37 protein-coding genes and 1 tRNA gene (1 of these 38 running past the window's edge) are annotated in these 57,671 nt (G+C 39.9%); 35 read left to right on the top strand and 3 right to left on the bottom strand.

Annotated elements, in window-relative coordinates; genetic code table 11:
* The 10 genes from dnaN to EO127_RS06935 all read left to right on the top strand — a co-directional run.
* Positions 1 to 25 carry the final stretch of a DNA polymerase III subunit beta gene (gene dnaN / locus EO127_RS06980; RefSeq protein WP_127448720.1) on the top strand. 1,088 nt of this gene lie to the left of the window's left edge, so 25 of the gene's 1,113 nt are visible here — the last part of the coding sequence; its start codon lies off the left edge, out of view; its stop codon occupies positions 23 to 25.
* 16 nt (positions 26 to 41) lie between these two features.
* Positions 42 to 266 carry an RNA-binding S4 domain-containing protein gene (locus tag EO127_RS06975; RefSeq protein ID WP_127448719.1) on the top strand — a complete coding sequence of 75 codons (225 nt, stop codon included), beginning with the start codon at positions 42 to 44 and terminating at the stop codon, positions 264 to 266.
* A gap of 2 nt (positions 267 to 268) precedes the next feature.
* A complete protein-coding gene (gene recF / locus EO127_RS06970) occupies positions 269 to 1,360 on the top strand; it encodes a DNA replication/repair protein RecF (protein ID WP_127448718.1) in 1,092 nt (363 codons plus the stop codon).
* A complete protein-coding gene (locus tag EO127_RS06965) occupies positions 1,350 to 2,243 on the top strand; it encodes a DUF721 domain-containing protein (RefSeq protein WP_127448717.1) in 894 nt (297 codons plus the stop codon). Before recF ends, EO127_RS06965 begins: the two co-directional genes overlap by 11 nt.
* 108 nt (positions 2,244 to 2,351) lie before the next feature.
* Entirely contained in the window at positions 2,352 to 4,253 is a 1,902-nt protein-coding gene (gene gyrB / locus EO127_RS06960) for a DNA topoisomerase (ATP-hydrolyzing) subunit B (RefSeq protein WP_127069374.1), read from the top strand.
* Positions 4,254 to 4,264: 11 nt separating this feature from the next.
* Positions 4,265 to 5,707, top strand: a complete 1,443-nt coding sequence (locus EO127_RS06955; protein ID WP_127448716.1) for an amino acid permease — start codon at positions 4,265 to 4,267, stop codon at positions 5,705 to 5,707.
* Positions 5,708 to 5,931: 224 nt separating this feature from the next.
* On the top strand, positions 5,932 to 6,639 hold the full coding sequence (locus EO127_RS06950) for an AzlC family ABC transporter permease (RefSeq protein ID WP_127448715.1): 708 nt from the start codon (positions 5,932 to 5,934) through the stop codon (positions 6,637 to 6,639).
* A complete protein-coding gene (locus EO127_RS06945; protein ID WP_127448714.1) occupies positions 6,639 to 6,968 on the top strand; it encodes a branched-chain amino acid transporter permease in 330 nt (109 codons plus the stop codon). The genes EO127_RS06950 and EO127_RS06945 overlap by 1 nt, the downstream gene beginning before the upstream one ends.
* A gap of 347 nt (positions 6,969 to 7,315) precedes the next feature.
* Positions 7,316 to 7,633, top strand: coding sequence for a YbjQ family protein (locus tag EO127_RS06940; protein ID WP_127448713.1), 318 nt, complete (start codon positions 7,316 to 7,318; stop codon positions 7,631 to 7,633).
* Between the two features lie 191 nt (positions 7,634 to 7,824).
* The gene (locus EO127_RS06935; RefSeq protein ID WP_127448712.1) at positions 7,825 to 9,174 is read left to right on the top strand and encodes a hemolysin family protein; all 1,350 of its coding nucleotides are present in this window, start codon (positions 7,825 to 7,827) and stop codon (positions 9,172 to 9,174) included.
* A 61-nt stretch (positions 9,175 to 9,235) separates the two neighbouring features.
* Here the strand turns inward: EO127_RS06935 and EO127_RS08750 are convergent, their stop codons facing one another.
* A complete protein-coding gene (locus EO127_RS08750; RefSeq protein ID WP_164742313.1) occupies positions 9,236 to 9,376 on the bottom strand; it encodes a hypothetical protein in 141 nt (46 codons plus the stop codon).
* A gap of 163 nt (positions 9,377 to 9,539) precedes the next feature.
* Here EO127_RS08750 and EO127_RS06930 point away from each other — a divergent pair, with 163 nt between their 5' ends.
* Positions 9,540 to 9,854, top strand: a complete 315-nt coding sequence (locus EO127_RS06930; protein ID WP_127448711.1) for a hypothetical protein — start codon at positions 9,540 to 9,542, stop codon at positions 9,852 to 9,854.
* 562 nt (positions 9,855 to 10,416) lie between these two features.
* Positions 10,417 to 10,493, top strand: a tRNA-Arg gene (locus tag EO127_RS06925).
* 83 nt (positions 10,494 to 10,576) lie between these two features.
* Here the strand turns inward: EO127_RS06925 and EO127_RS06920 are convergent.
* The gene (locus EO127_RS06920; RefSeq protein ID WP_127448710.1) at positions 10,577 to 11,920 is read right to left on the bottom strand and encodes a PepSY domain-containing protein; all 1,344 of its coding nucleotides are present in this window, start codon (positions 11,918 to 11,920) and stop codon (positions 10,577 to 10,579) included.
* Positions 11,921 to 12,151: 231 nt separating this feature from the next.
* Here EO127_RS06920 and EO127_RS06915 point away from each other — a divergent pair, with 231 nt between their 5' ends.
* From EO127_RS06915 to EO127_RS06825, 19 genes are all read left to right on the top strand, one after another.
* Complete coding sequence (locus tag EO127_RS06915) at positions 12,152 to 12,967, top strand: MetQ/NlpA family ABC transporter substrate-binding protein (RefSeq protein WP_127448709.1); 816 nt, start codon at positions 12,152 to 12,154, stop codon at positions 12,965 to 12,967.
* A gap of 410 nt (positions 12,968 to 13,377) precedes the next feature.
* Entirely contained in the window at positions 13,378 to 14,640 is a 1,263-nt protein-coding gene (locus EO127_RS06910; RefSeq protein WP_127448708.1) for an ATP-binding protein, read from the top strand.
* Between the two features lie 268 nt (positions 14,641 to 14,908).
* Positions 14,909 to 16,243 (top strand): NAD(P)-dependent oxidoreductase, encoded by a 1,335-nt coding sequence (locus tag EO127_RS06905; RefSeq protein ID WP_127069366.1) that lies wholly within the window; start codon positions 14,909 to 14,911, stop codon positions 16,241 to 16,243.
* A gap of 1,069 nt (positions 16,244 to 17,312) precedes the next feature.
* Positions 17,313 to 18,983, top strand: a complete 1,671-nt coding sequence (ilvD, locus tag EO127_RS06900; protein ID WP_127448707.1) for a dihydroxy-acid dehydratase — start codon at positions 17,313 to 17,315, stop codon at positions 18,981 to 18,983.
* A gap of 116 nt (positions 18,984 to 19,099) precedes the next feature.
* Positions 19,100 to 20,326 (top strand): threonine ammonia-lyase, encoded by a 1,227-nt coding sequence (gene ilvA, locus EO127_RS06895; protein ID WP_127448706.1) that lies wholly within the window; start codon positions 19,100 to 19,102, stop codon positions 20,324 to 20,326.
* 31 nt (positions 20,327 to 20,357) lie between these two features.
* On the top strand, positions 20,358 to 22,079 hold the full coding sequence (ilvB, locus tag EO127_RS06890) for a biosynthetic-type acetolactate synthase large subunit (RefSeq protein WP_127448705.1): 1,722 nt from the start codon (positions 20,358 to 20,360) through the stop codon (positions 22,077 to 22,079).
* The gene (ilvN, locus tag EO127_RS06885) at positions 22,072 to 22,566 is read left to right on the top strand and encodes an acetolactate synthase small subunit (protein WP_126938427.1); all 495 of its coding nucleotides are present in this window, start codon (positions 22,072 to 22,074) and stop codon (positions 22,564 to 22,566) included. Before ilvB ends, ilvN begins: the two co-directional genes overlap by 8 nt.
* Entirely contained in the window at positions 22,566 to 23,375 is an 810-nt protein-coding gene (locus EO127_RS06880; protein ID WP_127448704.1) for an ABC transporter ATP-binding protein, read from the top strand. Before ilvN ends, EO127_RS06880 begins: the two co-directional genes overlap by 1 nt.
* A 162-nt stretch (positions 23,376 to 23,537) precedes the next feature.
* Complete coding sequence (ilvC, locus tag EO127_RS06875) at positions 23,538 to 24,548, top strand: ketol-acid reductoisomerase (RefSeq protein WP_127069415.1); 1,011 nt, start codon at positions 23,538 to 23,540, stop codon at positions 24,546 to 24,548.
* A gap of 648 nt (positions 24,549 to 25,196) precedes the next feature.
* Complete coding sequence (gene cptIN / locus EO127_RS06870; protein ID WP_127448703.1) at positions 25,197 to 25,679, top strand: type III toxin-antitoxin system CptIN family toxin; 483 nt, start codon at positions 25,197 to 25,199, stop codon at positions 25,677 to 25,679.
* A 2,135-nt stretch (positions 25,680 to 27,814) separates the two neighbouring features.
* A complete protein-coding gene (locus tag EO127_RS06865; RefSeq protein WP_127448702.1) occupies positions 27,815 to 38,281 on the top strand; it encodes an ESPR-type extended signal peptide-containing protein in 10,467 nt (3,488 codons plus the stop codon).
* A gap of 268 nt (positions 38,282 to 38,549) precedes the next feature.
* Positions 38,550 to 39,245: a hypothetical protein gene (locus EO127_RS06860; protein WP_127448701.1), complete on the top strand. Its 696-nt coding sequence runs from the start codon at positions 38,550 to 38,552 to the stop codon at positions 39,243 to 39,245.
* Between the two features lie 279 nt (positions 39,246 to 39,524).
* Complete coding sequence (locus tag EO127_RS06855; RefSeq protein ID WP_127448700.1) at positions 39,525 to 40,295, top strand: hypothetical protein; 771 nt, start codon at positions 39,525 to 39,527, stop codon at positions 40,293 to 40,295.
* A gap of 24 nt (positions 40,296 to 40,319) precedes the next feature.
* Positions 40,320 to 40,574, top strand: coding sequence for a DUF1653 domain-containing protein (locus EO127_RS06850; protein WP_127448699.1), 255 nt, complete (start codon positions 40,320 to 40,322; stop codon positions 40,572 to 40,574).
* 10 nt (positions 40,575 to 40,584) lie between these two features.
* Complete coding sequence (locus tag EO127_RS06845; RefSeq protein WP_127448698.1) at positions 40,585 to 41,370, top strand: HAD family hydrolase; 786 nt, start codon at positions 40,585 to 40,587, stop codon at positions 41,368 to 41,370.
* Between the two features lie 121 nt (positions 41,371 to 41,491).
* Positions 41,492 to 42,490, top strand: a complete 999-nt coding sequence (pta, locus tag EO127_RS06840) for a phosphate acetyltransferase (RefSeq protein ID WP_126938417.1) — start codon at positions 41,492 to 41,494, stop codon at positions 42,488 to 42,490.
* Positions 42,491 to 43,084: 594 nt separating this feature from the next.
* Positions 43,085 to 43,807 carry an MBL fold metallo-hydrolase gene (locus EO127_RS06835; protein WP_127448697.1) on the top strand — a complete coding sequence of 241 codons (723 nt, stop codon included), beginning with the start codon at positions 43,085 to 43,087 and terminating at the stop codon, positions 43,805 to 43,807.
* Positions 43,808 to 45,037, top strand: coding sequence for a DUF445 domain-containing protein (locus EO127_RS06830; protein ID WP_127448696.1), 1,230 nt, complete (start codon positions 43,808 to 43,810; stop codon positions 45,035 to 45,037).
* Positions 45,034 to 46,347 (top strand): DUF445 domain-containing protein, encoded by a 1,314-nt coding sequence (locus EO127_RS06825; protein ID WP_127448695.1) that lies wholly within the window; start codon positions 45,034 to 45,036, stop codon positions 46,345 to 46,347. The genes EO127_RS06830 and EO127_RS06825 overlap by 4 nt, the downstream gene beginning before the upstream one ends.
* 265 nt (positions 46,348 to 46,612) lie before the next feature.
* On the opposite strand, the gene bioB is transcribed toward EO127_RS06825, so the two are convergent.
* On the bottom strand, positions 46,613 to 47,629 hold the full coding sequence (gene bioB / locus EO127_RS06820; RefSeq protein ID WP_127448694.1) for a biotin synthase BioB: 1,017 nt from the start codon (positions 47,627 to 47,629) through the stop codon (positions 46,613 to 46,615).
* 1,726 nt (positions 47,630 to 49,355) lie between these two features.
* On the opposite strand from bioB, the gene EO127_RS06810 reads away from it, so the two are divergent.
* The 4 genes from EO127_RS06810 (at position 49,356) to EO127_RS06795 (ending at position 56,828) form a co-directional block, all read left to right on the top strand.
* Positions 49,356 to 50,915, top strand: coding sequence for a PLP-dependent aminotransferase family protein (locus tag EO127_RS06810; protein WP_240646041.1), 1,560 nt, complete (start codon positions 49,356 to 49,358; stop codon positions 50,913 to 50,915).
* A gap of 1 nt (position 50,916) precedes the next feature.
* The gene (locus EO127_RS06805) at positions 50,917 to 52,161 is read left to right on the top strand and encodes a DNA repair exonuclease (protein WP_127448693.1); all 1,245 of its coding nucleotides are present in this window, start codon (positions 50,917 to 50,919) and stop codon (positions 52,159 to 52,161) included.
* Complete coding sequence (locus EO127_RS06800; protein ID WP_164742312.1) at positions 52,151 to 55,033, top strand: AAA family ATPase; 2,883 nt, start codon at positions 52,151 to 52,153, stop codon at positions 55,031 to 55,033. Before EO127_RS06805 ends, EO127_RS06800 begins: the two co-directional genes overlap by 11 nt.
* Positions 55,034 to 55,697: 664 nt before the next feature.
* Entirely contained in the window at positions 55,698 to 56,828 is a 1,131-nt protein-coding gene (locus tag EO127_RS06795; protein WP_240646039.1) for an efflux RND transporter periplasmic adaptor subunit, read from the top strand.
* Positions 56,829 to 57,671 lie beyond the last annotated feature (843 nt).

Raw genomic sequence — 57,671 nt, 5'->3', positions numbered from 1 at the left:
AACACCAGTTCATACACATAATTAAGAGAAAAGAGGAAATTATGAATCAAGAAACTGTATCCATTCATACAGAGTATATTCAATTAGACCAACTGTTGAAATATGCTAATGTCTTAGCTACAGGTGGTCAAGTTAAAGTATTATTAGAAGAAAAACAAATCACCTTAAATGGCGTATTAGTTACAGAAAAACGTAAAAAAATCTATCCTAATGATGTGGTAACTATTGCTAATGAAGTAACAATCACTGTGGTGAAGGAGGATTAATTGTGTATGTGACTGAATTGGAACTTATACATGTTCGCAATCATCGTCATAGAACTATTACTTTCACACCAGAAATCATTGTCATCCATGGTCCCAATGGAAAAGGGAAAACAAATATCTTAGAATCTGCTTATATTGCCACGATGGGACATAGTCATCGTACATCGGATATGAAAGATGTTATTTCTTGGAACGAAGATGAGGCTAGTATTATCGTTCATTTTATGAAAGCTGATACGCCTCATACGTTGCAGATTAAATGGGGGCGTCAAGGAAAAAAAGTTATTCGTTTGCATGATAATCCTCTATCACAAAAAGAATTAGTAGGCACTTTGAATACAGTTATTTTTTCTCCAGAAGATTTAGATTTAATCAAAGGAACGCCTTCCTTACGTCGTCGTTTTTTGAATATGGAAATTAGTCAGACTAGTCCTCAATATTATCATCAACTTATGATGTATCAACGGGCTGTACAACAGAGAAATCGGATACTCAAAGAATATAGTCATACCAGTAAGGTACCAGTGCAAGATTGGGATGAACAAATTGCTACTTTAGGGTCTCAAATTATTCAAAAGCGATTGGAAAGTTTAAAAAAATTAAACCAATTAATGGATTTAATGAATCGGAAACTCACTAATGGCAAAGAAGATTTACGATTGCAATATAGCCAGCCTTATAGTGAGAAACAATTGTTGGTGACTAAGGATGATTTATTACAAGCCTTGCAAGAACAGTTACCAGAGGATCGGCGACGGTTACAAACATCAGTGGGACCCCATCGTGATGATATTATCTTTTACTCGGGCCCTATGGATTTAAAACGATTTGGCTCACAAGGGCAACAACGGACAGCTATATTGTCAGTTAAGTTAAGTGAATTAGAATATATTAAATCGGAAGTAGGAGAATACCCTATTTTACTATTAGACGATGTACTCAGTGAGTTGGATCAGGAACGTCGATCTAATTTAATCAAATTCATTCATAAACGTGTACAGACAATCATTACTACTACGGATACAACAGATACTATGGACTTAGATAAGGTGCAGTATATAGACTTGACGGAGGAAATACCACATGGAGAGTAAGTTAGAATCCCTTACAGGAGTGACAAATCTTCGTGATGCTATGTTAAAAGAATTAGGCATTTATGAAATGTATCGACTCATGAAACTCTATCATGACTGGGAATCTGTCGTAGGACCTATGGTGAGTGGACAAGCAAAATTAGTGCAGATTAAGCCACCAGTTATCGTAGTGGAAATTGGTCATACCGTATGGATGCAAGAGATGACTATGCGCAAACCACAAGTATTGGAAGCATTGCGTGAGTATTATGGAGAATCCATTATTACAGATATCAAAGTGCAACTGCCACGACGTGCTTTACAAGAACAACTTGTATCAGGGGATGCCTTAGATATGACGCCTATCTATGAGGAAAGTATAGATTTTCATCAAATTGTGTTGCCTCCTGAGATTGTGGAAAGTATAGAAGAGTCTGTTCGTGTGATCCGTCATGAGGAACTTCGACAAAAAGTATTGCAAACACGTATAGAACAAGCGAAAAAAGAATTTGTATTGCAAAAAGAGCACTTTCATCAATGTCCTACCTGTGGTCGTTGGCAATCGGAAGGATCTGCAAAGGTATGTCCTCAGTGTGAATATAAAAAGTATCGACATATCATTCGTACGGTGAAAGGTTTATTGAAGGATTATCCTCATTATAAATATGACCAAATGAAAGCAATTGCTCCTTGGTGTACTTATGAATGGTATGAAGTGGCGAAAGAAGAAAGTATTTATTATTACTTAACTCGTTTGTTCCAAGGTTCTACGGATGCGAACGATATGTATTGGGCGACGATGTTAATTACATCAAAACCGCAAGATGAATTGTCTTATGAACAAGTTGTGAATATTACTAATAAGTATCGTTGGAACGAAGCAGACAAAATGCAAGTGAAATAAAGGCTGAGACTTTCACAGAGATAGTAAAGTATTGTATAATAGAATGTATTATATAGAATATGGTGACCAGTATGGGATGTCATTATATAAATAGTAGGAGGATGTCAGATGGCAGAACAAACGAATTATGATGCCGGTAATATACAGGTCCTCGAAGGCTTAGAAGCCGTTCGTATGCGACCTGGTATGTATATTGGTAGCACATCTGCCCGTGGATTACATCACTTGGTGTATGAAGTTGTAGATAATAGTGTGGATGAGGCCTTAGCTGGGTATGCCACGCATATTGAAGTGACCATTTGTGAAGATAATAGTATTGAAGTTATCGATGATGGTCGTGGAATTCCGACAGGAATGCATGAAACAGGTATGCCTGCGGTAGAGCTTGTATTATCTAAACTTCACGCAGGTGGTAAATTTGGCGGTGGTGGATACAAAGTGTCTGGTGGTCTTCATGGGGTAGGTATTTCCGTAGTGAATGCCTTAAGTGAATGGACTATCGTTGATGTATACCAACATGGAAAAATTCAAGAAATTTCTTTTGAACGTGGTAATAAAACATCTGATTTGAAAGAAATCGGTACGACGGATCGTACAGGTACTACCGTACGATTCAAACCAGATGCACAAATTTTTGAAACTACCATTTTCGAGTTTGATGTATTAAAAACTCGTTTACAAGAATTAGCGTTCTTGAATAAAGGATTGCGTATTACCTTGTCGGACAAACGTGGGGAAGGTCGTAGTGAAAGTTTCCACTACGAAGGTGGCTTAGTACAATTCATTGAGTATTTAAATGAAGCGAAGGAAGCCATCACACCGAGCGTTATCTCTATTGATAATACCCGTGATGATGTAGTGGTCGATGTGGCGTTACAATATAACGATAGTTATAGCGAAACGATTTTATCTTTCGTTAACAACATCAACACCATCGATGGTGGTACGCACCTCAGTGGTTTCCGTACTGCTTTAACACGGACCTTGAACGACTATGGTCGCAAGGCTGGCATTTTAAAAGAAAATGAAAGCAACTTGACTGGGGAAGACGTGCGTGAAGGCTTGACAGCTGTGGTGAGCGTAAAAGTATTGGAACCACAATTTGAAGGTCAAACAAAAGGTAAATTAGGTAACAGCGAAGTCAAAGGGATTACAGATACTATCGTGTCTGATGGATTGCGTGTATTCTTAGAAGAACATCCAGCAGAAGCGAAGAAAATCATCGAAAAAGCAACCAATGCGAGTCGTGCTCGTGAAGCAGCCCGTAAAGCTCGTGAATTGACACGCCGTAAAAATGCCTTAGAAGTGAGCTCCTTACCTGGTAAATTGGCAGATTGTTCTGAAAAAGATACAACTATGACAGAAATTTACCTTGTCGAAGGTGATTCTGCGGGTGGTACCGCAAAACAAGGCCGTGATCGCCGTTATCAAGCGATTTTGCCATTGCGCGGTAAAATTCTAAATGTAGAAAAAGCTCGTCTTGATAAAATCTTAGCCAATGCAGAAATTCGTTCTATGATTACTGCTTTTGGTACAGGTATCGGACAAGACTTTGATATTACGAAGAGCCGTTATAACAAAATCATCATCATGACCGATGCGGACGTGGACGGCGCACATATTCGTACTTTATTATTGACATTCTTCTATCGCTATATGCGACCATTAATTGAAGAAGGTCATGTATTCATTGCACAACCACCGTTGTACCAAATTAAAAAAGGTCAAAAACAATGGTATGCCTACAGTGATCAAGAACTTTCAGATAGATTGGACGAAATTGGACGTGAAAATATTACCATCCAACGTTACAAAGGTCTTGGTGAAATGAATGCAGAACAATTATGGGATACAACGATGAACCCTGAACATCGGACAATCCTACAAGTCAGCATGGAAGACAGTATTGCAGCAGATAAGATATTTAGTGTTTTGATGGGGGATAAGGTAGAACCTCGTCGAAAGTTTATCGAAGATAATGCTGAATATGTACGAAATCTTGACTTATAAGGAGAAGTCCCATGGAAAATAATAAATTAAAAAGAAGTTTAAAATCCCGTCATATGAATATGATTGCATTGGGCGGTGCCATCGGTACAGGTTTATTCGTAGCTGGTGGTGAAGTAGTGAGTACAGCAGGTCCTGGTGGTGCTTTAATTGCCTATAGTTTCATCGGTATCATGGTATATTTCTTGATGACTAGTTTAGGGGAAATGACCACCTATCTACCGGTGTCTGGTTCCTTTGGTACTCATGCCTCTCGGTATGTAGATAAAGCCTTAGGCTTTGCCTTGGGTTGGAACTTTTGGTTCAACTGGGCCATTACATTAGCGGCGGAGCTCGTAGCGAGTGCGTTTATTATGAAATACTGGTTCCCTGATGTGCCAGCTATCATTTGGTCTGCCTTGTTCTTGCTGATTCTATTTGTATTGAACTATTTTTCAGCTCGTTCTTTTGGTGAAAGTGAATATATATTCTCTAGCATTAAGGTCATCACTGTTATCGTATTTTTACTATTAGGTACATTATTGATCTTAGGTGTAGGAACTCCATCTCCAGGATTCCATAACTGGACCTTAGGTGAGGCACCATTTGTAGGGGGAATCTCCTCTATCTTGGCCATCTTTATGATTGCTGGTTTCTCTTTCCAAGGGGTAGAATTAATCGGTACTGCTGCTGGTGAGTCCGAAGATCCAGAGAAAAATATTCCAAAAGCCATCAACTCTATTTTCTGGCGTATTTTACTGTTCTATATTGGTTCGTTCATTGTTATTGGTTTCTTAATTCCTTATAATGATCCAAACTTATTGAACAGTTCTGTAGAAAATGTGTCCATTAGTCCATTTACATTGGTATTTGATCGGTTTGGATTTGATTGGGCGGCTCATTTCATCAACGCTATCCTATTGATTGCTGTTTTGTCAGCTGGTAACTCTGGTTTATTCTCCTCCACACGTATGCTGTATGCATTGTCTAAATCTGGAGATGCACCAAAACTATTTAGTTCTATTAATCAACGTGGTGTGCCAATTCCAGCATTGTTGGCAACAGCAGCTTTTGGTTTATTTGCTTTCTTAACATCCTTAATTGGTGAAGGACAAGCTTATACTTGGTTGATCAACATCAGCGGTATGAGTGGATTCATCACATGGGTAGGTATTGCGATTGCACATTATCGTTTCCGTCGTGCTTATGTGGCACAAGGTCATGATGTATCCAAATTGCCTTACAAAGCATCTTGGTTCCCATTTGGTCCATTGTTTGCTTTGGCATTATGCTTGATCATCATTGCTGGTCAAAACTATACAGCCTTCATGGGTGAAAGTATTGATTGGTACGGAGTGTCCGTTGCCTATATTGGACTTCCAGTATTCTTCGCTGTGTACTTATGGTATAAAGCAAAATATAAAACAAAAGTAGTTCCTCTAAAAGAAGTCGATTTATCTCGCGATTTTGAGGACTAATAGAAACAGCCTATGGGAAGTTGTCCCGTAGGCTGTTTTGTTCTTGCTAAGTAAATTTATAAGTAAGATAGGATACTATAGGAAATAGGTTATAAGATAATTTTTTGTTGACCTCTTATATATTTTATGAATATATGAGTATTCTAGAATTTGATAATATGATAGTATAGTAAAAGTGACAATTAAGAGTCTAGTGACATATGGTGAGAGAAAGGAGAATATACATGGAAACAAAAAAAACAACAAATAAAATATGGTCTGCCTTTCGATATGGTTTTCTTAAAACAACTCCCATCTTATTTGGCTTTTTATTTTTAGGACTATCCTATGGTATCTATATGTACTCTATGGGATTTTCCTGGGGATATACATTGGCATTGAGTGCTCTCATTTATGCAGGGTCTATGGAATTTGTAACAGTAGCTATGTTGTTATCTCCTTTCGATCCAGTGAGTGCTTTCTTGATTACACTCATGGTCAATGGGCGTCATTTATTTTATGGAATTTCTATGTTAACTATATATAGACATATGGGATGGTTAACACCGTATCTCATATTTGGAATGACGGATGAAAGTTTTTCCATCAATTATACATCACAAATTCCTACTGAAATTTCCAAGAAATGGTGTTATTTTTTTGTGACCCTATTGAATCAGATCTATTGGGTGGTAGGATCTGTGGTAGGTAATCTATTTGCATCGGTACTTTCTTTTGATGGAAAAGGTTTGGAATTTGTACTCACCGCACTCTTTATTGTGTTGGCTATAGAACAATATAAAATTCAACGGAATTTGATTAGTTCTAGTATAGGATTAGTGATTCCTGGAATTGCCTTGTGGATATTTGGTAGTGAACACTTTATGATTCCCGCTATGATTGGTATCGTGGTGATATTAAGTCTATTACGTAATACAATGGAGGGGCAATAATGACTTTCACAGAACAGATGATAACCATTGCCATTGTTGTGCTAGGTACGATGGCAACACGATTTTTACCATTTGTCATATTTAACTCAAAAACAAAAACACCTGCTTATGTGCAGTATTTAGGGAAAGTATTGCCGTCGGCGACGATGAGTTTGCTGGTGGTATTTTCCTTGCGACATGTGGACCTATCCGGTGTGTATCATGGAATGCCGGACATGATCGCCGTAGCTGTGACGGTATTACTTCATTTGTGGAAAGGCAATATGTTTCTATCCATTGGGGGCGGAACAATTTTGTATATGGTGCTGGTGCAACAAGTGTTTATTTAATATTACTTATGTGTTATCAGAGATACTATTAGTTGGAATTATTCTAATATTTAGGCAGTATTGCTATATGAGTATGGTATCATCAATATAGTGTGCAAATGGAATTTATAAAAATAGCTTAAATTGGAGGGACTTTAATAAAATAGCTCCAAATAAAATAGAGTAAAGTTGATCAAAAACATCAACTTTACTCTATTTTTATATGTTAATAAGTAAACGAGTATATAGGCTATTTTTGTTATAATTATTGTATGGTATAACGCTCGCATAGAAGGAACTATTCTAAATATGATATAATACGAATCATAAGGTTCGTAACATATCAATATGAGAATAAAGGAGATACTATGATTATTACAACAACCATGCAAATTGAAGGTCAACCAATTAAAGAATATAAAGGAATTGTGTTTGGGGAAGTTGTGGAAGGTCGTAACTTTGTAAAAGATTTTTTCTCATCCATTCGAGATGTTGTAGGTGGTCGTAGTAATAGTTATGAATCATCTTTAGCTAGTGCTCGTGAAGCGTCTTTACAAGAAATGGAAAAACGTGCAAAAGCCATGGGAGCCAATGCTATTGTAGGGGTGTCTGTAAGTTATGAAACATTGGGTGAAACCAATGGTATGCTAATGGTAACCTGCACAGGAACAGCTGTTGTGATTTAAAATATATTTGGGTTATTTTTATATAGCAAACGATTATTATATAAGAATGCAGAAGTATTCCAATATATTTAGTAAAAATGCACGGTAAGTATTGTGTTAGTATATAATATAAAACTATTCAAAATTAATAGATGATTTGATATATATAGTGTAGTTTTATAGATAGGAATCGATAAGGAGAGATAGAATCAGTGGGAAGTGACATAGGTATAGAAATTTTAATTGTAGTCATACTCATCATTTTAAATGGTCTATTTTCCATGACGGAATTGGCCATTATCAATGCTCGTAAAGGGTTATTAGAAGAAAAGGCGGAAGCAGGTAATCGAGGAGCCCGTATAGCCATCAAGCTAGCGGAAGATCCAAATGAAATGTTTTCTACCATACAAATTGGTATTACTTTAATTAGTATTGTCACTGGTTTGTACTCAGGTGCTACTTTTTCTGATCCTATGGCGACATATATTAAAGAACATATACTGTGGCTAGCTGATTATGCGGACACGATCAGCCCTATTTTTATCGTATCTTTAACAACCTATTTATCCTTAGTCATAGGGGAATTAGTACCGAAACGGTTGGCATACAATTCTCCAGAATCCATTGCCATCATGATGGCAATTCCTATGAAATACTTTGCCACGATTACAAAACCATTTGTGGCACTTCTCAGTATGTCTACAACAGTGCTACTGAAAGTATTAGGCGTTAAACACAAGGAAGAAGCACCGGTAACGGAATCGGAAATTAATAAAATGCTTGTACAAGGTGTGGAACTAGGTGCTTATGAAGAGGAAGAGCCAGTGTTAGTAGAAAATATTTTCCGCTTAGCTGACCTCGATGCCAGCGATATTATGACACCTCGCACGCAGTTGACGTGGATTGACATCAATGCTAGTGATGAAGAAATCTTAGAAACCATTATGGAATGTAACGAACATCGCATTCCAGTAGGCGACGATTCTTTGGATGACTTGAAAGGTTTAGTCTCTTCTGTAGATGTGTTGGCACAACAAATGAAAGAAAGCCATCGCCCTATGAAAGATATTCTGGCCTATTGTATGCGTAAACCAGTGCTTGTACCAGAATCTTTATCCTTGATGAAAGTATTATCTACTTTCAGAGAAGAAGGTACTCACGAAGCTATTGTACTAGATGAATATGGCGGTATGAGCGGGATGATTACGTTCCACGATATTATGGAAGAAATCGTGGGTTTGATGCCATCTGGAGAAGAGGAAAAGAAAGAAGAAGAAAATCGTATCGTTCAACGAGAAGATGGAACGTATCTTGTGGATGGTCTCATCAGTATTGAAGAGCTGAAAGAATACTTCGAAGTGGACGAACTATTACCAGGCGAAGAAGATGATCTGTACAAAACATTAGGGGGATTCGTGACATACTTAATTGGTCGTATTCCAAAAGAAGCCAATCGCTGTCACTACGGACCATTGCAATTTGAAGTGATGGATATGGATAACACACGAGTGGATAAAGTAATGGTGACACGGAAAGTAATAATGGAAAATAATAATGAATAAAAAATAGAGGAAAGATGATACTTTTTATCAACTTTCCTCTATTTTTTATATATTCTATTCATTACCAAATAACCTCTTCCTCTAGAATACATTCGGATAGTGGAGTATTTTTTCCTTCTAGTAAGAGTTCTTTATATTTGATGATTTGTGTTAAAAAATTAAAAATATTTTCTCTAGAATTTGTAATATCAATAATTTCCATGTGTATCACCTCTTTACGCACATTATAGTGTACGTAATTATAAAAAGCAATGGTATATATATTGCCACCGTTTGGAAAGATACGATATAATAGGAACAGAATACATCAAAGTATGAGTATAGTATACATCGTAACTTATGTTAGTCATGAAAGAGGGTACACCATGGAATGGGTATATTTAGCAATTCATTATGGAGATAATGAACGCGGTCATATTGCGTATAACAAAGAAACAAAAGAATGCCAAGTGGTATTAGACGATGCAGCTTGGAAAGAAAAAGTAGAATCCTATTTGCAAGCAGAACAAACAGTGATGCATGCTACGGGATTGAATACATATGATGAATTAATAGTACAACCATTGGATTCCTACGACAATTTAAAATTAGCATTAACTCGCATGTGGAACAAAAATGGCGTGCAAGTTGACTGGGGCATTCCAGTAGAAGTAGACGGTCAATTATATTTTGCTGAATAAGCAAGATCATATGGTGGATATTCATCACTTGTAAGGCACGATGCGGTGCATAGTACCGATGAAAGTGTGATTGTACGAGAATATCTAATACAGAAGATATACGAAAGCCTATAGAACAGTTGAAAGTTGTTCTATAGGCTTATTGTATTTATGATGAAGGTATAGGAACTGCATCGTTAGTAAAGTATCTAGAACATCTAGTAGATCTATTAAATCTATTAATTGTGTGTATGTATCGAACACTTAGAAAGAAAATTAAACACTTTTATCGTACATATGGAACAGTTATCCACCTAATTGTGGATAACTTAGTGTATAACTATGGGTATAGGTTGTGAGTAGCTTGTTAATACCTTGTGTATTTACTGTTAATAACTATATAGTTATCCACATTTTATACACAAAAAGTGAATAACCCTTGTATTATAAGGCTTTATTGAATCGTATTTGGTAAGAAAGAATGTTCTGTATTGTGGATATGCACATATGATACAGATTAAATCTTATTTTAGATTTCATATTGCTAGGTAGAGTACAGTTAGACTATAATAGATGTATACTTGCGTTCATAGCTCAGTAGGATAGAGCGACAGTTTCCTAAACTGCAGGTCGGGGGTTCAATTCCCTCTGGGCGCACCATAGATAAAAACCGATGTCATAGAAAGATATATCTGTGACATCGTTTTTTTTATGGGTTTATAAGAAAGACTACCATGAATATGTTATAGAGTTTCTCGTATTCGAGTATAGTGTTGATATAAAGAGTATATAAATAGTATTAAAGGAATCAATAAGCAGATAGCACCAATTGTTTCTGTCATAGAATTAGGCCACATTGGAATGATTAAACCACAAGCGATGAATGCACTAGATATGGTAGGAATTCTCCATATATGAGTAGGGGATAAAATAGGTTTGATAGATGTAGTTTTTATAGGGATATGATATCGTTTCATAATCGTTAAGATGATTCCTAATACCATACCAATGATGATAACAATATCCCAAATAGCCCATAATATTTTTAATGCCATGGAATTATGATTATGAATATGTAAGTTTATCATGGTTTTCATTCCGGTAAAGTACCAAGGAATTTCTTTCGTTGCATATTGATCGAGAGTTGAATCAGTATATAAATTGGCATATACAGGCTGACCTAAAAACATGGCAGGATCGTCATCATTTTGGCTACCTAAATAAAAGGCATAGTGATAATTATTAAATCTTGAAGGATAATCCATAGAAATAAGTTGACGATTAGGATAGGTTGATAGAATTCGCTGAATCGCTTTAGAAGGAGATAAGATTTCGGATGTATGATTAGCTAATTCTTGCTTTGCCATAGAGGCTACACTTGTTGTGTAATAATCATTAGCAATAAAAAAACCACCAATCCATACACCAGTTAGAGATAATACAATTCCCCAAACAGAAGCAATCATAGAAAATTCACGATGCAGAGCGCTGATTTGTAATCGATTTGATGTTTGTGTACTTCGTTTATAGGCGGAACTGAAAGGGCCGTATAAAAAGATACCACTAAGGATGGATATGAAGCATATCATAGATAGAATAGTTACAAGATAAATACCAAATTTTCCTAAGGCCAATCGAGTATGTAATTCATGAATTGTGTGTAGTGCACTTCGTACCCATGGATGCGCAGGGGTGACACGATGAGATTCAACAAGTGTATTAGAATTTGGGTTATATAAGGTATAGTCTCCTCCCATACCCATTCGTGCAGGTGGGGCAGATGTGGCTGATGAATCAATAATTCTATAGCGTAATAGATTAGATCTATTCATGGTTGGAGAAATATTCAAAATATCTTTGGATGGGTATTGTTGTTTTACCAATGCAGCACCCGCATCTGCTGCATCAAATATAGAGGATGAGGATGGACTCATTGTCATAGTAGATGTACCATGAGAGGGTTGTCCTAAAGACCAAGCATTTAATTCATTTCTAAATAATAATAATAAACCGGTAATGCAAAACATAAGAAAAAATATAATAGAAAAGATAGATATTCTCTTATGCCATTTGTAAAAAGTTGACATATAGTTACTCCTTTCATATAAAAACATAGTTATAATAGCTTAAATAGGCTAGAAGTTCAATCATCTATGACTATGAAAAAAAGTTTTAATGTATATAAATTATAGTTTTTACCTATTAATAGTGTAATAAAATTTATATTGGGCAAGAGAAGATTCTTATGATATTCTGTATACTCAGAATTGAAATATAATTTTTATTAGTAGTATTTGTAGTTATGAAAGGATTCGGTTATGAAATTAAAATCATTATTTATACCCCTATTAGTGGGTATATTGGCGTTAGGCATTGCGGGCTGTGGCACATCGACAACCATCCAGGACACGCCGAAGGAAATTAAAATCGGTGCCACTGCAGGTCCTCATGCACAAGTGGCTGAGGCGGTAGCGAAGGAAGCACAAAAACAAGGTATCCAGTTGAAAGTAGTGGAATTTTCCGACTATATCACACCAGATAAAGCTTTGGCAGATGGAGATATCCAATTAAATGCGTACCAACATGTGCCGTTCTTAGAGAACTTTAACAAGCAAAATAATTCTAAATTAGTGCCGATTGGTAAAACGATTTTAATGCCAATGGGTATCTACAGTAATTCTGTGAAATCTCCTATCGATGTGAAAGACGGCGACACCGTAGCGATTCCAAATGATCCAACCAATGGTGGACGTGCCTTAGCCTTGTTACAACGAGCAGGTCTTATCAAATTAAAAGAGGGAGTTGGTTTCAAAGCAACAGTGGCAGACATTGTGGAAAATCCTAAGAATCTAAAAATCCAAGAATTAGAGGCAGCACAATTACCTCGTAGCTTAGACGATGTAACATTGGCAACGATTCCGATGAACTACGTGCAAAGTGCAGGCATCAACGTAGGTGAAAAAGGATTGTACTTAGAACCAAAAGATGAGCCATTGGCAGTGATGATCTTGGCGACTCGTGAACAAGATAAAGACAATGAAACTTACAAAAAAATTGCAGAGATTTATCAGTCCGAAGCCATCAAACAATTCATTGCAGAAACCTTCAAAGGAACCATTACATCTGCAAACTAATCATGACTTATACAGAGGTCTACCCATGTGGTGGACCTCTTTTTTTGTATCGTTGCAACAGTACTGAAACGATAGAGGTATCGTTTCATATACTTATAGATGTGATATTATAGCGGTTTATTGGAAATTATAGCATATGTAAATAGCCTATCGTTGCAATGTGTGTGAAACGATATGTGTATCGTTGCAAATAAATGAATAAATGTATTTATTTTTCATAATAAAATAAAGAAAATAAAAAGAATTAAAACGATATAATGGTATTTTAATATTCATTAAATAGGAATATTAGGGCATTTGTAATGTGTTAAAAAATAATTATATAGTCTATTGTTTAATAGTTATGCAACGATATGTCTATCGTTGCATAGGTTAGGGAAACATGATATAGTTAGGTTGAGGTGATTAGAATGAAAGAACATAGAGAATTAGAATTTAAAGAATCTATTACGAATACATTCTTAAAAACAGTATCAGCCTTTGCTAATTATGGAAACGGAAAAATTATATTTGGTATTTCTGATGATGGAAGATATGTGGGAATAGAGAATACTAAGCAAGCTTGTTTAGATATTGAAAATAAAATTAATGATGCCATAAAACCATTACCCAAATATACTATTGATATAGATAATAATACTAAACTAATTACATTAACTGTAGAAAAAGGCAAGGATATGCCTTATTTGTATAAAGGAAAAGCCTATATTAGAAATGATAGTTCTACAATTGAGGTAGGTCAAATTGAATTAAAGCGATTGACTATGCAAGGAATGAATACAACATTTGATCGGATTCCCTCCCATGAACAAGAGTTAAGCTTTCACTTATTAGAAAAAGAATGTCAAAAAAAATTAGGTATAGAACAGTTGACGCGTGATAATCTAATTACATTGGGATTGTTAGATAAAAATATAGGGTATACAAACGCAGGTGCATTGTTAGCTGATACAAATGAATTTTATGGTATAGATATGGCTCGGTTCGGCGCTACTATAGATATTATTTTGAATCGGTACACTTTTGAAAGACAATCGATTTTAAAAACTTATCAAGAGGCAGTGCGTGTGTACCGTGAAAATTACCAATATGATGAGATTCAAGGTATAGAACGAGTTGTAGTGGAAACCATACCGGAGAAAGCATTTCGTGAAGCCATAGCCAATGCTTTAATCCATAGAACATGGGATGTATCTGCGCATATTCGAGTAGCGATGTATGATGATCGTATTGAAATTACATCACCTGGTGGACTGTTAGACCAACTTTCAAAAGAAGATTATTTATATAAAGAAGTATCGATGTTGCGCAACCCTGTGATAGGAAATGTATTTTTTAGATTGCATTTAATAGAACAGTTTGGAACAGGGGTACAACGTATCATTGCATCCTATGCACACTGTAAACGACAACCTGTATTTGATATATCTGAAAACTTTATAAAAATAACATTGCCAGTGGTTATACAAGATACAATGAGTATGAGTCAACCAGCTCGACGTATCTATGAAGCATTACAAGATGGAGAATTATCATCTAGGGAATTAGCCAAACTAACAGGGTATGGAAAGCGCAATATACTAGAGTCTGTGAAAGAATTAATCGAAGGCGGTTATGTTATCAAAACTGGATCAGGTCCAAAAACAAAATATGCAGTAACATATACGATATAATTTGATGAGTAATAGGGAAATTGCTAAATTAAAAATACATAGTTACACACTGTGCGTACATATGGTATACTATAGGATATATCTTTTAGTACTTTCACTAAGAAAAGGGATGGTTAATTCTATGGATACAGCAAGGGTGTAGCCATTGTTACAGTGAAGAGGACTAGTCTATGATATACTATATGTATTATATCGAAATAAGTAAGAACCTATAAATAGAGTATGTAAAGGGAAAAGTGTGTCACCAGAGTGGTGCAAGGAGGTCTTTATGGAGCTGCGACAAGAGATAGAATTTGATAAAGATTATACGATGGAAGAAGCATTTATTGAGGCGAAGCGTTGTTTGAATTGTGCGAAACCATTGTGCCGTACAGGTTGTCCTATTGAAAATGAAATTCCTCGTTTTATTCAAGCTATTGCGCATGGTAATTTTGGATTAGCTAACGATATTATTGCTGAGCGTAGCAGCTTACCAGCTGTGTGTGGTCGAGTGTGTGCTCGTGAAAAACAATGTGAAGGGGCATGTATTTTAAATCGTGCGAATAAACCTATCAATATCGGTAAATTAGAACGCTTTGCAGCTGATTTTGAAAGCGATAATAATCTTCGTAAAGTGAAACCAAATCGTAAAGACCAAGGTAAAATTGCTATTATCGGATCTGGTCCTGCTGGATTAACTGTAGCTGGTGATATGGCAAAATTAGGCTATGATGTCACTGTGTTTGAACGCCAAGATGAACCGGGTGGTATTCTGTTATTTGGGATTCCAGAGTTCCGGTTGGGAAAACGAATTGTGCGCCGTGAAGTAAAACGATTACAAACATTAGGTGTTACTTTTGAATGCAATGTCACAATCGGTCCAGATCGTAACTTAGATGCTCTTTTTGAAGAAGGTTTCGATGCCATCTTTATTGCTACAGGAACTCATGTACCAGCGGAAATTTCTTTGCCTGGCGATGACAAAGCCGGTATGTTACAAGCGATGGCATTATTAACATCGGTACAATTAGTACAAAATGGTAGAGCCGAAGAAGAATTGATCCCTGTATATAAAGGCGATAAAGTTGTCATCATCGGTGCTGGTAATGTGGCGATGGATGCGGCTCGTACTTGTGTTCGTCTTGGTGCTGAAAGTGTCACTGTGACGTACCGCCGCGGAGAAGAACAAATGCCAGCTAACCCAACCGAGTTTGAAGAAGCGAAAGAAGAAGGTATTCGTTTTGAATTCTTGGCTGCTCCAAAAGAAGTAACTGGTTCAGATATCGTGGAAGGTTTGACATTGACACGACAAGAATTACAAGAGGATGGATCTGTGAAAAGCACTGGCGAAGACTTTACCTTACCAGCAGATAAAATCATTGTGGCCATCGGTCATAAACCGAATGCTCGTCTAGTAGGTCCTGGTAATGGCATCGAAGTGAACGAAGCTGGCTATGTGGTAACAAGAGATATGCCATATGGTATGACAAGCCGTCAAGGTGTATTCGCAGGTGGTGATGTAGTGCATAAACCAGCTACCGTAGTATTGGCAATGCGAGAAGCTAAAAAAGTAGTAGAAGGCATCGTAAACTATTGTGAGGCAAAACGCTTCTTAGGGGAGTAAGATTTAAATTTTTTGGCAACTATGATATAATATGAAAAAGCGAAAAAAGTGTGAAAACAGTTAACATTAGGTTCACAAAAAACACCCAGGTGGTCAGACCTGGGTGTTTCTTATATACTAGAAAATATATTAAGAAAGTGATATAATTGGGGTGGAAAAAAGTTGATGATTTCCATTTACAAGCAAAAGAAACCCCACGGTCTGCCAACCGTGGGGTTTTTATTTTTTAATGACTATGATATAATAAAGGCAAGCGAAAAAAGTGTGAAAATAATTAGCATTAGGTTCACAAAAAAAACACCCAGGTGGTCTGACCTGGGTGTTTTTATTTGTCTATATAGCTGACAAGGCTAGGCTAGTTACTTCTTAAATACTCGATCTAGCCATTTACAAATGTAATAAGCGAGGACATTTGCCATAATCGAGATAAAAAGTGTAATAATTAGGGATAGCATTAGGTTCACCCCCTTTCTGTTACCAGTCTAGGGGAAGTAACACTTATAGTATAACAGATTGTGGAAAATAAGACAGATATATCTTGTAAAAAATAAGGGAATACCCTTGCACACAGTGGACAAAGGTGTTACAATAGTAGACAGTTATTAAATTTTTAAAGTATTACACTTATAGTTAAGATTCGTACGCATATCGTACAGAAAGGAGATTATCATGGCATTGTTAGCAATTCTCGTGCTCGTCCTGTTCTTAGTCGTGAACGTCATTAGAACTAACAATTCCATAGAGGTCGCCTTTTCTTCGGTAGAGCTACCATCTTAGGTTTCTTTGTATACAGCATAAGGAATCTAAGTTGTTGTAGTCTATTTGATTAACGTGCATACATATATACTAAAAGGCGATTCCAGAGGGGTCGCCCTTTTTTATGGCTAAAAACTATACCAAAATATTAGATACGGATTTGGAATCTATTAGATAGATACAAAATTATAGAAGTATCAAATAGAAATCACATACTAGTATTTCAGTGTATGGATATAGTACTTAGACAGCAATATGTAACTATAACAAGTGTTATAACCAGTATAGTATCAAGAGTAGAAAGGATCATCATATGGTACGCAGTGATAGAGTAGCAAAAGGGGCTACACGAGCTCCTCATCGTTCATTATTAAAAGCTTTAGGATTTATCAATGAGGAAATTGGAAAACCAATCATCGGGATTGCCAATTCTTTCAATGAAATCATTCCCGGTCATGTGCATTTGAAAAATTTAGTACAGTCTGTGAAAGATGGTATCCGTGAAGCTGGCGGTATTCCTATGGAGTTTAATACTATCGGTATTTGTGACGGATTGGCAATGAACCATATCGGTATGAAATATTCCTTGGTCACACGCAATATCATTGCTGATTCCATCGAGGCATCTGCTATGGCCACACCATTCGATGCGATGGTGTTCATTCCTAACTGCGATAAAGTAGTACCAGGCATGTTGATTGCTGCTGCTCGTTTAAACTTACCATCTGTGTTTGTTTCTGGTGGCGCTATGCTAGCAGGCGTGCACAATGGTAAAAAAATCGGTTTATCCGACGTGTTTGAAGCGGTAGGTAAATTTGAAGCAGGCCTCATTTCCGAAGAAGAATTAGAACATATTGAAAACGTAGCTTGTCCTACCTGTGGATCTTGCTCCGGTATGTATACAGCGAACACCATGAACTGCTTAACAGAAGCATTGGGTATGGCATTACCAGGTAATGGTACCATCCCTGCTGTTTACTCCGAGCGTTTGCGTCTAGCAAAACGTGCGGGTATGCAAGTGATGGAAGTGTTACAAGAAGGCTTACGTCCAAAAGATGTATTGACGAAAGAAGCCTTTGAAAATGCAGTAGCCGTGGACATGGCATTGGGCGGTTCTTCCAACACAGCGCTACATTTACCAGCTATCGCTCATGAAGCAGGCGTGTCCTTAACATTGGACGACTTCAACCGCATTGCAGGAGATACACCACAATTGGCGAAATTGTCTCCATCTGGTAAATATTTCATCGAAGACTTACATGCTGCAGGCGGTGTGTATGCGGTAATGCATCGTTTACAAGAACAAGGTCACTTGCATGAAGGTGCGAAATCTGTGAGCTTGGTGGACCAAGGTACGATTGCTAAAACTGTGAAAGTCCTAGACGAAGATGTGATCCATCCTTGGAGTGATCCAGTATATACCACAGGTGGTATCGCAGTATTGAAAGGTAACTTGGCTCCGGACGGTTCCGTTGTGAAAGAAGGTGCCGTAGATCCAGAAATGCTAGTGCACTCTGGTCCAGCAAAAGTATTCAATAGTGAAGAAGAAGCAGTAGAAGCGATTATGGGTCATAAAATTGTGAAAGGCGATGTAGTTATCATCCGCTACGAAGGTCCAAAAGGTGGTCCAGGTATGCGCGAAATGTTGACACCAACTGCGACAATTACAGGCATGGGTCTTGGTAAAGACGTAGCCTTGATTACAGACGGTCGTTTCTCTGGTGCTACCCGTGGCGCATCCATTGGTCACGTATCTCCAGAAGCAGCCTCTGGCGGCACTATCGCTATCGTAGAAGATGGAGATATTATCGAAATCGACATTCCAAATCGTTCCTTGAATGTGAAACTTTCAGAGGAAGAAATTGCACGAAGAAAAGCAAACTTAGCACCGCATAAATCAGATGTGACAGGATACTTGAAAAAATATGCTATGCATGTATCCTCTGCTGCACAAGGTGCTATCGAAATCCTAGATGAAGCATAAGAGGGAATGTAGTCAGGATATAGAATGATCTATGTGAGAACGCAGTCGGGATAGATATATCTATGAGGGAAGTCAAGTTCTATACATAGAATAGATACTTAGGAAAGGACGTTTATATGCATAAATTATACGATTTCATGGAGGCTAGAGAGCGACTCGCTACGATTGCGGTGAAAACTAAATTAATTCATAGCTCCGTGTACTCCCAAGAAACAGGCAATGATGTATATATCAAACCGGAAAATTTACAACGTACAGGGTCTTTCAAATTGCGGGGCGCTTACAATAAAATTTCCAAATTAACAGAAGAAGAAAAAGCCTGTGGCGTTATTGCGGCGTCCGCCGGTAACCATGCACAGGGGGTGGCGCTGGCAGCCCAACGTTTAGGCATTAAAGCGGTCATCGTCATGCCACGCCACACACCGCTTATCAAAGTAGAGGCGACACGCCAATACGGAGCAGAAGTGGTGCTAGCTGGCGAAGTCTATGACGAAGCCTATGAAAAAGCTTGCGAACTACAACAAAAACATGGTTATGTATTTGTCCATCCTTTCGATGATGAAGATGTCATCGAAGGGCAAGGGACGATTGCCTTAGAGATTTTAGAAGAATTGCCAAATGCAGATATCATCTTAGTACCAATTGGTGGTGGTGGATTGATCTCCGGTGTGGCAGCAGCAGCAAAGCTAAAAAATCCACAAGTGAAGATCATCGGTGTAGAACCAGAAGGCGCAGCCAGTGCGAAAGCGGCCGTAGCAGAAGGAAAACCAGTGAATTTACCATCCGTGAGCACCATTGCCGATGGGGCAGCTGTCAAATTAATTGGTACAAGAGACTTAGAATACATTCAAACCTATGTAGATGAAATCCTTACCGTATCCGACTATGAATTGATGGAAGCCTTCCTATTATTGGCGGAAAAACATAAAATTATCGGTGAAAATGCGGGCTTACTTTCAGTGGCAGGGTTGAAAAAATTGCGAGTACGAGGCAAAACGGTGGTCAGCATCTTGAGCGGTGGTAACATCGACGTATTGACCATTGCTTCTATGATTACCAAAGGCTTAGTCGTACGGGGCCGTATTTTCACATTTGCTGTGAATTTATCCGATAAACCAGGCCAATTAGTGGCAGTATCTGAAATCTTGGCAGAACAAAATGCGAATGTCATCAAACTGGAACATAATCAGTTTAAAAACTTAGACCGATTCCATGAAGTGGAATTGGTGGTGACCGTAGAAACGAACGGAGAAGAACATATTAAGAAAATCACTGCGGCTATGGCGGACCGTGGATATACGATTCACCGTATCAGTTCTAACGAATTTAATGAACATGACTAATGAATACGATAGATATAGAAAGGGATACACTATGAGTGAACAGAAAATGATTCGAGGAGCCCGCATACTCCTAGAAACATTGAAGCGCTTGGGAGTAACAGACATATTTGGCTATCCTGGCGGCGCCGTAATTCCTATATACAATGAAATTTATGATTTTGAAGGTATCAACCATTACTTGGCACGTCATGAACAAGGGGCGGCCCATGAAGCAGACGGCTATGCCCGTGCGTCTGGTAAATGTGGGGTCTGTTTAGCTACATCTGGTCCAGGGGCGACGAACCTTGTGACAGGCATTATGACGGCTCATATGGATTCCATTCCTCTCTTAGCCATTACTGGTCAGGTGTGCAGCCACTTGCTGGGAAAAGATGCGTTCCAAGAATCGGATATCGTGGGTATTACCATGCCGGTGACGAAAAATAACTACTTGGTGAAAGATATCCGAGATATGATTCGCACTGTGAAAGAAGCATACTACCTAGCGACTACAGGTCGCCCAGGTCCAGTGCTCGTAGATATCACACGAGATGCGCAATTAGATGTTATTTCCTATGAAGAATTTGAAGCTATCTTCAATGAACCAATTTCTATCGAAGGTTATGACCCGAATTACATCGGACATCCAAAACAAATTAAAAAAGCCATCGACCTGTTGAAAGGTGCGAAACGACCTCTTATCATAGCAGGCCATGGGGTACTATTATCGAATGCTACAGAAGAACTTTATAAATTGGCCACAACGTGCCAAGTTCCAGTGGTGAATACTTTATTGGGCTTAGGTTCCTTTCCAGGAGAACACCAATTATCGCTAGGTATGCTAGGCATGCATGGTACGGTGTATGCCAACTATGCTGTCAATGAAGCAGATGTAGTACTTGCCTTAGGCATTCGTTTCGACGATCGTATTGCGGGGGTTCCGAAAGAATTCTGCAAAGAGGCTACCATCATCCACGTAGATATTGACCCAGCAGAAATTGGTAAAAATAAACTCATCGATGTGCCAATTGTAGGTGACTTGAAACATGTATTGAACGAAATGAATCATGAATTGACTCCACAAACTCATGAAAGTTGGTTGGAACGTATCCGTGAATGGCGTGAAGAGTATCCAATTCGCGTACGCCCTCATGAAGGAACTTCCTTATTACCACAAAAGGTGATTCAAGAAATCGACAATATCGTAAAAGGCAATGCCATCGTTGTGACCGACGTAGGACAACATCAAATGTGGACGTCTCAATTCATTACTTTCTCCAAACCGAATACGATCATTACATCCGGTGGTGCCGGTACGATGGGCTTTGGTTTGCCAGCAGCTATCGGTGCACAAGTGGCACAGCCAGACAAAAAAGTAGTACTCATCACAGGTGATGGAGGCTTACAAATGAACAGCCAAGAGTTGCTCTTATTGAAAGCCTACAATATCCCTGTGAAAGTTGTGATTATCAATAATGGTTTCTTAGGTATGGTTCGTCAATGGCAAGAGTTGTTCAATCAACGTCGCTATTCCTTCGTAGATCTAGAGGTAAACCCAGACTTTGAAACCTTGGCAAAAGCCTATGGTGTACAAGGGGTTACATTATCCACTATTGAAGACTTACGCAGCCAATTACGAGACCTCATCTTATCTGATGAACCAGTGGTGATTAACTGCGTGGTAGAACGAGAAGAAAATGTATTCCCAATGATCCCAGCTGGTTGCACAGCCAAAGATATGATGGGATTGAAAGGAGGCCCTGACAATGAGTAAAGTACAACAACACCAAGTGTTAGTGATTACAAAAAATAAACCAGGTATCGGGGCTAGAATCCTTTCCTTGTTCAATCGTCGTGGCTACTCTGTGACCCAAATGACATCGGGTATTTCCATTCCTAAGGATCAAGCGCGGATTACCTTAACGGTGGAAACAGACGAAGTGCAGTTGGATCAAATCCAAAAACAAATCTACAAATTAGTAGATGCTATCAAGGTAAAAGTATTTTCTCCAGAGCAAGTGGTACGCCGTGAATTGATGCTCATCAAGGTGAAAGCTGACGTGTCTGTACGACCACAAATCATCCAATTAGCGGATGTGTACCGTGGCAATGTACTTGATGTAGGACCTAGCTCTATCGTCATAGAAATTACAGGAGAAACGCAGAAACTAGATGCTTTCATAGAAATTATGAAAGAATATGGCATTTTGGAAATTGCGAAAACAGGTTGCACCGCTATGAGCCGTGGAGAAAAAATGTAATGGCTGTACCAGAAGCAAAACAAGGTGAGTTATTACATTATGAAGGTGTTACCTTCATACGCAATGGAGAGGCGATTTTACAAGGTGTAGATTGGCATGTGAAAGCAGGGGAAAACTGGGCGCTACTGGGTCTCAATGGGGCAGGTAAGTCCACCTTGTTGGGCATGATTATGGCCTACACCTGCGCTACCCGTGGTGAGGTCCGTGTGTTGGGACATACCTTTGGGCAATGCGTGTGGAAAGACGTAAAAGATCGTATCGGATTCGTCAGCTCTACATTGGGGCAATTTGAGCGAACCATGCGAGACGAAACAGTGCGACAAATTCTGCTCTCTGGAGCACATGGAACGATTGGTATATACCATGATGTGACAGAGGAAGAAGAACAACGCTGTGATGCGGTCCTAGCCAGTATGGGCTTGCAACAGTTACAACATCGTCATTTTGGTGTATTGTCCACAGGAGAACAACGACGAGCCCTCATCGGCCGGGCACTGATGACGAGTCCAGACTTACTTATCTTGGATGAACCATGCAATGGATTAGATGTACCGAGCCGAGAGCAATTGCTCCGCCATCTCAATCGACAAGGGGCGCAGGATAGTCCGTGTCCGTTCATCTATGTGACTCATCAAATCGAGGAAATTCTTCCCACAGTGACCCATGTGGCACTCTTGAAAGAAGGTAAAATCTTCCAAGCGGGGCCGAAACATGAGGTCATTACCAATGAGATATTATCAGCACTGTATGGACTTTCAGTGAAAGTAACCTGGGTCCAAGATCGACCTTGGTTACAAGTACTTTCATAAAATGTTTTTATAGAGTGTACAAAGATATTTTTATTTATACCAAATTATCATACTAAGTATGGTAAATCCGTAAGCCGAATGGCTTAAAATCAGTTGAATTTCACTAGAAAATCTAGTAAATTATAAACATCATTATGTATTACAAAGTAGGAGGTTATCACAATGGCAGGTAACATTTTAGGCACACAAGTATTTTATGATGCAGATTGCAATCTACAAGCATTAGTAGGTAAAAAAATTACAGTTCTTGGCTACGGTTCCCAAGGTCATGCGCATGCATTGAACTTGAAAGAAAGCGGCATGGACGTACAAATCGGTCTTCGTGAAGGTTCCAAATCTTGGAAAGAAGCAGAAGAAGCTGGTTTCGTAGTAAAAGAAACAGGCGAGGCTGTAAAAGGTGCAGACGTTGTGATGATCTTAATTCCAGATGAATTACAAGCAGAAACTTACGAAAAATCCATCGCTCCTAACCTTAAAAAAGGTGCGTACTTGGCATTTGCTCATGGTTTCAACATTCATTTCGGTAAAATTAAACCATCTGCTGACGTAAACGTATTCATGGTAGCTCCTAAAGGCCCTGGTCACTTAGTACGTCGTACATTCCAAGAAGGTTCTGGCGTTCCTTGCTTGTACGCTGTATACGCAGACCCAAGTGGAGATACTAAAGAAGTGGCATTGGCATGGGCATCTGGTGTAGGCGGTGGCCGTTCCGGTATCTTGGAAACTGATTTCCGTCAAGAAACTGAAACTGACTTATTCGGCGAACAAGCAGTACTTTGCGGCGGCGTATGTGCGTTGATGCAAACTGGTTTCGAAGTGTTGGTAGAAGCTGGTTATAACCCAGTTAATGCATACTTTGAATGTGTTCATGAAATGAAATTAATCATCGACTTAATCTACGAAGGTGGTTTCGAAACAATGCGTAAATCCATCTCCAACACAGCTGAATTCGGTGACTATATTACAGGACCAAAAGTAATCCCAGCAGCAGCGAAAGAAGCTATGCGCGGTGTATTGAAAGATATCCAAGACGGCAAATTTGCTGATCAATTCCTTGGTGACTATGCAGCAGGTTACCCTTACTTACAAGAACAACGTAAACAAGCAGCAGCACATCAAGTAGAAGAAGTGGGCGGCGAATTACGTAAATTGATGCCTTGGATCAAAAAGTAAATAGCCTTCATGTCCATCATGAAGTAGCATAAGGAAAGCACGCAACACACTCCTTCACAAACGGTATTTCATAATGTTTGCTCAGGAGCATGTTGCGTGCTTTTTATGTAGATGATACATGGAGGAAAAGAAGGCTATTTACTTTTAGGGGCTTTTTGTGGCGGGACTTGTGACGCTATGTAGCCTTGTGGTGTTCGTATAGCTAACTTGTGCAAAGGGAAGAGCACGGCACATTCCTTCAGAAACGGTATTTCATAATGTTTCTTCAGGAACATGCCGTGCTCTTTTTACAGTGGATGCAATTATGATACAAGTGAACGTGACTTAGTCTTAGTTTGTTCGGGGCACACGGTGCTCTTCTTGTGTTTGTGTGATTTAGGTAGTAAAGGAACGCCACAAAGGCTACTACTCGTAACGGCGTTCCTCAGGTGAAGGATATAGATTTTATTATTGACTTTATCTTTTTCAATGCGTATACTGTTATTAGAGATACTAGTATCTCTAATATTTGTTGTTACTTAATAAGCAACTAAAATAAGATTAAGTTCAAATGGTTGTCGCTACTCGATATGCGACTCAATAAGTGTTCGAGCTCAAATAGTTAGACTCCATTCAAAAGAATGGGGTCTATTTTTTAGGGAGGAGTTTATGAATACAGGTCACTTTTATTATATAAAAGATCAATACTTTATAGATTTTCCAGATCCACACTTAATGAAAAATAAAGAAACCATAGATGGTCAGCTACATGATAGACCATGCTTTTATGCTTTTTTAGATACAGCAACTAAATTATATTGGATGATACCTTTTTCATCGCAAGTAGATAAATTTCAGAAAATATATAATACGAAGATTGATAAATATGGAAAATGTGACAATATTTTATTTGGGGAAGTTCTTGGGTATGAGAAGGCTTTTCTAATTCAGAATATGTGTCCAGTTAGTATCTTATATATTAAAAATGAATACGTAGATGGATTTTATAAAAAACCTGTCAGAGTTGACGGTCGATTTGAAAGAGAATTACAAAAGAAAGCTCGTAAAGTTTTAGCTTTACAAAGAAAAGGGATGCGATTAATTTTCCCTAATGTATTGGAAATTGAACGACTTTTGTTATTAAATAAATAACTTATAGCATAGGTTATAGATGTAATACAATCATCACTTGTGACGTTCGTGACTACATAGGGCAAAGGGAAGCGCACGGTGCTCTCCTGTTGATGATTGTCACATTCAATTAATGATATATAGCAAATGAAGAGCACGGCACATTCCTTCAGAAACGGTATTTCATAATGTTTCTTCAGGAACATGCCGTGCTCTTTTTACAGTGGATGCAATTATGATACAAGTGAACGTGACTTAGTCTTAGTTTGTTCGGGGCACATCGTGCTCTTCTTGTGTTTGTTTGATTTAGGTAGTAAAGGAATGTCACAAAGGCTTACTACTTGTAATGGCGTTCCTCAGGGAATAGTGTCATTTGCAAACTTGTGATTTGCTTAGTTTGCTGATTATTATGGTATTAGGTTTATATAAACAGTACGAATAAATTATGTTATAATAAAAAATGCAAGAGTCATTGACGTATTGTTAGGCTCATCTCTTCCTAGTATGGGAGGAGGTGGTTGCTATGACTAAGTATGAAAAAATCTCTTTGATGATTTCTATTGCTAGTTTAGCAATTCAGCTCATTGATCTACTTAAGTAGACAATGAAAAAGCCTAACGTATAAGGTCTAGCACACCTTAACACGTTAGGCAAATTTCACTTTTAGAATTTCTGAGATGGGCCTAACGCTAGCAGACGTCAATGGCTCTTCTTTTGTTGGTTTAATTATAGCACAGGTTATAGAAATATTACAAATGCTATGACTCGTAATGGCGTTCACCAAAATAGTATTCGTAATGTTATTATTTCACATATTATATATTTTGATATATAATGATTGTAAGAGAGTTACTAACGTGAGTTAGGCTTGTCTCTTCCTAGTATAGGAGGAGGTGATACTAGGAGAAAGTATGAAAAGTATACTTTATTGCTTTATCTAATTTCTGTAATAGTAAGTATCATTGACCTATTTAAAGATCTATTTAAATAGACAATGAAAATGCCTAACGTAAAAATAAGTATAACCAGTACTTATACACGTTAGGCATCATCAGTTCGTAGTCTTTGAGATGAGCCTAACGCTAACCGCACGTTAATGGCTCTCTTTTTGATACCCCAAGTATAGCATAGTTTGCTATCAAATACAATCGTCACTTGTTCTGCTATGTGTCGTCACTTGTGACGCTATGTAGCCTTGTGGCGTTCGTAACTAAATAAGATAAAGGAAAGACCGCAACATACTCCTTCTCAAACTGATCCTACGGTAGGTTTGTTCAGGAGCACGTTGCGGTCTTTTGCATTTGTGTAAGTTAGATAGTAAGGAATGCCACAAAGGCTACTACTCGTAATGGTGTTCCTCAGAGTGGGAAGAGGTAGTAACAATTGTCTTTTTACTTAAAATATATAAATACACATTTTTTTGAGTGTGGCATACAATGAGTTGTGTGAATTTTAATTGTGCAAATAAATGGAGAAATTTTAGTAGATAGGAAATGTAACATCTAAATTCTTCTACAATAATATACACAATAATTTAATTATAAATATTTTGAATAAATATCGTAAAATTGTTAGCTTGGGATGTAATAATACATATCTGTTGATGTCTAATTTTATTTAGGAATAAAAATGCGAATTATTGCTTAAAACTAATGATTTATACATAAAATTAAAGTTTATATGAATTGATATGCAATATATAAATAGCAAATGAAGGTAGTCGTAGATAGTAAGAATACTGTTATTCTATAGATTGCAGATAAAATGTGAAAGATTTTTAAACTGGTGGTTGATAATGTATACAAATTCATGTATAATGATATCGAAATAATTTGAACTAGATTTACACAATAAATTATTTGCTAGGTCGTGGCTAACAAATATATGTAGTGTGTATGGTTCGTGTATAAATATTGCTTTCCACGAAAGGACCTTTGGGAGACTAAGGTTTATTTTTAGTTTGTTATGGTTTGATATAAGAATCATCTTTCTATATTCTTTTACGCAATATGGTATCTGAGTATACGATATGAGTCGATTTGAAATATTTTGCTATGCTGTAACAATACTGAATGAGTAATGAGTGTAGTATATAGAAATAAAACACAAGTTAGATGTAATGTTCGTACAAGCAGTACAGAGAAGGAGAAGTATATATGGGATTGAATCATGTATATAAAGTAGTTTGGAACAAAACTAAGGGATGCTATGTAGTAGTATCTGAATTAGCAAAGCGTGTAGGTCGTAATAAAGCAAAAGCGATTGTGATGACTACAGCGGCTATGGCTATGGCAGTAAGCCCTACAGTGATGCAAAATGTAGGGGCTGTTAATGATGCAGGGACAGGAAGTGCCGATGCGGTTGCTCTTGGTCAAGGGGCAAATGCGAATCAGGCACGTGCTATCGCTATAGGTAAAGGGGCAACAAATACTAATGGTCAAGATACGATTGCGATTGGTACTGATACAAAAGTACAAGGTCATACTAGTATTGTCATTGGTAAAAATGCCAAAATCACAGATAAAGTTGCGGAAGGTACTGTAGTTATTGGCCGTGATGCATTCAGTGAGGGATCTGGCAAGGGAGAACGTCCTAACACAGTGGTTGGTCGTGGTGCCTATACAGCATTTGGTCAAAATGGTGAATACCGTTTGAACGCCTCTACAGCAATTGGTTTACAAGCTGGTGCGGGTGTGATTGTAGATCCAGCTAACAATCGAAAACTAGTGAACAATAATACAAATGCAGATAATAATGCCGAGGTGCTTGTTAAAGCTGGTTATGGTTTAGATGAGAAGGCTCCTGCAGATACGAAAGCAGCATTACAAGGGGGGAATGTAAATAATAATTTAACATTCTATCGTAAAAATCATATCAATGAAGGTACTGCGATTGGCGTAGAAGCTCGTGCTATTGGTGATCAATCTATTGCTATCGGTGGACAGGTAGTTGCTGGTGATGGTGTAGTTGCCTTAGGTGGTAATGATACAGATGCGTTGCGTGGTAATAAATATCAAGTTGTCACAGATGATGCAGTGAATAAAACGAATGTAAATACCATTGATGACTATAACTTAGCATACACGGAAAGTAAAGCAACAGTAGCAGGACAATACAAAAACCTTGTAGGTCGTGATATGCCAACGGCTTATAAATCTACGTATGGTCAATCTGGTTCTGTTGTTATCGGTATGGAAGCCCATTCCACAACAGCTTTGGGTACAGCTATCGGTACTAACTCCGTAGTTCGTATGGGTGCTTTTGGTGCTACAGCTATCGGTGCTGGTTCTACGGTACAACCAAATGCAGAAGCTGCAGTAGCTATCGGTATGGGTTCCGTAGCGAATGGTGCCTATGCCTTAGCAGGTGGTACAGCATCTTGGGCGGACTATGGTGATATTGCTTTAGGTTACCAAGCGAAAGCTACTGGTAAAGATGGCGCCATTGCTATGGGTCGTGCTACGAATGCACAAGGTGACTCCTCCATCATGATCGGTGGTGCGAATATTGCCTCTGCAGCGGCTCAAACTACAAAGTTCCAAAAAGATAATGGACAGGTTGTGAAAAAAACCGTAACTGAAAAAATCAATGGTAAACCGGTAAACCGGGAATATAGTTTTGCTGGTACGACTCCAACTACAGGAACAGTAGCTGATGCGTATGAAGTATTGACTGGTCTTCCTATGGACACAGCTCCAGTTGATTTTGCTAAAAATAAAAATGGTCACGCCTCCACATCCTTAGGTGTGCATGCATTATCTAAAGGTGATTTAAGTACAGCTATTGGTGCAGGGGCTCGTTCTAATGAAATTGGATCTGTAGCCTTAGGTGTAGGTGCTCATGCAACACGTCAAAATGCGGTGGCTATTGGTACTGGTTCTACTACTGATTTAGTAGGCTCACGTCAATTAAGTGTAAGCTACGATAAAGATGGTAATATTGTTGATGATAACTCACCAAATAAAGCGTACACTTTCAACTGGGCTGGTGGTACAAATACAGCAGAAGGTGACGTAGTATCCTTTGGTAGCTCTGGGGCAGAACGTCAATTAAAAAATGTAGCAGCTGGTCGTGTAGCAGATGATTCTACAGATGCTATCAATGGTTCTCAGTTAAACTCTATTTCTAAAAAATTAGCTACAGGTTGGAACATTGCTGGTGACCCTAAAACGAAAGTGGCTGGTATTGGCACAGATGACCAAGTAAACTTTGTGAATGGTAATGGTACAACAGTGACTGTTACAAAACAAGAAGAAGTAAAAAATGGTAATACTGTAACCACAGCTAAAGGTGCGAATGTAAAATTCGATGTGAAAGCTGCAGACGGATCTATTACATCAAATGCAAACGGTATTTCTGTTAATACAGATGATGCGACTATCGGTAAAACTTCAGATGGCAAACTAAAAGCTAATACTGGTACTATCAATACTGGTAATGATGGAAAAGCAGCTCCTAATACAGGAGATGAAAATAAATTAGCTACTGTAAATACAGTGGTAGATGCTGTGAACAATGCTGCTTGGAAAGCAACTGCTGGAAGCGTTGATAATGGTACAGAAACTGGTAAATCAGAAGAAAAAATTAAAGCTGGAGATTTAGTTACTTTCAAAGCGGGTGACAATCTTGCTATTAAACAAGACGGTAAAAACTTTATCTATTCCTTAAAACCTGAATTGACAGGTTTAACGAGTGCTGGTTTCAAAAATGCTGCTGGTGATACAACTGTAATCAATGGCAATGGTATGACAATCACTCCAAAAGATACGCCAGCAAATCAAGTATCTTTGACAAAAGATGGCTTAGATAATGGTGGTAAAACAATTAAAAATGTTACATCTGGTTTGACAAATTACCCAGCAGGAACACCAAAAGAGGGTCTTGTAGATTTAAGTAAACCAGCTACAGGTGCTCCAGCTGTTCCTGATACTACAGCAGCTACTGTGGGTGATTTACGTAATATGGGTTGGGTTGTATCTTCGGACAAAACAACAGGTGAATTAACAAAAGCATACACAGCCCAAGTAAAAAATGCTGACGAAGTAAAATTCGTAGGAGAAGGTGGGGTTACTGTATCTGGTAAAACAGAGAATGGTATTCGTACAATCACTGTGAAAGCAGAGGCTCAAGAAATGCCTGAGCAACCTGTAAGTTATACAACTGCAGATGGTACGAAAGTATATCCAGTAAAAGATGCAAATGGCAATGTGACTTACCATACAACTCCAGATGGAAAAGGTACTGAAATCCCTAAAGAGAATGTGATTGCTTCTATCAATGGTCCAGAAGGTACTAAGGCACCAACTACATTATCTAATGTAGCAGGTAACTTAGATGGTGCTAAAAAAGATACACAAGCGCCAACTACTGAACATGCTCCTGTTAATACAAAAGATGCAGCAGCTTCTAACTATGTAAATCCTAATAATGCGGCTACTGTAGGTGACGTATTAAATGCAGGTTGGAACTTACAAAACAACGGTACTGCGAAAGACTTCGTAAAACCATATGACACTGTAAACTTCGTGAATGGTGCTAATACAACAGCAGTAGTAACTACGTCTGCAGATGGAACAACAAGTGATGTAACATACAATGTAACAGGATTACCTGTAACATACACAGATAAAGATGGTAAGCCAGTATCTAAAATTGGTGATAAATACTATCCAGTGAATGAGAAAGGTCAACCTATTACTCCAGATGGTAAACCAGCTGTAAAAACGAATGCAGAAGGTAAACCAGTTGCAGAAGATGGCACTGTTATTGAGCCAGTAGATACTACAAAACCATTAAAAACTGCCTTAGTAAATCCAACTCCAGCAGGAGATAAAACAAATACAACAGATCCAACAGCATTAAATAATGTAACATCTGGTTTGAATAAATATGGTGATACAGTTGATGGTGCACAAGTACCAGGATCTACACCTGCGAATAATGGATTAGTAGATTTATCTAAACCAGCAGATGGTAGTGAGCCAAAAGTTAGCGATAACACAGCGGCTACTGTAGGTGATTTACGTAATATGGGTTGGATTGTATCTTCTGATAAAACAACTGGTAGTCTAGATACACCTTATACAGCTACAGTGAAAAATGCTAACGAAGTGAAATTCGTAGGTGAAGGTACAGCCACAGTATCTGGTAAAACAGATGATAACGGTGTACGTACTATCACTGTAAAAGTGGACGATCAAGCAGCTGCAAATAATGCGGTATCTCCTGTAGTATACACAGATGAAAATGGCGATCGTGTATATCCAACTGGTGAAAAAGATCCACAAGGTAACCCAATCTTCAAGAAAAATCCAAATGGTACTGGCGATACTGTAACTGGTCCAGTGAAAACAAGCATTAACGGACCAAAAGGTACAAAAACTCCAGCTACGTTGGACAATGTGAAACATAACTTACCAACTGTAAATGATACTGATAAAAATGCATCTGATGTAGATGGTAATCCAATCGATGGTAAAAACAATACAGCAGCTCCTATTACAGCAGCAGATGCAGCTGACTTATTGAACCCAACAAAAGATGGACAACCAAACCCTAAATTTGCTGGTAACAATGCAGCTACAGTATCTGATGTATTGAATGCAGGTTGGAACTTACAAAACAATGGCGAAGCTCGTGATTTTGTAAAACCATATGATACTGTAAACTTCGTGAATGGTGCTAATACAACAGCAGTAGTAACAACTAATGAAGATGGTACAACAAGCAATGTAACGTACAATGTAACAGGATTACCTGTGACGTTCACAGATAAAGATGGTAAACCAGTATCTAAAATTGGTGATAAATACTATCCAGTGAATGAAAAAGGTCAACCGGTTACTCCAGATGGTAAACCAGCTGTAAAAACTAATGAAGAAGGTAAACCAGTTACAGCAGATGGTACTGTTATTGAACCAATCGATACAAAAGCAAATCCATTACAATCCAATTTGGTGAATCCTAATGTAGAAAATACAAAAGAAAAACCAAATAATCAAACTACAAGTCCAACACAATTGGGTAATGTAGCGAATGGTGCTAACACATTTGATCCAGTAGATGGCAAAAAATTAGGTAATGACGGTAAATGGTATAATGCAGCGGATGTACTTCCAAATGGTCAACCAAAAGAGAATGTACAACCAGTAGCGAAGCCAGAAAACGTTGGTAAAGCAGGTTTGATTGACTTCAGCAACTCTAACCCTAATAATGCAGCTACTGTAGGTGATTTACAAAACTTAGGTTGGATTGTATCTGCAGAAGGTAACAACTATTCTGATCAAGTACGTAATGCTAACGAAGTGAAATTCGTAGGTGAAGGTACAGCTACAGTTACTGGTAAAACAGATGAGAATGGTGTACGTACTATCACTGTAAAAGTGGACGACCAAGTGTCTACAAATAATGCACAAACACCTGTAGTTTACACAGATAAAGATGGTAAGAAAGTATATCCAATTAAAGGTGATGATGGTACTGTAACATATCACACAACTCCAAATGGAAAAGGTGATAATGATGAAGTTGTACCAAATAATAATGTTGTTACATCTATCAATGGTCCTGAAGGTACAACAAGTCCAACAGAATTGAAAAATGTGAAAAACAACATTCCAGCAGTGAATGATGCTGATAAAAAAGTTACAAATCCAGATGGTACAGAAAAAGGAACTGCCGGAGATGTAAACAATATCAACAAAGCTCCATTGACAGCAACGGAAGCAGCTGACTTATTGAACCCAACAAAAGATGGAAAACCAAATCCTAACTTTGCTGGTAACAATGCAGCTACAGTATCCGATGTATTAAATGCTGGTTGGAACTTACAAAATAACGGCGAAGCTCGTGATTTTGTGAAACCATTTGATACTGTAAACTTCGTAAACGGTGGCAATACAACTGCAGTGGTAACTACAGCAGCAGATGGCACAACAAGCGATGTGACTTTCAATGTAACAGGCTTACCAATTACATATACAACAGCGGATGGTAAACCAGTATCTAAAGTGGGCGATAAATTCTACCCAGTAAATGAAAAAGGTGAACCAGTAAGTGAAGCCGGTAACCCAGTTGTAGGTAAAAATGATGATGGTGATTTGGTAGATAAAGATGGAAATGTAATCAAACCAATTGATACAGCAAAAGATCCATTGAAATCTAATTTAGTAAATCCTAATGTGGCTAACTCTGAAGCAGCTCCAAACAACCAAACAACAACTCCAACAACATTGAATAATGTGAAAAGTAATTTACCAACTGTAAATGATGCTGATAAAAAAGCATATGATGTAGATGGTAACCCAATCGATGGCAAAAACAATACAGCAGCTCCTATTACAGCAGCAGATGCAGCTGATTTATTGAATCCAACAAAAGATGGAAAACCAAATCCTAAATTTGCTGGTAACAATGCAGCTACAGTATCTGATGTACTGAATGCAGGTTGGAACTTACAAAACAACGGTACTGCGAAAGATTTCGTAAAACCATATGACACTGTAAACTTTGTGGACGGTGCTAATACAACAGCAGTAGTAACTACTAATGAAGATGGCACAACAAGCAATGTTACATACAATGTAACAGGATTGCCTGTGACATTCACAGATAAAGATGGTAAACCAGTATCTAAAATTGGTGATAAATACTATCCAGTGAATGAAAAAGGTCAACCGGTTACTCCAGATGGTAAGCCAGCTGTAAAAACTAATGCAGAAGGTAAACCAGTTACAGAAGATGGTACTGTTATTGAACCAATCGATACAAAAACAAATCCATTACAATCCAATTTGGTGAATCCTAATGTAGAAAATACAAAAGAAAAACCAAATAACCAAACTACAAGTCCAACACAATTGGGTAATGTAGCGAATGGTGCTAACACATTTGATCCAGTAGATGGCAAAAAATTAGGTAATGATGGTAAATGGTATAATGCGGCGGACGTACTTCCAAATGGTCAACCAAAAGAGAATGTACAACCAGTAGAAAAACCAGAAAACGTTGGCAAAGCAGGGTTGATTGACTTCAGCAACTCTAACCCTAATAATGCAGCTACTGTAGGTGATTTACAAAACTTAGGCTGGATTGTATCTGCAGAAGGTAACAAATACTCTGATCAAGTACGTAATGCTAACGAAGTGAAATTCGTAGGTGAAGGTACAGCGAGCGTTACTGGTAAAACAGATGAGAATGGTGTACGTACTATCACTGTAAAAGTAGATGACCAAGTGTCTACAAATAATGCACAAACACCTGTGAATTATACAAATAAAGATGGTAAAAAAGTATATCCAGTCAAAGATGAAAATGGCAATGTAACTTACCATACAACTCCAGATGGAAAAGGTAAAGGAGATGAAACAGTACCAGCAGGTGATGTAATTACATCTCTAAATGGTCCTGAAGGTACAACAACTCCAACAACATTGAATAATGTGAAAAACAATATCCCAGCGGTGAATGATGCTGATAAAAAAGTTACAAACCCTGATGGTACAGAAAAAGGAACCGCAGGAGATGTAAACAATATCAACAAAGCTCCATTGACAGCAACGGAAGCAGCTGACTTATTGAACCCAACAAAAGATGGAAAACCAAATCCTAACTTTGCTGGTAACAATGCAGCTACAGTATCCGATGTATTAAATGCTGGTTGGAACTTACAAAATAACGGCGAAGCTCGTGATTTTGTGAAACCATTTGATACTGTAAACTTCGTAAACGGTGGCAATACAACTGCAGTGGTAACTACAGCAGCAGATGGCACAACAAGCGATGTGACTTTCAATGTAACAGGCTTACCAATTACATATACAACAGCAGATGGTAAACCAGTATCTAAAGTGGGCGATAAATTCTACCCAGTAAATGAAAAAGGTCAACCAATTGGTCCAGACGGTAAACCAGCTGTTAAAACAGCTCCAAATGGTGACTTATTGGATAAAGCGGGTAATGTAATTCAACCAATTGATACAGCAAAAAATCCATTGAAATCTAATATGGTTAACCCTAATGTGGCTAATACAGCAGGTGCACCAAATAACCAAACTACGACTCCAACACAATTAGGTAATGTAGCGAATGGTGCGGAAACATTCAAACCTGCTGATGATGTAAAATTAGCGAATGATGGTAAATGGTATAATGCAGCAGATGTAAAACCTAATGGAGCACCAAAAACAGCAGAAGAAAACAATGGAAAAGAACCAACTCCAGTAGCTAACCCGTTGTCCACTAAAAATAAAGCTGGTGATATTCTTGAAAAAGGTAATGATGGTAACTGGTACAAAGCTAGTGATCTAGAAAATGGTGAACCTAAGCCTAATGTTGATGCACAAACTCCAGTGGTGAAACCAGACAATACTGAAAAAGCTGGTCTCGTAAACTTTGAAAACTCTAATCCTAACAATGCAGCTACAGTAGGTGATTTACAAAACTTAGGCTTTGTAGTAGCCGCGCATGACAATGGCTATGTTGAACAAATGCGTAATGCAAACAAAGTAGAGTTTAAAGGTAGCAACGGCGTACAAATAACAGGTAAAACATTAAAAGATGGTACTCGTGAAATTACAGTAGCTTTAAAAGAAGGTCGTGTAACAAACGATGTAATTATTACGAATGCAGATGGTACTGAAACACATGCTGTTCGTGGTGAAGATGGTAAAATTTACACAAAAGATCCTAAAACTGGTAAAGCTACGAAGACTGAAATCACAATAGCTCCTACAGATACTGTAACTAATGATGGTAATGCGTATGTAACTGGTAATTCTGTAGCGACAGCTATCCAAAAATCTGGTTGGAATATTGGTATTGGCTCTACAGATAAAGCTTTCAGTGAAAAGGCTAAAACATATGAAAGAGTTAACCCTAAGGATAACGTAAAATATGTAAATGGTGCGAATACAACAGTATCTATGGCAGTGGATGCAGCAAAGGATAGAGATGGTACTACAGTTACTACAACGTATGTGAAAGTAGATGTAAACCGTGACCTTCATATTGACAGTGTAACAACTGGTGGTCCAGCGAAAGATAAAGATGGTAACCCATTGAAATTAGTAGATGGCAAATACTATCCTGAAAACGCGTTGGTAGAAGATGGAAAAGTATATCCAGCAGGTACTACTTTCATCGATGGTAAAGCATATCCAGCAAATACAGTGATGATTGATGGTAAAGCATATCCAGCAGGCTCTGCAAAAGATCCTAAAACAAATGCAATTGTGAAAGACGGTCAACCAGCTCCAGAAGTACAACCTGTTACACCATTAACAGCGACAGACGTAGCTAACGTGGCACCTGGTAAAGACGGTGCTATGACTGTGAAAGACGCTAAAGGTAACGATGGCGTATCTGCTAAAGCTAAAGATGGTAAAGGTACTTTAACATTGAAAGATGCTGGCAAAGATGGAAAAGATGCTTCTCAAGTAAATATTTCTACAGCAAAAGCGCCAGCTGATTTGGAAAATACACCAAAAGATGCAGTTCGTGCAAATGATGGTAACTGGTATGCACCTGCAGATGTTACAGTAGAAGTAAAAGATGGAAAAACTGTAGTCACACCAAAAGCAGGTAAAACTCCAATTCCAAATGCGCCAACTATGGATCGTATCCAATACACAGGTACAGATGGTAAGCCTCGTAATGTGGCGACTATGGATGACGGCCTTCGTTTTGTAGGTGATGATGGGGAAACTATCAGTAAACCGTTGAATTCCACTATGGAATTTACAGGTGGTAACCGTGAAAATGGTAAGCCAGTAGCGAAAGCAGATACAACAACAGGCAATATTGGCGTATTCCATGACAATGGTAAATTATCTATTCAATTAGCTAAAGATTTAGAAAAAATGAGTTCTGCTCACTTTGAGAACCCAGATGGAACATCCACTAAGATTACTGGTAATGGCGTATCCATCACTCCTGAAACAGCAATATTGAAAGATCCAAAAACTAAAAAACCAATTCTTGATAAAGATGGTAATCCAAAAGTAGATCCTACAAAAATAGTATCTTTCGGAGCTCCTACTATTGTTCGAGACGAAAAAGGTAATCCGGTAGTCAACGAAAAAGGTGAACCAGTAATGAAATCTAATATTTCTGCTGGTGGCCAAGTGATATCTAATGTAGCACCAGGTGTAGCTGATACAGATGCAGTTAACGTATCTCAATTAAAAGGTGTAGCCAATAACATCAATATGCGTATGAACCGTATGGGTGCACAAGCTGCAGCGATGGGTGCATTACGTCACTTACAATATGATCCATTAGAGCCAACAACAATTATGGCTGGTGTGGGTGCATATAAAGGTGAAGCTGCCTTAGCATTAGGTATTGCACATTACAAAAATGAGTCTACCTTATTCCATGCAGGCGCATCTATCGGTAGCCGTGGTGATGAATTAATGGCGAATGCAGGTGTGAGCTGGAAATTTGGATCCCGTGCAGATGAAACAGCAGTAAAAGACACATTCCGTCAAGGTCCTATCAGTTCTTCTTATACTTTACAAGATAAAGTATCAGCTTTAGAAGCACAAAACCAAGTGCAAAAAGATGAAATTAATAACTTAAAAGCACAATTAGCGGAAGTACTTCAATATGTTAAGAAAGGTTAATCTTTCTTATAGAGGTATGCTTCTTAGAAGAATGAAGCAGAATTCTGTGAACTAAGATACAAGGGCTGTAATGGATATGTAATAACATATTGTATTGCAGCCCTTTATCAATTCTGTATAATTCATACAATTTATTGATAAAATATTAGCATATATCGAAAATTATAGTATACAAAAGGTATCGATATAGTGTATAATATGTATTATTGACTTACACTTATACTAAACGAGAATTATATTATGTAATGTTTGAAATGGGAGAATAACATTGAAAAAAGCAATTTTAACAGCAGCATTATTAGTAACAGTAGGCTCTAGCTTTGCTATGAGCGATGAATTGTATAGCCAAAAGAATCCAGCAAACGTAACAGGCGTAGCTGTTGGCTATGAATTAGTAGCACCAATGCAAGAAACAGTAGTAGCTGTAGAAGATTTAGGTAAAGTATTGGAACGTGCTCATGAAGTTCGTCAAGATTTGGTAAAACGCCAAGTAGCTGGTGAACGTTTGACAGATCGTCAAGATCGTTTTGTTAAACATGATGTAAACCAAGACTTCCTTACTGTATTAGATCGTAATTTAACTAACCGTGTGGAATTCTTCAAACGTGCTCATAACTGGAATGGTGATAACAAATACGAACATTCTGGTAACTATGAAGTATTCCTTAACAAAAATAATGAAAAAGCTACAGAAACTGTAAATGGTTACAGCAATAGCTATGGTTGGAATGTATTACGCAATGTGCGTCAAGATGCATTATCCAATGTAAAAGCAGTATTGGATCAACAAGGTGAAGCTGTTCGTGGCGAAGATATTGCAAAAGCAATTCTTGCGGCAGCAAGCAACAATGCAATGACTGTAAACAATGAAGAACTTCGTTACTACATTAACGAACTTGTTTGGTACACTGCAAAACAAACAGTAAAAGAAACAAATAAACAACTATCTCATGTTTTAAAATAAGATGAACTAGTGTAGAGTGGATATGCTCGATAATAAAGGAGCCATAACAAACCCAGTAGGGAATGTTGTGGCTCCTTTGCTGTGTACGCTTATAGGGATTGAGTGTCTTAGTCTATGGTGATGGGGATTGTATTAATAAGTTGTAAGTATTACATCAAGATGCTATGGTCTGTGTGATGAGTTTTTAGTATGAATATACTGTTATAGCCATCAGTTATGGTATAATAAAAGATAGATTGAGTAGAATATGATTCAGTACGTTATATAGGAGATACAACTTTGAAATATTTAGTATTATCAACAGCATTACTACTGACAGTAGGCACTAGTTTTGGCATGAGTGAAGATATTTTCGGTCGTCAACATCCATCTGAGGTGACAGAAGTGGCGAAGGGCTATCATTTATTAGCGACTATGCCAGAAACTAAGGAAGCTATTGATGACTTGGTTCGTACTTTTGATGGAAAACAAGCGCCAACGATGACGAAGGAATCTATCCAAGGCATGACATTAGATGAGTTAGCTAAATCTGTGAAAGGCAACGATTCTGTGATTCCTACTGCGGTAGTGTCACGCATCACAGCAAAACCAGTTCATGGCATTACCATGGAGGAGTTGTTGACAGCGTTGCAAGAAAAAGGTCAAGGTAAAGTGACTGTGTATGATGGAGCTCAAGTGCTATCCATTTTGGATACTAAGCTTACCAAGCGTTTACGATTCTTTAAACGCATTCACAATTGGCATGGAGATAATCAACTAGATCGTTCTAACCGTCACGAAGAAGCGGCGGCGTTGGCGGCGAATGAAAAGGCAGAAAAAGGAAGTTATGCGTGGTACGTGTTGAAAGATTTGCGCCATGATATTTTGGCAAATATACAACAAGCCATCCAAACTAAAGGTAATGCCTTAACAGGTGAAGATATTGCGATGGCAATTTCCAGTGCAGCAGACAGCAATGCGAAATATGTGAAGAGCGAAGAGCTTCGCTATTACATGAATGAACTTGTGTGGTACTCTGTAACAGAGACAACAAAACAACTAGGTAAATAATCGTTACCAGAAAGGACGATGACTATGCAAGAGATTGTAGTGGGCGGTTTATATCGTCATTTTAAAGGTATGTTATATTATGTCATCGACATTGCCATCCATTCCGAGACGGATGAGCCTCATGTGGTGTACCAACAGCTCTACGGTGAACGTAAAACCTTCGTGCGCCCTTTGGTGATGTTCGCTAGCGAGGTGGACCATGAGAAATATCCTGATGTAGAACAGAAGGACCGCTTTCAGTTGGTGAACGGTTGGGATGAAGAGCAGCATTTGCGCTGAGGAGGACCAGATGGACAAGAAATACTTTTTCTTTGATATCGATAATACCCTAGCGGTCTGGCCGGATGGGGTGATTCCTGACAGTGCCCAGTACTCCTTGGACTATTTGCAGGATAAAGGACATCACGTGGCGCTCGCTACAGGTCGTTTGCAGGCGGATGCCATGCGCTTTGCTAAGATGGCACGGACGCCGAACTTTGTGGCTGATGGGGGCTATAGTATTACAGAAGATTACGAAGTGCAATGGATGCAAGGCATGGATCGGGACCGCTGTGTGCAATACCTCAACTATTTGACGAAACACAATGTGCCTTGGGGTGTGACCCATAAAAATGACTTTGTCCGCATTACTCCCTATGAAAGTGTCCTAACCTGGGATGTGCAATGGGATATGATGAAAACGCAGGTAGTGCCGGAATTAATGCCGGAAGATATTGAACATTTTTACAAGGTCTATGCATTCATCACGGAAGAAGAGGAACAGCGCCGTGGCATCGTGCATATGACGAAGGACCTTATCCGCTATGGAGAGGGATGCGTGTTGTTTGAACCAATGGACAAAGCTTATGGGATTCGGAAAATGATCGATAGCTTTGGGGCGTCCTACCAAGATGTCATCGTCTTTGGTGATGGCTATAATGACCTATCTATGTTCCGACCAGATTGGTTGAACATTGCTATGGGGAATGGACGTGATGCCCTGAAAGAAAAAGCGGATTACGTTACAGCAGCCTGCCATGACGACGGGATTTATAAAGCATTGCAGCATTTTGGATTTATACCAAAGCAGTTTTAGTATGAATGAAGTAGATACTATACTTTCAGCATAACTATATGAAGCGGTTTGAACATCAAAATTAGTTATAGTATAATAAAGCGTAGATATATCGAAATGGGTCTTAAAAGGAGGACATACCATGGATTTAATTCAAAGTTTAAAAGAGCAAGCGAAAGGCTTGGGTAAAAAAATTGTATTGCCAGAATTCGAAGATAGCCGTGTGATCGAAGCAGCGGCTGCGATTTTGAAAGAAGGTTTCTGCGTACCTGTATTGGTGGGTGCAGAAGATAAAATTCAAGCGGCAGCTACAGCAGCTGGCGTATCTTTGGAAGGTGCTGAAATCATCAACCCAGCTACATTCGGCGAATTAAACAAAATGGTAGATACATTTGTAGAATTGCGCGCGAAAAAAGGTATGACACCTGAAAAAGCACACGCTACTATGACTGGCGATGCGTTATTCTTCGGTGCTATGTTAGTTCGTTTAGGCTTGGCTGACGGCATGGTAGCAGGTTCTGCAAGCCCTACTGCAAACGTACTTCGTGCAGCTATCCAAGTAGTAGGTACACAAGCTGGTTTGAAAACTGTATCCAGCTCTATGCTTGTCATCACTGATAAAAAAGAATACGGCGATGACGGCTTGTTGATCTTCTCCGATTGCGGCGTTATCCCTAACCCAACATCTGAACAATTAGCTGATATTGCTGAGTCCAGCGTTGGTAAAGCTCGCTCCGTAGCAGGTATGAAAGAACCTCGTGTATCCTTCTTGTCCTTCTCCACAAAAGGATCTGCTTCTTCTCCAGAAGTTGATAAAGTTGTGGCAGCAGTTGAAGACTTGAAAGGCCGTAACGTAGACTTCGCATTCGATGGCGAATTGCAATTAGATGCGTCCATCGTTCCATCCGTAGCAGAACGTAAAGCTCCAGGATCTCAAGTAGCTGGTAAAGCTAACATCTTGATTTTCCCTGACTTACAAGCTGCTAATATTGGCTACAAATTGGTACAACGCTTTGCTGGCGCTACTGCAATTGGACCAATCATCCAAGGTTTGGCAAAACCAATCCATGACCTTAGCCGTGGTTGCTCCGTAAGCGATATCGTTGACCTTTGTGCAATTGCTGCTGTGGAAGCAAACTAAGTCGTCTCTTGCTATGTTATGTAGCCTGTGGCGTTGTTAACTGAATAAGTAAAAGGGAAGACCGCAATACACCCCCTCAGAAACGGCATTTCATGATGTTTCTTCGGAGGTATATTGCGGTCTTCTTGTATGTATGCTATTTATGCAGCAAAGGAACGCCACAAGGCTACTACACCTAACGGCGCTCCTCAGAGGGAAAACCCGTAACATACTCCTTCTCAAACTGATCCTACGGTAGGTTTGTTCAGGAACATGCCACGCCTTTTTTGTATTTGTTTAATTTGGCTAATAAAAAGCGCCACAAGATGTGCTACGTACAACTGTGTTCCTTAAGAAAAAGACCGCAATACACCCCTCAGAAATGGCATTTCATGATGTTTCTTCGGAGGTATATTGCGGTCTTCTTGTATGTATGCTATTTATGCAGCAAAGGAACGCCACAAGACTACTACCCCTAACGGCTCTACTCAGGGTATAGGTAGGCGATGGGTCGTGATACAACTCAATCTGGGGATAGATTGCCTTTTTATATATGTGGAAGAGAAAATATGTTATAATAAAAGTAATCAATAAAATTATCAATTAGGAGTTAATATGAAAGTTACCTATTTAGAGCATAGTGGTTTTGTCATCGAAGATGGCAAGCGGGTCTATGTATTTGATTACTGGAAAGATCCAGTCGGTGTGGTGGATGCATTAGTGGAACAAGGATATGAGTTACACTTCTTTGTATCCCATATCCATCATGATCATTATGTGAAATCAATTTTCAAATATTTACCATATATATACAGTGTTTGGTATCATGAAGATGTGCCAGCATTGCGAGATGCACAAGCGGTGAGTGATCAATCTGTGCAAGACCGTATTGCGTTTCACTCTATGAAAGTAGGCGACACCTTAGAGGCCGACGGCTTAACTGTCACCATGTTTGGCTCCACGGATGAAGGTGGATCGTTCTTGGTGGATACAGGCACACATCGCATCTTTCACGCAGGAGATTTAAACTGGTGGCATTGGTTAGGAGATACGCCGGAAAATATTGCAGAGGCGAAGGCACTTAAAGAGAAGGAGTTTGCTCCTCTAGCCGGTGTGTCCGTAGATATTATGATGTTCCCAGTGGATGCTCGTTTGGAAGTGGCCCGTGAGTGGGGCGCTATAGATATACTAAGCATAATGAATACCAAACTGTTTATTCCTATGCATGCGAATGGTCCTGTATGGGTTCCATCAGAAACGTTTAGAGAATCCTATCCTACGCAATGGTGTTGGATTCCTACACAGCCAGGGGATGCGGTGGTAGAGGATGTGAAGTAAATGACACCATGGTTACAACGACATGGAGCGACTTTCTTGTTAGTCTTGATGGCAGTCATATTCTTGGTGACTTATCCCTTTCATAGAGATCCCTTCTGGGGGCTCATCACGCATATTTCAGGGGCTGCCATGATTGGTGGATTAGCCGACTGGTATGCGGTGACGGCGTTGTTTACGAAGCCCTTGGGGATTCCTTTCAAAACGGCACTTATCCCTAGGAATAAGGAACGGTTTGTGGAAATGGCACGGCACATGATGGTGGATGAACTCCTTCGGGTGTCCCACATGTACGAGGTGCTGAAACAGGAACGTGTACCGCAGCGGATTGTGTCATTTATGAATAGCAGCACTGGTCGGGGTTATGTGCATGTGTGTGTTGAGGAATTGAAAGACCATGTATTGCCCCATGTGAAAGAAAATTTACTGCAAGAGCAATTGCTAGGTCACATCAAGAACGGTGTGGAGTCTTGGCGAGTGACACCTTTCGTGGTTAGCTTGTGCCGTCAGCTCTTAGAGCCAGAACGAGCAGAAGTGCTATGGATGCACATTAATCGCATGCTCCAACGATTGCTTGCGGCAGAGGGGATTCGTCCCTATGTATTAGGGATGGTGTCATCTGTGATGAACCGCTATGCAGACCATTCTTTTTTACGAGAATTGGCGTTGGCATTGGGAGGGGAATCGCTTTCACCGGAATACATTACGCACATGATACAGGTGAAAGGCTGCGCATATTTGATGAGTCAAGAGTCCTTGCAGTCGCCGCTGGGAAAGGCTGTGTATGAAAAAGCATGGTGGGCAGTGGATGAACTAGCACAGAATGGACAATGGCAACAGAAATTAGAAGATAAAAAGAATGCTTGGTTCCGTGAGTTTATCGAGGATGGCTATGTGTTGGAAGATACGCTAGACTTAGCGCGCTACGTCGAGCAAGGGGAAGAGGAATTGTACCATTTCTTTGAGCGCTTAGAAACGAATGCTGTGAAAGGTCGCAAGGCAGAACGATTTATTTTATTCCAATTGTTACACGTCTTAAATTACGTGCGCCCTTGGATTGAACACATCGTTGTGCGTGAGATGAACCGATTTACACCAGAGGAAATTACTCGTATTCTACAGTCCAAATTAGGCTATGATTTGCAGATGATACGCATCAACGGATCCTTGGTGGGTGCCATCTTAGGCGGTCTCTTCTATGGATTGACCTTGCTGAAAGGAGGGATCCTATGAGCCCTCGCATCATGGAAACACAAAGAAATCCTTATAAAACCTATGCCAATCGACTGCTAATTACCATGGCGGTATTATTTGCTTTTGTGTGGTGGGGTCAGTGGTATATCACGGCTCCTTGGTATGATGGGTTGTATTGGTTTGTTCAGTCTGCTCTCATCGGCAGTGTGGCGGATTGGTTCGCCGTAACGGCTTTATTTCGGAAACCTTTGGGAGTGTCCTTTCATACAGAGCTGATTCCACGAAATAAGAATCGGCTCATTGAGGGAATTATCCGAATGGTGAATACGAAACTTCTCACCTACGACCAATGTAAAAGTGCCATTGAACGGGTGCAGTTTGTGCCTTTCTTAGACCAATATATCCGCAGTGAGGTAGGGCGTAATACAGTGCGCCAAGGGATTGCCACGGTGCTGTCAGAGCTTTGGGACCGTCGAAGTGATCGTGAGTGGGCTCAATGGGGTGCACAGCGGTTGCGAAAATTTTTGCATAATCAATCTTTTATCGGCCCTATGCAACAGACTTTGCTACATGTGTGTGAACACAATCGCTATGAAAGTGTGGTCATTCGAGGGATTGACTATTTGCAGAGAGCATTGTATACGCCGAAGGCACAGCAATGGTTAGAAACAGTCATTGAGGAAGAAATTGAAAAGCGCAAGAAAGATGTAGTGTCTGCCATGCTCATTGGGCTTTCAGAAGGGTTGAACATTGTGAACGTCCAAGAAATGGCAGGAGCCATCATCGAAGAAGTGCATCAAATGTTGGAGCGCTGGAAACAGCCGAATAGCACGGAGCGTTTGGTGTGGTTGCACCAATGGGTGGGGCCGTTGCAACAAATGGCGTCGAACCGGAGCATCACAAAGACATTGGATGATGCTATCCAACAGTGGATCGATGTACAAGATTGGGAGCTCATGTTGGAAGCCTATGTATGCCCTCGCATTCGTGAAGGTATGGTATCTAACGATGGGTCATCACCGATGGCCATTGCCTTGGAATCGAGCTTTCAAGAGTTGTGGAATCATTACTGTGAAGAGCCGGGTATGGTAGAACGTCTAGAAGAAGCGTTGACGCATATTATGTTGCATATTGCATCGAAGAGCCATGGATTTATTGGCATTATCATCCGTGAAGTGCTACAAAGTTTGAGCACAGAACGGTTCATCCATTTTATTGAAAGCAAGGTGGAAGAAGACCTCGCTTGGATTCGTATTAACGGTGCCCTCGTAGGTGGCGTAGCAGGACTAGGAACATGGTTGTTCCTGTACTATGTGTATGAGCCGGTATTACGCATTTGGGGTATGTGATAGGATAAGAGTGCGATGCGTACTGAATATCCTTGAAAAGTACGATATATTTCATGCCTTATGTACGAGTATGTATGCCAATGACAGATACCTTTAGAGGTTAGCGGTTGCTTATGTATTATAAAAATCGTATATAGTAAAAAATAGGGGACCCAGATTCGTTGGAATCGGGTCCCCTATTTCTCATTTGAAAGTTCTATATGGTTGCAGCTCTCTAATTGAGACATATAGGTAATGAAAAAGTTTCGTTGTTACAGGTATATGATTATGCTTGTTGTACAGTATTAAGGCTTAGTTCTAAGTCTTTGATCATTTGTAGATCATCCATAGGAGAGCGCCCAGCTGTTGTTAGGTAGCCACCTACCATGATACCGTTCAAGCCGCCTTTTAATGCGTAAGCTTGCAAGTCACGAAGGTTGACTTCACGACCACCAGCGGTACGGATCAATGCATTCGGTAATACGAAGCGGAACACAGCGAAGGTACGAAGGATTTCCAATGGAGGAATTGGTTCGTTGTTTTCGAATGGTGTGTTCTTGATAGGGTTAAGAATGTTCAATGGAACGGAGTCTACCCCTAATCGTTTTAATTCGAATGCCATTTCAACACGTTGTTCTTTGGTTTCGTTCAAGCCTAAGATACCACCAGAGCAAACGCGAATGCCAGCTTTTTGGGCATTGGAGATAGTAGACATTTTATCTTCATAAGAATGTGTGGTACAAATATCTGGGAAATGGCTTGGTGCCGTTTCGATGTTGGAGTGATAGCGTGTCACACCGATTTCTTTCAATTGCACTGCTTGCTCGTAAGTCAATAGACCAAGGGAGCAGCAAATTTCTAAGCCAGTTTCTTTACGAATACGAGTGAGAGCGCTCAAAATTTGCTCAAACTCTTTAGGGTTGTTTGTGTTACGACCACTTGTTACGATGGAGAAGCGGATAGCACCAGCTTCTTTCGCTTTTTTAGCAGCGTTCACAATTTCATCCTCTTCCATGAAAGGATACACAGTAACACCAGTGTCATGATGGGCGGATTGAGCACAGAATTTACAGTTTTCTGGGCATTTACCGGAACGGGCGTTCACGATGGCACATAGGTCTACTGTATCGTCATTGAATTTTTGACGGATTTTGTCAGCCATAGCCAATAGTATCATAGTGTCTTCGTCAGATGTGTGAATCAATTGTTCTGCTTCTTCACGAGTGATCTCGCCACCATCTAATACTTTTTGTGCGTATGCTATGATTGTTTCATATGAAATAGATTTTGATACAGTTTCCATAATTACACCTCGTAATTTTCATTTGATTTTAATGACTACATCATAATGACTACATTATATATCCATTGTTAACTTGAGTCAATAGTGATAGTGTTAACATTTAAGTCGTCACTTGGTTCGCTACTTAGCCTGTGGGTCGCCTCTTGTAATACTATGTAGCCTGTGGCGTGTTTAACTCGATAAAGGGAAGAGCACGACATACCCTTATATAGCTTGTCACGTTCAGTTAATATTTTATGAAGCAAACAGAAGAGCAGGGCACATTCCTTCAGAAACGGTATTTCATAATGTTTCTTCAGGAACATGCCCTGCTCTTTTAGAAAATATGTGATTATGATATATATGAACGTGACTCTAGACTTATTATGTTCAGGGCACACTGTGCTCTTCTTTGAGTTTGTGTGATTTAGGTAGTAAGGGGCGCCACAAAGGCTGCTACGTGTAACTGCGTTTCTCAGGGGACTGAAAGAGCACGGTATACCTTATATAGCTTGTCACGTTCAGTTAATATTTTATGAAGCAAACAGAAGAGCAGGGCAGATTCCTTCAGAAACGGTATTTCATAATGTTTCTTCAGGAATCTGCCCTGCTCTTTTAGGGAATATGTGATTATGATATATATGAACGTGACTCTAGACTTATTATATTCAGGGCACGCCGTGCTCTTCTTTAGACTTGTGCAATTTAGGTAGTAAGGGGCGCCACAAAGGCTGCTACGTATAACTGCGTTGCTCATAGGACTGAAAGAAGGGGATAAGTACTTATCAAAGAAATCCTGAGGTTGCTTATTTAGGGGGGTATTTTAAATTTCTGCGATTATATAATATTATTCTATATGTAGAATTTATGCTATAATAGGTTTGTAGAAGAGTTAATGACGTGATGTTAGGCTCATCTCTTCCTAATATGGGAGGAGGTGGTTGCTATGACTAAGTATGAAAAAATCTCCTTGATTATTTCTATTGCTAGTTTAGCAATTCAATTCATTGATCTAGTAAAATAGACAATGAAAAAGCCTAACGGATAAGGTCTCACACACCTTAGCACGTTAGGCAAATTCAGTTTCAGTATCTTTAAGATGAGCCTAACGCCAGCACACGTTATTAGCTCTTCTTTTTTATAAGATAAGTATAGCATTGTTTATTGCTAAATGCAAATATCGCTAGAGTTTACGTGAGTATATGGAGAAAAATTATTGAAATTATAAGTGATAGGTGATACAATAAGCGTAGCTAAAGATTTTATAAAGAAAAGCACACAAAAACTCCCTAGGGTGCCACCTAGGGAGTTTTACTTTGTATTATTTATAGATCAATACAAAATCTAGGATTGTTACAAGTGGAATAGCAATTCAATCCATTTGCGAATATAGTAGCCAATTACATTCACCAAAATTGCCTTAAAAAGAGATTTTATAAAGAAAGTCACATTATCACCTCCTCCTGTTACGGAATCGGTTTCACCTGTAACGAGATTAGTATACCATAAACAGTTATTTAAATATATGCGTACTGTTGATAGTTAAGTCGAGTTTATAACGATAAAAATACTTTTGGTGTAGTCATTTTTCGTGTTTACTTTTATAATATAAGGTAAGAATATATCTTAGAAACGATGGTTCAGAATTTTGAAGGTAGCGGTGTAAGGAATGTAACTACTAAAGAAGCGAGAACAAAAAAGATATATACATTTAAGGACGTAAGGTTTGTTGTTTTGGAGGGTCTAGATGATTGTCCTAGATGCGAATGCAGGGGTTCCCATGTACGAGCAGGTATATGAGGCTGTAAAAGTGCATATTGAGCAGGGCTTGTTCCGTCCAGGGCAGCGTCTTCCTTCTATACGGGCTATGGCAGCGCAGTTGGGTGTCAGCAAGATTACGGTGGAGCAAGCGTATTTGCAGTTGGCAACGGAAGGATATATTCAAGCTCATAATAAGGCGCCTTATGAGGTATTGGAGATTCCTCAGCCTTTGGAGGGATATTATGACAGGATAACTCATACTGACACTTCGTCTAATCAAACATATGGAATCATAGGTGACAGAGTAGAATCTAAGCAAGGTGTTTTTTCCTCAATGCAATCAAAGGGTATCTTTCAAAGTGTAAGCGGTGATATGAATCATAAGTCAGAAGAGCCAATATCGTATTGTGATAGGAGTACGGTTTGTACAGCAGCGCATACTTTGCATGAAGAAACGAATAGACAGCCCCATCCCATCCTCTATAACTTCTCTACTGGTGCTATGGATCCAGAGGGCTTCGATTTTAAACGGTGGAAGCGCTTTATTGGCTACGCCTTACGAGATACGAAACGGCTTATGACGTATGGTCAGCTAGAAGGTGAACCTGAGCTACGGTCCGCATTGAATCAATATTTGCAACAGGCACGAGGTGTGCGGGCATCGGCAGAGCGGGTGCTTGTGACCAGTGGTACCCTCAATTCGTTGCATATGATTGCGTCCTTGTTACAACGTCAAGGGAAATCCAAGGTAGCCATCGATCGCCAAAGCCCTAGTTTTGCCAAGGCTGTATGGAAAGACTATGGATTTTCTGTTGTAGAGGTGGATACAGGAGAGTCACAATGGATTCCCACGTTAGAAGCAGCCAATGTGGAAGTGGTATACTGTATGCCATCTCACGGCGATAGTATGGGTCGCATTATGACAATCCAAGAGCGGACAGAGTTATTGCGGTGGGCGCAGAGTCGAAGTGCTTTCATCATAGAAGACGATTATGACAGTGAACTTCGTTATTATGGAAAGCCAGTGTTATCGTTGCAGGGCATGGATCTGCAAGATTGCGTCATTTATATGGGCACGCCGTCGAAGGTGCTACCGCCGTCGATTCGGTTGAGTTACCTAGTGTTGCCGGTGATTCTCTATGAGGACTTTCACAAGCACCACAAGGCCTATGGGCAAAGTGCAGGCGTGTTAGAGCAGTTGGCATGGGCCATGTACATGGATGAAGGGGAGTGGCATAAGCAAATTCGTCGCCTTCGCAAACATTATTTAGAAAAAAGTAAGTATTTTACAAGTCTGTTGCGCCACTATTTGGATGATACCTATGAGGTTATCGATCCAGAGGGCGGTGTCTATGCGGGGATTCGTAAGGTGCACAATAAGGGCGATGTGTTTCGTCTGCGAGCGTTAAAGTCTGGTTGCGACATTAAGGTCATAGACAGAGATGAGACCGGTATTGTAGAGGTGTTGTTATCGTTCAGCGGTATACCGACCCGTGACTTAGAGCGGGCGGTGCAGGTATTAGCTGAGGCTTGGAAAGGGTTATAATATGGGCATACCATTTCGATTCATACAATGTGGGGATCTCCATTTAGGGGCGCCCTTTCGCTATTTAAAATCTTTTGGCAGATCCTTGGACGAGGCCATGATGCGCGCCACCTATGGGTCCTTTCAGAATATCGTGAACCTAGCCATCCGTCAGCGTGTGGCAGCAGTGCTTATTACGGGGGACGTCTATGATGGGGTGGACCATCCCCTTGAGGCGGAGATGCACTTTGTGCGTGCCTGTGAAAGTCTCGCTAAGGAGCACATTCCTGTCTATGTAGTGCAAGGTAATCATGATCCTTCTGAAAGTTGGAAACGGCATATGCTATTGCCAGACAATGTCCATATCTGCGCAGCGGACCGAGTGGATCGGTTTTCTCTCATGGTGCGTGGGCAAGAGGTGGCAGGCATCTATGGTCGCAGTATTTCCAGCGATACTCAGTATGAGGACCTAGCGTCGGACATCCATCCTTTACGCAGTGATCCTTTTTCCATTGCCCTTGTGCATGGAACGGTAGGCAGTCATGAGGGACATGACCAGACGGGTCCTTGTTCCTTCGATGCGTTGCGCCGGATTCCCATTCAATATTGGGCGTTTGGTCACATTCACAAGCGCCAGATTTTGAGTGAACAACCTCATATCGTTTATGCGGGGAATAGCCAAGGCTTGCACCGTGGTGAAAGTGGCCCAAAAGGGTGCTATTTGGTGGATGTATCTAGCCGTGGCAGTGTGGAGGTACACTTTCACGAGACCAATGCGATCCGATTTGCAGAAGATACTATTGATTTAGGACAAGTGCAATCGGTAGTAGAGATGCTAGAAATGTTGCGCCACAAAAAAGAAATGATCCGAAAACCGGGTATGTCTATTTTGTTGACTCTTAGGCTTATTGGAGAAGGACCTTTGTCCGAAGTGGCATGTGACAATGCAGTGCGTGTAGCTTGGATGGAGGAAGCCCAAGCGGAAGAAAGTGGCAAGCACGGCGTGTATATCATCGGCATAGAATGCGATACTTTCAGTACGGGTAAGCAAGGTGCTGCGCCAGGTATGGTCAGCGATTATGTGAAAGCCTTGGAGGCGATGGATACGGGTACGGATTCGTTAATGAACATTGTGAAAGAACGACCAGAGTGGAAACGCTTGGGCATGTATAGTCGTTTGGTGACGGGCGACATGGTACAGGTTGCCTATGAGAAGGCACGACGGGAAGGCATCCGGTTATTACAGGGGAATGAGTATGAAGATTAAAGAAATATATATAGAACACTATGGCCCCTATGAACAGTGGACCTTTCAACCCCATGAAAGTGGGTTGCATGTGCTATACGGACCGAATGGAAGCGGAAAAACAACACTACTTCAAGCCTTTCGTGGCATTTTGCTAGGCACGAAACGGAAAGAAGAACCTGTAGAGGGTCATATTGTGGTGGAACGAGACAGTAAGACGTACCACATCGGTCGCAAAGGAAAAACGTTGGACTTTTACGAAGTGGGTGGTCAGCGGTATACGGTGGAACCGGCGGAATTGTGGTGGCAAGGGTTAGAGAAAAAGACCTATGATCGCATTTTTGCTATTACCTTGGATGACTTACAAGGGGTGGACATTATCCAAGAGGTGGACGTGCGCACACGGTTCTTTGGTGCCGAAGGTGGCGAATCTTTAGGAACCCTCGTGAAAGATGTGGATGAACTGGCCAGCCAATTGCTAGTGGCATCGCCTACGGGAAAGCGGACCATCAATACGTTGTTAGATCGATTGCAAGAGGTGGAACGAGATATTCGTAAGCTACAACAAGGAGAGCAAGAGTACTATACGTGGCAAGCCTCCTTGGAAACGCTGGAAAAGAAAGAAGCTACCTTGCAGGAACAACGACAAGAGCGGAAGGAATATCTACAAGATGTAGAGAGAGTTCTTCGTGCCTGGGATACGTATAAACGTGGGGAAGAAGCAAAACAAAAAATGCTCCAATTTCACGTAGAAGAGTCATTAGAGCGAGAGAAGTTTTTAGAATTAGATGAAGAAATACGCCGTTGTCAGGAATACATGCGTGTGTGGCGTGGCAAGGAAGAGGGCTTGATGCCAGATAACTTCGACCCAGAAGATAGACTAGGTATGTATGAACAAGAGATTGAAAGTTTGTACCAAGAAGTATCAAAATGGACGCAATTAGAAAAAGAATGCCGTGAAGGAGATTTATACTTAGAAAAGGTAAAAGCTCAGTTGGCATTTATTCGTAAGTCCCATGTGTATTGGCGCGATGTGGAAGATTTCCCAAGTGATGTGAATTGGTACGATGGGGAGCAAGTGGCAGGTCAGTTGCGCAGCGCCCGTGAGGCTTATGAGGCATGGCAACGACGAGAGCCGTTTCCGCAAGATGATCGAGCTCGTGAGGTAACGGAAACAGTAACAGCCCTAGAAACTAAGCATAGGAATCTAATAGCCTTGAAAGAGGCTTACTTAGCACAAGAACTTACGGACTCCGTAGTGCCGGTGAAATCTGGGCGCTCCTATTATCTAGGTTCCGCAGTGTTGGGGGTGCTAGGGGTGGCTTTATTGGCGTGGCATATGACCTATGCAGAGACGATTGGTGTACAGGCCATAGGGGGAGCGGTAGGCATATTGCTAGGCATAGGTCTGGCCTACCAAGGGTATCGGACTGGAAACATAGTTCCAGAGGTTGCAAGCAAAACTACTAAGGATGTTTCTGACTTAGAAGCTAAAGCGGGACGATCTATGCCGGCTACAGAATCTGACTATGAAAGTTTACTTTCAGAGATACAGGCAGTTGAGGAGGAAATCAAAGAATACGGAGACGATGTGAGCCATTTCAAAGCCTACGAAGTGATGAAAGCACAGTGGGTGGCAGAAGGTAAAATCTTAGAGGCGGCAGGTAGTGCGGCCATGGATGCATGGGAAGCGTGGTTGCCAAAGGCGGCTAAACAGACGAACCGGGATGATGCGTTCTACGGCATGAAGGAAGAATACCAAGCTTATCATGAGCGATTACGCGAATTTGAAGGATACCAAAAGCAAGTGCGGTTGCATCATGAACAACTAGAAGCCATCGTGAATCGATGCCGGAACTTGTGGGCGTCCTTGCAGATGAACACGGTGCCATCCATCGTAGAGCTACGAGTGGTGTATAATCAGTTGCAATTGCACAAGCAAAATCGTGTGCGGTGGGAGCAAAAGGAAAGTCAACGCAAAAATTATCGCGAAGAGTATGCCGCATGGAGCAAGAAGGAAAAAGAATTATTCCTTGCCCAAGAAGAACTGGTTCAAAAGGGCGGCATGAAGAGTGCCGCAGAATATCGTCAGCGTTTGTTGCAACAAGATCAGCATAAACAATGGGAGACCATTTATCGCCAAAGCCAACGGCAATTGGAATTGTTGGCGCCTAAAGAGTTTCATAGAGATGTATGGTACCGCCGTTTGCAAGGCAATGATAAAAGCAAATGGGAATTGGAGTACTCTCGCAGTGAAACGGAATTGGCGAATATTGAATCATCCCTACAGGCGTTGTATGAAGAGCGAGGCACCTTGCAAGAATCTATGCGCCACTTGAGTACATCCCATGCAGTGTCGGAAGCATTGCTGAAAAAAGAACAGCTAGAAGCGGAGCTCAGGGAAGCCTTGGAAGCGTGGATGACCTATGTGTTTATCAACCATGGTATGGAGCTGGCGCAACAAGAATACGAAACAGATCGGCAACCGGCTATGCTGGCGAGAGCGTCTGATTATGTGAAAGCCATGACGGGTGGCATCTATACATTGCACATGGATGACACACATAAGGGTGCCTATGTGAAAGACACTACAGGTCGGGAAATTCCCTTAGGAAAATGGAGCAGTGGCTTGGGCGATCAAGTATACTTGGCATTGCGACTAAGCCTAGCAGAATCCTTCGCGGAAAAGATAGAATCCATGCCGTTACTGTTGGATGACGTGTTGGTGCGCTTTGATTTAGAACGACAAAAACTAACATTACAGGTGATAGAAACATTAAGTGAACATAGGCAAGTGTTTTTGTTTACATGCCATGAGACGACTAGCCAACTGGCTAGTGAGCGGATACATCGTTACGACCTTACTTGTGACGTTACTTGTAACGCTATGTAGGTCGTCACTTGTAACGCTATGTAGCCTGTGGCGGTCATTATCTGAATAGGGCAAAGGGAAACGAGCAACACATTCCTTCACAAACGGTATTTCATAATGTTTGTTCAGGAACATGTTGCTCATTTCTGTGTTTCGTATATTTAGTGAGTAAAGGCCGCCACAAGGCTACTACACGTGACGGCATTCCTCAGGGGACTCCTTTTTTTGTTGCTTTAATTATAGTGATTTTTAAGATTTAGGCAGCAATGAAAGTTCACGTTATGAGTAATTTTGTAGTATAATATAAATTGTAAGAGTCACCAACGTGAGTTGGGTTCATCTCTTCCTATTATGGGGGGAGGTGGTACTATGAAAAAATTTAGAAAAATTTATAGATTGATTTTAATTCTAAAGTTAATAGTACAACTCATTGATTTGTTTAAGTAATTAATGAGAAAGCCTAACGTAAAACGTAAGTATTGAGAGTACTTACACACGTTAGGCCGTCCATTTTGATGTTCTTGAGATGAGCCTAACGCCAATCACACGTTGATGGCTCTTCTTTTGTTGCTTTCATTATAGCACGGTTTATAGATGCATTACAAGGTAAACATATGTGATGGGGTTCGTGTGCTAGATATTCCTCTTTAAGAGTAGTATAATACTCTCTATATGAGAGGAGCGGATGATGAACTATTCTTGGATACGGAAATATTGGATATATATAACAGTGGTGATGGTGCTAATCATTGCCGGCGGTGTGTTCGCATGGATGCAACCCAAAACGGTGCAGGTGGTGAACCCCGTGGAACGTCAAATGCCGGTGCGCATCAGTCATGAGGCGAATATTACGGCATTGCATAAGGCTAGCGTGGAACCAACAGTGTCGGGACCGGTGTCTACTTTCACGGTGAAAGTAGGTGATATGGTGAAAGCAGGTCAAGTGCTGGCTATGATTGATACCACATCACTACAACAACAGTTACAGTCTCTATTAGGGCAGTTGCAGGAAGCACGTAGTCGTGCGCCACAACAGAGTACATCTACTACGGTAGTAGGTGGTAGTGTGTCATCAGCGGATGTAGAGCGGGCACGATATATGCGTGATGCTGGTATTATTACGAACCGAGAGTTTGAATCGATTGCGGCCAGGGCACAATCACAAGTGGTAACGGTTCCGTCCTATGCAGGTGCTTCAGGGGTAGATACTTCTGGAATAGAGGCTGCTATTGCAAAAATACAAGCACAAATGGCGGCTGCCCAAATACTTTCACCCATGGAAGGAAAGGTGGCGGCTATCTATAATGAAGATAGAAAAATTGCTATCGAGGGAAAACCGTTGTTACTAATACAACAAGATTCCCCAGTGGTGGCCACGTTGAGTGTACCGCAAAGCTTTGGTGCGATTTTGAAACAGCCTAATGTCACAGATGGCGTGCAAGTGTATTTAGATGTTAATGGACAACAGGTACCAGGACAAATTACATTTGTAGGAACGGAATCGGGACCGAGCATCACTGTGAAAGCAACTTTCAATGTGCAGCCGGGGCAAGTGACGATTGGCGAGTTCTACACATTAGTCATCGAAACAAAAGCGCAAGCGCCGGCTCTTACGTTGCCTATGGAAGTCATTCATGATGGAGAAAATGGTAAGTTTGTATATGTAGTGACAGAAAATAATACGATTGATATACGGACCATCGAGACGGGATTAGAAATGGATGGTGTGGTGACCATATTGGATGGGTTATATCCAGAAGATCGAGTGGTGACAAATAAAGGGAACTACGAACTAGGCGAAAGCGTTCACTTGTGATGCTATGTAGCCTGTGGTGGTTATAACTGAATAAGATAAAAGGGAAGAGCACGGCATACTCCTCACAAACGTATTTCATAATGTTTGTTCGGAGCACGCCGTGCTCTTCTTATATTTATGTAATTTAGCCTATAATACCGCCACAAGGCTACTACGCATAACTGCATTCTCTAAGCGAAGGGATATATTGGTCGTTTCTGTATTTACATCATAATTAATATAAGACCGCTACAAGGCTGCTACGCTTAAGGGCGTTCTCTTGGGGATGATGTATGGGAAGAGCACGGCATACTCCTCACAAACGGTATTTCATAATGTTTGTTCGGAGCACGCCGTGCTCTTCTTATATTTATGTAATTTAGCCTATAATACCGTCACAAGGCTATACGATTAACGGCGTTCTCTAAGCGAAAGGAATAATGTATTGGCAGAGGCCGGCATACGAGCAACATATTCCTCCACAGACTAATCATACAGTAGATTTGTACAGGAACATATGGCTCGTTTCTATATTTACATCGTGATTAATTAATATAAGACCGCCATAGGGATGCTATGCCTAAGTGCCCTCTCTTAAAAGGGGTAAAAGAAAATTTAAATTGGGGGTTGCTTTTTATTTGGAAATAGAATATACTATAAAACATGTTCGAGAGGACAAGGTGTTCACACTTCTGTAAGTGATGAGCAAAAAAAGATTAAAAATAACTGTTGACACGAACTTGTGAATCTGTTATTATAATCTAGTCGCCACAACACAGTGTTGTGGATGACAAAGTTGATCTTTGAAAACTGAACAATGTAAGGTAATTACTTCGAAAGAAGTAAACATAAGCCAGAGTGCGG

Source organism: Veillonella sp. 3310 (assembly GCF_003999875.1).
In the GTDB taxonomy this organism is placed as follows: domain Bacteria; phylum Bacillota; class Negativicutes; order Veillonellales; family Veillonellaceae; genus F0422.
The sequence above is the reverse complement of the archived record's forward strand: the minus strand, read 5'-3'. Positions and strand labels throughout refer to the sequence as shown.

Coding starts and splice junctions, on each gene's coding strand:
- EO127_RS06825 (WP_127448695.1), top strand. CDS start 45,034: ATGAGCCCTCGCATCATGGAAACACAAAGAAATCCTTATAAAACCTAT.
- EO127_RS06850 (WP_127448699.1), top strand. CDS start 40,320: ATGCAAGAGATTGTAGTGGGCGGTTTATATCGTCATTTTAAAGGTATG.
- EO127_RS06905 (WP_127069366.1), top strand. CDS start 14,909: ATGGAGCTGCGACAAGAGATAGAATTTGATAAAGATTATACGATGGAA.
- EO127_RS06810 (WP_240646041.1), top strand. CDS start 49,356: ATGATTGTCCTAGATGCGAATGCAGGGGTTCCCATGTACGAGCAGGTA.
- EO127_RS06835 (WP_127448697.1), top strand. CDS start 43,085: ATGAAAGTTACCTATTTAGAGCATAGTGGTTTTGTCATCGAAGATGGC.
- pta (WP_126938417.1), top strand. CDS start 41,492: ATGGATTTAATTCAAAGTTTAAAAGAGCAAGCGAAAGGCTTGGGTAAA.
- EO127_RS06910 (WP_127448708.1), top strand. CDS start 13,378: ATGAAAGAACATAGAGAATTAGAATTTAAAGAATCTATTACGAATACA.
- gyrB (WP_127069374.1), top strand. CDS start 2,352: ATGGCAGAACAAACGAATTATGATGCCGGTAATATACAGGTCCTCGAA.
- EO127_RS06845 (WP_127448698.1), top strand. CDS start 40,585: ATGGACAAGAAATACTTTTTCTTTGATATCGATAATACCCTAGCGGTC.
- EO127_RS06880 (WP_127448704.1), top strand. CDS start 22,566: ATGGCTGTACCAGAAGCAAAACAAGGTGAGTTATTACATTATGAAGGT.
- EO127_RS06805 (WP_127448693.1), top strand. CDS start 50,917: ATGGGCATACCATTTCGATTCATACAATGTGGGGATCTCCATTTAGGG.
- ilvC (WP_127069415.1), top strand. CDS start 23,538: ATGGCAGGTAACATTTTAGGCACACAAGTATTTTATGATGCAGATTGC.
- EO127_RS08750 (WP_164742313.1), bottom strand. CDS start 9,376: ATGGAAATTATTGATATTACAAATTCTAGAGAAAATATTTTTAATTTT.
- ilvA (WP_127448706.1), top strand. CDS start 19,100: ATGCATAAATTATACGATTTCATGGAGGCTAGAGAGCGACTCGCTACG.
- EO127_RS06865 (WP_127448702.1), top strand. CDS start 27,815: ATGGGATTGAATCATGTATATAAAGTAGTTTGGAACAAAACTAAGGGA.
- cptIN (WP_127448703.1), top strand. CDS start 25,197: ATGAATACAGGTCACTTTTATTATATAAAAGATCAATACTTTATAGAT.
- EO127_RS06975 (WP_127448719.1), top strand. CDS start 42: ATGAATCAAGAAACTGTATCCATTCATACAGAGTATATTCAATTAGAC.
- bioB (WP_127448694.1), bottom strand. CDS start 47,629: ATGGAAACTGTATCAAAATCTATTTCATATGAAACAATCATAGCATAC.
- EO127_RS06920 (WP_127448710.1), bottom strand. CDS start 11,920: ATGTCAACTTTTTACAAATGGCATAAGAGAATATCTATCTTTTCTATT.
- EO127_RS06945 (WP_127448714.1), top strand. CDS start 6,639: ATGACTTTCACAGAACAGATGATAACCATTGCCATTGTTGTGCTAGGT.
- EO127_RS06930 (WP_127448711.1), top strand. CDS start 9,540: ATGGAATGGGTATATTTAGCAATTCATTATGGAGATAATGAACGCGGT.
- EO127_RS06955 (WP_127448716.1), top strand. CDS start 4,265: ATGGAAAATAATAAATTAAAAAGAAGTTTAAAATCCCGTCATATGAAT.
- EO127_RS06800 (WP_164742312.1), top strand. CDS start 52,151: ATGAAGATTAAAGAAATATATATAGAACACTATGGCCCCTATGAACAG.
- ilvD (WP_127448707.1), top strand. CDS start 17,313: ATGGTACGCAGTGATAGAGTAGCAAAAGGGGCTACACGAGCTCCTCAT.
- EO127_RS06830 (WP_127448696.1), top strand. CDS start 43,808: ATGACACCATGGTTACAACGACATGGAGCGACTTTCTTGTTAGTCTTG.
- ilvB (WP_127448705.1), top strand. CDS start 20,358: ATGAGTGAACAGAAAATGATTCGAGGAGCCCGCATACTCCTAGAAACA.
- EO127_RS06795 (WP_240646039.1), top strand. CDS start 55,698: ATGATGAACTATTCTTGGATACGGAAATATTGGATATATATAACAGTG.
- EO127_RS06950 (WP_127448715.1), top strand. CDS start 5,932: ATGGAAACAAAAAAAACAACAAATAAAATATGGTCTGCCTTTCGATAT.
- EO127_RS06965 (WP_127448717.1), top strand. CDS start 1,350: ATGGAGAGTAAGTTAGAATCCCTTACAGGAGTGACAAATCTTCGTGAT.
- EO127_RS06940 (WP_127448713.1), top strand. CDS start 7,316: ATGATTATTACAACAACCATGCAAATTGAAGGTCAACCAATTAAAGAA.
- ilvN (WP_126938427.1), top strand. CDS start 22,072: ATGAGTAAAGTACAACAACACCAAGTGTTAGTGATTACAAAAAATAAA.
- EO127_RS06915 (WP_127448709.1), top strand. CDS start 12,152: ATGAAATTAAAATCATTATTTATACCCCTATTAGTGGGTATATTGGCG.